Below are 57671 nucleotides of genomic sequence, written 5' to 3'. Positions count from 1 at the left end.
TAGATTGCACTGACTGATCGAATTCAGAACAGATTGTGGATGAATTGTATATTTAATCTATAAAAAGGGAATCTCTTTTGCTTAAAAATATTACATTTCTGTAATGTTTTACACAATATTAATTTCTTTTCTTATGAAAAAAAGTTCTAAAGAATTGTTAAAATGCTGATTTTATGTGAAATATGAAATAAATTGAAAAATATGCCGAATTTATGTCCATGTTTTTTACCAAAAATTTAAAAACACAGTAAAATTCGCCTTTATTTATACGCCCACCCGTTTGTCATCATGAACTCACTTATTTCTAAACTGTTATGGGCAATGCCTATTTGTATCGCGTCGTGCCCGGCATTTGCTGAAGAAGCAAATGTCTTGGTTGAAAATGGTACGATCTCTGGAAATGTGGGACTGGTATCCAAGTACATTTATCGAGGTGGAGTTGAAAATGATGATGTCGCTGTGCAAGGCGGTTTAAGTTATGCACATAAAAGTGGCATCACGGTGGGGTATTGGGGTTCTACACTGAGCTACAACCCTGCAGATGATACGCAAGATCATGGTTTTGAAAATAATTTTTATTTAGCTTATGCTCAAGAAATTGCGCAAAATTGGAGCTATAACTTAAAAACCACTGCATATGTTTATCATAAAGGCGGTACTGTTTATGCTGATCAAGCAGATCATCGTAAAACCACCTATACAGATCTATCCGCTGAGCTGAGTTATAAAAATTTAACCGCAGGTGCTTCAGTGATGTTAGCCGATGCATCCTCTGCCAATGCGGGTGATGTTTATCTAAGCATCGCGTATCGTCATGCTTTGGTTAAAGATTTTATTTTCAACACTTCTATTGGTGCATCTTTATATAACAGTCATCATGATGACAGTATTGTGCAGACAGAACAGGATTTTGCGTTAAGTGAAATGCGCTTGGGGCTCAGTAAAGTCATTGCCAATACAGGTGTTTCAGCTTCATTAGACTATGTAATTGGTGGTAAAGACCGTTTAGGTGAAGATTATAAGGATAATTTGGTATTTGGTTTGACTTATAGTTTTTAAGATTAACTTATAGTTTTTAAGATGAATATGAGTGAGTTATTTTACTTACCTATTTTATCGAAGTGTATGACCGAAGATAGGACATGCACTTTTTTTAGGCATTTTTTAAAATGTGTGCTTTTTTTGAGCAAAAATAATATGCACCATTAAAATCATCTTACATGAAAAGCTTAAAGCAATATTTATACGCTTTTTATGACAACAATAAAGCACGTTATAGAAAATTTACGCTTAGATTTTTCATACTACTTTGCATTAAAACCATGCTTAAAGTAGGTCAGTATGAATCAGTTCCATCAAGTGATGCTTGAAATAGCATATGTTCAACAACTGAAGAATAAAAAAAATTATCCACAATTTTTTACTTCTAATATATTGATTATAAATAGATTGCAACATATTTCTGAGTTTTATAAACAGCTTGAGTTTCATCTTGGCATGGCAATTGCTAATTGCTTAGGGAGTTCATCAAATTTTAGCATAACAAATAAACATCATATGATGGGGGAGCACTCAAGATGAAATTCTCAACTAAAGCACTAACATTGGCAGTTCTATCGTCTACAGCAACAATAGCAATGGCGGAGGATACGACGCTTTCACAATTAGGTTTAAGTTTTTCAGGCAGTGCTGCTTTAACGAGTGACTACCGTTTTCGTGGTGTTACTCAAGCTCAAAATGATCCAGCTGTGCAAGCCACTTTTGCATTGACACATTCTTCTGGTTTGTATGCGGGTGTATTTGGTTCAAATGTGAATTTTGGCGGTCCAGATCCACATTTAGAGCTTGACCCTTATATTGGTTATTCTACAGCACTTGAAGGTTTTGCGAGCAAGCCAGTTCTAGATGTCGGTCTTTGGTATTATAACTACCCAAGTGCAAGTGATTTAAATTGGTTAGAACTGTACGGTAAATTAACCTTTAAAAATGCATTTACGGAAGGTGATAGCATTCTTACCAATATTAACTATACCAATGATTATGCTGGCGCAGATGCGAGTAGCTGGAATGTGAATGCAGGCTATTCAGTACCATTTGGTTCTACAGGTTTTGGTGGTGTTGCGAATGTCGGTTATACCGTTGTTACAGATGACGATAAATATAACTTCAATGGCGATGATAATTATGTGGACTGGAAAGTAGGCGTAACTTATGTACCAAAATCAATTCCAAGTCTGACAGCAGAACTTGCTGCGATTGGTACAAATACGGATACAGACGGTTTAACTAATGTAGCAAAACGAGCTGTTGAAACAGGTGCAGTGTTTACTTTAACTAAAGCGTTCTAAGCGCAAATTAAAATCTATAAAGGTGACCATGAGTCACCTTTATTTTTTGCGATTTTGAACTCAAATTAGGCTTTCACTTCAAATGCTGGATGATATTTTACCGTTCCTTGTGGAATGCTTTGGTTAAATGTAAGGGCTTGAAAATATTCAGCAGGCACACCTTCAAGGATCAAACGGTCATGAGGCTGAAAGCCAAATTTGGAATAATAGGCAGGATCTCCAAGCACAACACATCCTGCGGCATTGAATTGTTGTAACTGCTGTAATGCGTGTTGGATTAAAGCTTTGCCAACACCTTGGTGTTGATATTCTGGTGCAACTGAAATTGGACCTAAACCATACCAATGTTGTGCACCAGAAGAAATCTCCACAGGTGAAATTGCCACATGTCCAATAATCTGTTGATCTAATTCAGCAACAATGGAAATGGTTAATTGATTTGCCTCTCTGAGTGCATTGACGATCAAGTGTTCAGTATGGTCGGTATGCGCTGCATTTAGAAAAGCCAGTTGAGTGAGATTGAAAATATTTTCAATGTCGTCTGCATGTTCGTTGCGTAAGGTTAAATTTAGCATGTTATTTATCTTCTATACGTCATAGCTTGGATTCTAAGATTGAGTTCCCCGATATGACAAGGCTTCGGTTAAATGGGCACTTTGGATTTGCTCACTTTGAGCTAAATCTGCAATGGTCCTTGAAACACGTAAAATTCGATGATATGCCCGCGCAGATAAATTCAAACGTTGTTGTGCCATTTCGAGCATTTGCTTGGATGTTTCATCTAAAATCACATATTTTTCTAAGTCTTTTGGCGATAAGTTATGATTTAAATAGCCTTGTCTTTGGATTTGAAAATCGCACGCATCAATCACCCGTTCCCGCACAGTTGCTGAATCTTCGACAGGCGTTTGATCCTGTAATTCTTGGGCTTTTAATGGTGGCACATCGATATGTAAATCAATGCGATCCAATAATGGACCTGAAATTCGATTTTGATACCGCTTAATTGCTTCGGCAGAACATTGGCAGCGACTGTCTTGGTTAAACGCATAACCACAAGGGCAGGGGTTCATTGCTGCAATCAATTGAAAGTTTGCAGGAAATGTAATTTGGCGTGATGCTCTAGAGATAACGATTTCTTTAGATTCAAGTGGTTGCCTTAAAACTTCGAGCACTTTTTTGTCAAACTCAGGCAATTCATCTAAAAATAGTACACCTAGGTGTGCCAGCGTAATCTCTCCGGGTTTTGGATTTGAACCGCCACCGACAAGAGCGATTGCAGACGCGGTATGGTGCGGGGCGCGAAATGGGCGCTGTCCAAAATGGTGTTTAGTCTTGGCAATTGAATAAATGCTGGCAACTTCAAGATTTTCTTGTGGATTTAAGGCTGGCAAAATACTCGGTAAGCGAGAAGCTAACAGGGTTTTACCTGTACCTGGTGGGCCTTTAAATAAAAGGGAATGTCCACCTGCTGCTGAAATTTCTAAAGCGCGTCGTGGGCGTAGTTGTCCTTTGACATCTGCCAAATCAAATTTATAGGCATTGTCTTGCTGTACTTTTTGCCGAACAGTTACATCAATTTTTTGTAGGTTTAAGAAATGCTCACAGACTTGTTTTAAGTGCTGTGCAGCAAACACCTGAAACTCAGGCAATTGCGCTGCTTCTGCGGCATTTTCCTGTGGCAACATCAATTGATGCTTGGCCATTTGACATGCCATTGCAATGGTTAAGGTTCCTGTGCTGGGCCTTAAGTGCCCATCCAGTGCCAACTCACCAATAAACTCAAAATGATCTGTGACATTTTCGGGAAGTTGCCCTGTGGCAATCAAGATACCAAGTGCAATGGGCAGATCTAAACGAGAGCCATCTTTGGGCAGATCCGCAGGTGCGAGATTGATGGTTAGGCGTTTGCTTGGGAATTGATAACCACTGTTAATGATGGCAGATCGAACGCGATCTTTACTTTCACGAACTGCAGCTTCAGCTAAGCCAACAATTGTTAAAGAAGGAAGCCCTGCACTAACATGGACCTCAACTTCAATTAAAGGTGCATGTAGCCCGAGCAAGCCTCGGGTATAAATTTTTGCTAAAGACATTGTTGTTTTCCACTTGTGCTTTATTTTTAATCATTATTATATTTTTTGCACCAATAATGTGCAAATTTAGTTTACTTTTTATCCTGAATCAGTATCTCAAGTGCTTTGACCTGTTCTTGTAAATCGGTCAATCGTAAATTGGCATTATTTAGTGCAGTCTTTTGGCGTTCAATTTCGTCTTTTGAAACGATATCCATTTTAGAAATGGCTTCATTCAGCAAGGCGCGTAAATTATGTTCTATGTCTTTTTTAGGCTGATCGACCTGTTCTAAAATTGCTTGTAATAATGTTTCAATCATGAGGAATCCAAATGAGTAATGTTCTTTGCCTAGTGTAACATCGCGTATTCATTTTATTTAAGTAATTTTTTATCCGATGCTTAAAGCATGATGTCTCTTATAATTTAGCAGTGAAATCTAAAAAAACACGCAATATTATGTGTTTTTTAAAGTTGCAACTTCACCTAAGTATATACAATAGGTTATAAAGGCAATGCATGTTGATTGAATTAATCACCCCAACCATTAATAAGATTGGCATGAAAATTGAACATAAAACCTTACTGGTGAAATAAGCCGAAGGAAAACAATATGAAGCTCGTAACTGCAATTGTAAAACCGTTTAAATTAGATGACGTGCGTGAAGCACTGTCTGATATAGGCGTTCAAGGGATTACCGTAACTGAAGTTAAAGGTTTTGGTCGTCAAAAGGGGCATACTGAACTTTATCGTGGCGCTGAGTATGTTGTTGATTTTCTGCCTAAAGTGAAAATCGAAATCGCAATCAGTGATGACATGGTAGATTCAGTGATTGAATCTATTACACGCGTTGCTAGCACTGGCAAAATTGGTGATGGAAAAATTTTCGTGACTAATTTAGAGCAAGTAATTCGTATTCGTACAGGTGAAACAGGTCCAGACGCTGTTTAATTTGGCACGAAGATTGCTGGTTATGTATATCAATACATAACTCACAAAATTAGGTTGGGGGATACGAATGAAAAAAATGCTATTAGCGCTCAGCCTGTCTGGCGCACTTCTTGGCGGATCAGTTGCGTGGGCAGAAGAAAACGTAGCTGAGCCTGCATCTACAGCTGTTGCAACGGCAAGTGATGTGACTGCAACAGTCGCCGATACATCGGCAACCGTTGCGCCTGAAACGGTGACTGCCGCAGCTGCTCCAGCAGAGGCAGAAAAACCAACTTTAAATACAGGTGATACAGCGTGGATTCTTGTATCTACAGCACTTGTATTACTGATGACAATTCCCGGTTTAGCATTATTCTACGGCGGTATGGTTCGTAAGAAAAATGTGCTTGCCACCATGGCGCAAAGCTTTACTGCCGCAGCAGTAGTCAGCATCGTATGGGTGGTCATTGGTTATTCACTTGCATTTGGTTCTGGTAACGCTTTTATTGGTGGTTTCGATAAAATCATGTTATCTGGAATTACAACAGATGCGCTGAGTGGCACAATTCCAGAAATTCTTTTCGTTATTTTCCAAATGACTTTTGCGATTATTACCGTTGCCATTATCAGTGGTTCTGTGGCTGATCGTATGAAATTCAGTGCTTGGATCACATTTATTACGATTTGGGTCATTATTGTTTATGCACCGATTGCACACTGGGTATGGGGTGGTGGCTGGTTAATGAATGATGGCGCGCTTGATTTTGCTGGTGGTACTGTTGTTCATATTAACTCGGGTGTTGCTGGTCTAGTTGCTGCGTATTTACTGGGTAAACGTATGGGCTTAGGCAAAGAATCTATGGCACCACATAACTTAACTTTAACTGTATTGGGTGCAAGCTTGGTATGGGTCGGTTGGTTTGGTTTCAATGGTGGTTCTGCTTTAGGTGCCAATGGTTCAGCAGCGTATGCTTTGGTCACAACTCAAATCGCAGCCGCAGCGGCAGCAATTGCTTGGTTAGTGGTTGAAAAAATTGTTCGTGGTAAAGGTTCAGTATTGGGTGCAGCATCTGGTGCAGTTGCTGGTCTGGTTGTGATTACGCCAGCAGCAGGTTTTGTGACGGTAAGTGGTGCGTTGATCATGGGCTTAATCGGTGGTGTGGTGTGCTTCTGGGGGATCTCTGGTCTTAAACGCATCCTTAAAGCAGATGACTCATTGGATGCATTTGGTTTACATGGTGTAGGCGGTATTGTTGGTGCGATTTTAACAGCTGTATTTGCCAGCTCATTCATTATGGGCGACAAAGCACCGACAGATGTTATGCATCAATTATGGGTACAAGTTGAAGGTGTGTTAGCAACAATCGCATACTCAGCAGTTGTGACCTTTATCCTACTTAAAATTATCGATGTGGTGATTGGGATCCGTGTTGAATCTGATGATGAGCGTATGGGGCTTGATTTAAGCCAACATGGCGAACGTATCGAATAATCAATCTAATTAGAATAATAACTATATATAGTATAAAACAGTCCGTAAGGGCTGTTTTTTTTCCATATCTTGCGAAAGGCTCAACAAAATCAGGTTTTTTTGCTACACTAGATGAAATCATGAATTTTGTTCAATAAAACCACTATGCATTGTCCATTTTGCAACGCTGCAGATAGTAAAGTAATCGACTCTCGTTTGGCCGCTGAAGGTAGCCAGATTCGTCGACGTCGTGAATGTATCAGTTGTGGCGAACGTTTTACGACATTTGAGAGTTATGAAGTGGTCATGCCACGCGTGACCAAGTCAGATGGTAAAAATGAACCGTTTGACGAAGCAAAATTACGACGTTCTTTAATGCACGCCTTACAAAAAAGACCCGTGACTCAAGAACAGATTGAAACCGTCATTAGTGATATTCAATTGCAAATTCGCCGCCTCGGTGAACGTGATGTACGTTCACGCACCATTGGTGAAATTGTCATGAAATCGTTGTTTGCATTGGATCATGTGGCTTATGTGCGTTTTGCGTCGGTGTATCAAGATTTCCAAGATATTGATGCGTTTCGTCATCAAATTGAACAAATGCAAGATCGTGGGCAAGACCACTAATTTTATTTTTGAACGTTATTGATTAGGAATTTTATGTCTGAGTTTGATTCAAATTCTAAACCCGAAGATTATGTAAACATAGATCAGGTTTGGATGCAGAAAGCAATTGAGCTCGCGAAGCTTGGACAATATTCCACACGACCAAACCCGAACGTCGGTTGTGTCATTGTAAAAGATGGGCAATGGGTGGGAGAGGGTTTTCATCCTAGAGCTGGTCAACCTCACGCCGAAGTTTTTGCCATGCGTCAAGCAGGCGAGTCTGCCAAGGGCGCAACCGCGTATGTCACTTTGGAACCTTGTGCGCATTATGGCCGTACACCACCTTGTGCTAAAGGCTTGGTTGAAGCGGGTGTCAGCAAAGTTGTTATTGCATGTGCTGATCCAAATCCTTTGGTGGCGGGAAAAGGCGTGGATATTTTACGCCAGGCAGGGATTGAGGTTGAAACAGGGGTTTGTGAGCAACAAGCGGCTCAACTCAATCAAGGCTTTTTAAAAGCAATGGCAACGGGTGTGCCTTATGTGCGGTTAAAGGTTGCGTCAAGTTTAGATGGCCGTACAGCAATGGCGTCTGGTGAGTCTAAATGGATCACTGGGGCTGAATCACGTCAAGATGTTCAGCATTGGCGGGCTATTTCAGGTGCAGTGATTACCGGGATCGATACCATTTTGGCAGATGACCCTCAATTAAATGTGCGTTCATTGGGTGATATTGATATTGCAACGATTGTCCAGCCTAAGCGGGTGATTTTAGACCGACAAGGGCGTTTGCCACTCAATGCTCAAATTCTTAGCGCGCCTGAAACAGTGATGGTCATGGGACCATTTCGTCAAGAACTTGCCAAGCTGGGCGTGGTACAATTAGAAGTACAATCTTTAAAAGATTTGCTTACGACTTTAAAAGATTTCCAAATTTACGATGTGTTGGTTGAAGCAGGTGCGACATTATCCACTGCATTTTTGCAGGAAAAGCTGGTGGATGAATTAATCAGTTATGTTGCGCCAACCTTTTTAGGACAATCAGCACGTGCCATGTTCAATGCCGAATTTGAAACGATGGCACAACAATTACGTTTTAAGTTACAAGATGTTCATCAGTTTGGTGATGACATTCGCTTAAGACTTATCCCTTCACAAGAGTCAGTATGAATCCAGAGTCAACATCATCGGTTTACCATAAACGTCGTCATGCTGCGCGTACAACAGATGAATATCTTTTTCATCAGTTGGTTCCCTATCTGGGAAACAAACGTCGTTTGTTGCATCTGATTCTTGAAGCGCTTGAAATCACAGGTACTTTGAATCCTAAGGGTAAACGCGCCCCGATTTTTGCCGATTTTTTTGCAGGCAGTGGGGTGGTTTCACGTTTAGCACGTCAAAATGGCTATCGGGTGATTGCCAATGATTGGGAACCGTATAGCCATGCATTAAATCATGCCATTTTGGCATGCACAGATGCACCTGCATTTAAAGAATTGGGTGGGTATCAAAAAGCCATCGATTATTTAAACCGCTTGCCTGAAGTGAAAGGATGGGTTACGCATAACCTTTGTCCGCGGAATGATGAAATTTATGACCCTGCACGAGACCGTTTGTTTTTTAAACGCCGTAATGGGATGCGTATAGATGCAATTCGCCAGCAAATTGCCACTTGGCAAGCACAGGGTGCAATTGACGATGTAGAAATGAGTGCCTTATTGGCACCTTTGCTCTATTCAGCAAGTTTTGTCAGTAATACCAGCGGTGTATTTAAAAGCTTCCATCATGGTTGGGGCGGTAAGACCCAAACTGCGTTGGAACGGATTGAGTCGTTATTGTGGCTTACACCGAGTCGCTTTAGTGAAGTCGGGCAAAATAAGCAGAAAACACCGATGGCAGAAGTGTGGTGTGTAGATGCACAGCACTTGGCAAATCAAATGAGTGGTTTTGAAGTCGATGTGGCTTATCTAGATCCACCGTATAACCAACATGCCTATAGTAGTAATTATCATGTACTCAACTCGCTAACACTGTGGGATCAAGTTGATTTACCGACACCGGATACCAAAGGTTTTAAAAGTGGGATTGACCGTGCATGGCGTAAAGAACGCCCAAGTCCTTATAATTCTTCTAAGCATGCACAAGAAGCTTATGAGAATTTGTTGGAAACGATTAATGCGCGTTATATTCTCACCAGTTACTCAACCGATGGAAATATTGAGGCCAAAGACTTATTGGCGGCCAATCTGAAACGTGGCAAAGTCACCTTATTGACTCAGGATGTGCCTCGTTATCGTGTCAGTAAACAGCGTCAGTCTGAACGCGCACGTGTGCTTGAGTTTATTGTAATCACCGATACCCATGCTAAGTCTGGACCACCATTGCGTCAGCTGTTGGGTCAACTCTATCATTTTGCAGAATTGGGTGGTGTGGATACCTCAGGTGTAAGTACGCAACTGGCCTTATGGTAAGAATGCACCTTTGCCTTTAAAATATGGGCAAATGCAAAATAAACACGATTGAACTTCATCAGTTCCTCTCACTGCAGCAGTAGGTAGAATTATGTTCACAGGTATCATTGAAAGTTTGGGTAAAGTCGAAAGTTTACAAAATGTAGGCGGTGATGTGCGCTTACGTATTCAGACAGACTTGGATATGTCTGATGTACATTTGGGCGACTCTATTGCAACCAATGGGATTTGTTTAACTGTGATCGACTGGGGTGAAAACTGGTACGCTGCTGATGTGTCCCGTGAAAGCTTAAATCGTTCGACTTTAGCAAGTTGGAAAGCGGGGCAGGCGGTCAATGTAGAAAAAGCAATGTTGCCAACAACACGCTTCGGTGGACATATCGTTAGTGGACATGTCGATGCTGTGGGTGAAATCACCGTAGTGTGTTCAGATGCTCGCTCACTGTATTTCGAAGTCACTGCACCTGTTGAAATTGCTAAATATTTGGCTGAAAAAGGTTCTGTGACTGTAGATGGAATTAGCCTCACCATCAATCATTTACGTGGAAATATCTTAAGTTTAAATTTAATTCCACATACTGCTGAACGGACCAATATTGGAACGTGGAAAGTGGGCTCTCAAGTGAATTTAGAAGTCGATGTATTGGCACGTTATATAGAAAGATTGTTACTTGGTGATAAAGCTGCTGAGCCAAAAGCAGAGTCTAAACTCAGTATGGAATTTCTGGCAGCCAATGGTTTTTTAAAATAAATAAAAACCAAAACCGATTAAAAAAAGCCTAATTTATTTAGGCCTTTTAATATATACATGATTAAATTAGGCTAATATATCGTGAATTCTTCTGTAAGAGAGTTGAGTATTGCTTGAATTTTTATTGCATTTAGAACAATTATTGCCCACTTTTTTAGAAAATTACGGGCTGTGGATTTATGCCATTTTGTTTCTAATTATTTTTGCAGAAACTGGCTCAGTCTTTATGTTTTTTCTCCCTGGCGATAGTTTATTGATCGCTGTCGGTGCTTTATGTTCTACCGCTGAATCTGTGCATTTGCACTATATGGGTGTGTTGCTGATTATTGCTTCAATTTTGGGGTATATGGTGAACTATTATACGGGACGTGCGCTGGGTTTTAAATTTTTCCACGCGCATTCACGTTGGTTTAAGCCTGAATATATTAAAAAGACTAACCATTATTTTGAAAAGCATGGCGGGAAAACCATTCTGGTTGCCCGTTTTGTGCCTTTTGTTCGTTCTTTTGCTCCTTTTGCAGCGGGTGCAGGGCATATGAAAATGCCTGTATTCATGTTGTATAACATTTTAGGCGGATGGATTTGGATTGCGCTGTTACTTGGTGCGGGTTATGGCGCGGGTAATTTATTATCTTTACTGCTCGATTCATTTTAATCAGATTCAAACCGTCGTAAACTGCCCCGATGAATAAGCCGAATGCTGATCCTCAACATTCGGCTTATTCATATTGAGAATAGAATAAAAACGCGAGTGGTTTTATTTAAGAAATCAGCTGTATTTATTAAAATAATCTGCTGCTATTTTTACGCACTGACACAAAAAAATATCCAGAAAGTGCAAACAGAAAAAGCTTTCAAATCGCCAAAGTGCTAACATTTTGCAAGTTTTAAAATCTTAATGCTGGTGAGCAAAAATGTTAATACAACGTGGTGGGTTAAAAGTTGTGGCTGGGCTTGGAATTTCAGGCGTTTCAGCCGTAAATTTTCTTCATGAAAATGGCTACCGTGTTGCAGTCACAGATTCTCGTGAAGTTCCACCAGGACATGAGCAAATTCCAGCAGCAGTTCAAACCAGCTTTGGTCAACTCGATCAAGATTTACTTTTACAAGCTGAAGAGATTGTCATTAGTCCGGGGTTAGATCCTCAGTTGCCAGCAATTCAAGCTGCGATTGCAAAAGGCATTCCCGTCATCAGTGAAATTCAAATTCTCCGCCGTGCTACAGATAAACCGATTGTGGCGATTACTGGCTCAAATGCAAAAAGTACCGTGACCACTTTGATTGGTTTAATGGCACAAGATGCAGGGGTTAAGGTTGCAGTAGGGGGTAACTTGGGGCGTCCTGCTTTGGATTTAACCCATGATGATCCAGATGTTTATATCCTTGAGCTTTCCAGCTTTCAATTGGAAGCAACCTCGAGTTTAAATGCCGAAGTAGCTGTGGTCTTGAACATGAGTGAAGACCACTTGGACCGTCATGGGGATATGGCAGGTTACCATGCGGCAAAACATCGTATTTTCCAAGGTGTGAAAAAAGTCGTATATAACCGTGACGATTCATTAACTCGCCCATTGGTACCAGATGTCACACCGATGCAAAGCTTTGGGCTCAATGCACCTGATTTAAAACAATACGGTATCCTAAGAGAAGATAACGGTACGATTTGGTTAGCGCGAGGTCGTGAACGTCTACTCAAAAGTTCAGAGATGTATATTCAAGGGACACATAATGTTGCCAATGCTTTGGCATGTTTAGCTTTGGGTGAAGCGATTGGTTTACCAATGGATAAAATGCTTGAAACCTTAAAAACCTTTAAAGGTTTAGAGCACCGTTGCGAATTCGTTAAAGAAGTGAATGGCGTTCGTTATTATAATGATTCTAAAGGTACCAATATCGGTGCAACTTTAGCGGCATTGGATGGCTTAGGTGCTGCAATTGAAGCCCAAGGTGGTCAGGTTGCTATTATTTTGGGTGGTCAGGGCAAAGGGCAGGACTTTACTGCACTACGTGAGTCTCTGCAAAAATATGCCAAAGTTGCGGTACTGATGGGTGAAGATCGCTCAATCATTGAAAATGCCATTGCAGGGACAACAACGCTGCTACATGCAGCATCTTTGCAACAAGCTGTAGAACTTTGTCAACAACATACGCATGCGCAAGATGTAGTGCTATTATCACCTGCATGTGCAAGCTTTGATATGTTTACAGGCTATCCTGAGCGTGGTCATCGCTTTGTTGAATATGTAAATGCTCTAAACTAAAAAGAATCATAAGGAAATAAAGTATGGCTGGGTTAGCTCAGACGACTATAAGTAAGATTCACCAAGTGTATGATCGCTGGATGCCAAAATTGCCGGCAGAGATTACACCGCGTAATGTACTGATATTTTGCGTCATTTCATTGTTGTGTATTGGTACGGTGATGGTGGCTTCGGCTTCAATGCCTTATGCCGAACGGATGCATGAAAACGAATTTCACTATGTGATTCGTCATGCAATTTCGATCGTGGTGGCTTTTGTTGCGGCGGCAATTACCTATCGAGTTTCACTCAACCTTTGGTTTAAAAATACCTTTCCATTGTGGTTGATCACCATTGCTTTATTACTCGCCGTCTTGGTGGTGGGTACAGAAGTCAATGGTTCAACACGCTGGATTCGTGTAGGTGGATTTACCTTGCAGGCAACCGAAGTCGCCAAGGTGATGATGGCCATATTTACCGCAGACTATGTGGTTCGTCGTGCTGAAGAGGTCCGTAATAATATTAAGGGCTTGGTACGTCTAGGTGTGGTGATGTTGCTGACGGTCGGACTAATTATTGCAGAGCCTGACTTAGGGGCAACAGTGGTGATTGCTGTTTCGATGCTGGGTGTGTTCTTCTTGGCTGGTGCACCCATGATCCAGTTCGGCTTTGCATTTGGTGCGATTCTGGTGGCATTTGTATCCTTAATCGTGTTTGAACCATATCGTTATGAACGCTTAATGTCATTCTCAAACCCTTGGGCTGATCCTTTGGGCTCTGGTTATCAATTGTCGAATGCCTTGATGGCCTTTGGTCGTGGTGAATGGTTTGGGGTAGGCTTAGGACATAGTATTCAAAAAATGTCTTATTTGCCTGAAGCACATACTGACTTTATGTTGGCAATTTTAGGTGAAGAATTCGGTTTCTTTGGTATTTCGACCGTTTTGCTGCTCTCATTTGTGATGTTGATTTGCTGTATTCGTATCGGTCAGCGTGCGCTCAATCATCAATATTTGCGCGCAGGTTACTTGGCTTACGGGATCAGTATTATTTTCTTATTACAGATCTTGGTGAATGCTGGTATGAATATGGGCATGTTGCCGACCAAAGGGCTAACGCTTCCATTTATTAGTTATGGTGGTTCATCTTTAATTATGTGTGCGGTGATGATCAGTTTAATTCTCAAAATTGATGCAACCACCAAGGATGCCAATCCAGCGCGAGAAGAGTCTAGTTTTTAATTTTTTATTGAACTTAAATAGACAAGCCATTTGATCACAAATGGCTTTTTTTATGGGTGATTTAGTTTGGATTTTGCGTATTGCAATATTTTAATGCCGATTGGGTGGTTTTAAATTTTACCCAATCCCAAGTTTGATAACCGGACTCACTCAGTCGTAATACATCTATCGCTGTTGGGGAATAATAAAACGAAGTTTCCAATACATCATTGGCATAAATCTTGATCTGATGTTTTCCAGAGGTATTTGCAAGTTTAAGTTTGATTGGGGTTTTGTGATCGACCTTGATGATTGCAGAGCGATCGACTTGAACTGAATAAGTTGGTAATGGTTTACCCCATTGTTCACGTGGTGCGCCACTCATTTCATCAACAACAGCAGTTTTAGAAATCGGGGAAATACATAAAATTGCCATTTGTGCATAGACCTGTGTAAGGCCTGTGATCATGAGAAAACTCAGCGTTATTAGATTTTTTAAAAGGTTCATCTCAATCCTGAATGATGTTGGTATTCTTATGTTGGTATTGTTGCTTAATCTGGGATTACTGATAAATGGATTGTAGCGTTGTCCCTTGAGGAATGCGAGAAATATCCCATTGAGCGACAGCTTGAGCCAACATGAGATCTGGCTGATCTAGGTCTACTGGAGCTTGTCCAAGTGCTATAATTGCTTGTAACAGCAATTCAGGTGCATGTTTGAGATCAAGCGCTTGCGCAAGGTTTTGTTTTGAGAGTTTCTGCCCCAAATGATTCATGGCGAGGGGTAAGTGCATATATTCAAGAGCGGGATAACCCAAAAGCTGTCCTAGCCAAATTTGACGTTCAGTATTATCCAATAAATCCGCACCACGCACGACATGGCTGATTTCTTGTAAATAATCATCGACAACGACTGCCAGTTGATAATTGATAATGCCATCACGACGCTTTAGTACAAAGTCACCCAAATCGCGTTGTAAGTTCGCGCAATGTTGTCCTTGTAAGCGGTCATTGAAACAAATGTTTTGATCAGAAACTTTTACACGAATGGCTTGGTCTTGAAAGTCGAGCTGTTTGTCTCGGCAGGTGCCAGCATAGATATGATTTGAGCCTAATATTTTACGGGTACATTCACAGGCATAAACGAAATGTTTTTGTTTGAGTTGTTCGATTACAGATTGATAAATGTCTAAGCGATGTTGTTGATAAATGATTTCAGCATCGGATTGGAAGCCAAAAGCATCTAGGCACTTTAAAATATGCTGTTCACTATCTGGGTAAATACGTGGAATATCCGTATCTTCGATGCGGACGATCCATTGCCCATGATGCGCTTTAGCGTCGCAATAACTCGCGACAGCGGTCACTAAGGAACCAAAATGTAATGGCCCTGTGGGGGACGGTGCAAACCGACCTTTGTAGGCAGTACTCTTCCTCCCTCCCTTTGGAAAAGAGAGGGTTGGGGAGGAATTTGACACAGTATTAACCGTTATTTTGCTTCTCTTTGATCTCTGCAAGGGTTTTACAGTCGATACATAAAGTTGCAGTTGGTCGTGCTTCTAAACGGCGTAAACCAATTTCGATACCGCAAGTTTCACAGAAACCATAGTCATCATTTTTAATCGCTTCAATAGATTGCTCTATTTTACGAATAAGTTTACGTTCACGGTCACGAGTACGTAATTCAATGGCAAACTCTTCTTCTTGCGTCGCACGGTCATTTACATCAGGTAAAGAAGAAGATTCATCTTGCATTGTATTTAGGGTGCGATCCACTTCCGACATCAATTCTGCTTTCCATGCCAGCAAAATTTTACGAAAATGTTCGAGTTGCCCCTCAGACATGTATTCTTCATTTTTCTTTGGCTGATAAGGCTCGATACCGAATAGACTTGCTGTAGTACCGTTTTCATTGGTCTTCGGCTTGGTTTTACGCACTCGCTTTACAGACTTGTCATCTGCAATTGCTGTTTGTTCTTCCAAGACTTGATTTTGGTTGTCATTCGCCATAAAGGGCATTCCTCATCATATACGTATTATCTATACGCAAAAAATATGGTGATATGCAAGTATTTTTATCACTACCAACAGAATGAATCTATCGGGGGCGTCATCATATAGATTTTTTTACCAAGATGAAAGTCACCTAACCCTGAATTCGACTTTCTGCATATCTCGTTGGACGAATAACTTAATAGAAAAAAACCAAAATGAAAAGCTAGTAACCTGAAATTTCTTCATTAATTGTAACTTTGAAGTGATCCAAGCGGTGTACAGCGGTCTCAAATTCACCATTGGCTTTTAAATGTAAGCAACGGTAACCAGGCGCAATTGGATCAAATGAAAACTCTTGGCTGAGGGGTTTAAATTGTACACACGTCGCAGGAGTAGAAATAAACTGTATTCCATTCCATACATTATAGGATTCTTGATGAACATGACCATGTAACACGGCTTTGATGTTATCAAAGGGTTCGAGTACGGCTTTTAATTCATCGGCATTTTTGAGCTTATGTTGATCGAGCCATTTGGAATGCATATCAAAAGGATTGTGATGACAGGCGATAAGGATAAATTTGTCACGCAATTGTTCCAATAGCCGTTTTAGATGGACCAATTGTTCCGTTTGAATGTTTCCATCAGTACGTCCACCCACAGCACTATTCAGCAAAATGATACGCCATTGATCTAACTCAATCACTGCTGGAATAGGTTCTGGCGAATGGAACGGGAACAAGTTGATATTGTCGTGATTTCCCGGAATTTGATAAAAATCGACACCAAAACGCTGCATATATTCTAAATAGCGCGCATAAGTTTCTGGAAATGCAGCTTGAGCCAAATCACCAGTATGTAAAATCAGATCGATATTTTTATAGCGTTGCTGAATATCATCCATGACGGCATGAAAGCTTTCTTCAGGATTAATCCCGACAAACTCTGCATCAGGTTTATCCATCAGGTGTGTATCTGTGATTTGGATAATCACTCTATCTTTATCTGTTTGCGGCAATATCTCTGATTGCATGCCTTTCCCCTAGACATCTTCAAATGCATGCAAGTGCTGTTGTAGCCATTGCAAAGCCATAATCACAGGTGCATTTTTTAAACGATTACTTTTTAATAATAGACTCAAATCTGAATAATCAATGATATGAAGTTGGATATTTTCACCTTCATCTGGCATACCAAACACACCACCTTCAGCAGGTAATGCGGCTTGCGCAACATAGAGATGAAAGATTTCATCACATGCCCCAGCAGATGGATAGAAGCTAAACAGGTGTTTGATTTGGTTTAATTCACATCCAGATTCTTCGATGCTTTCCCGTCGAATGCAACTTTCTGGAGATTCATCTCCATCAAGTACGCCTGCAATGATTTCGAGTTGCCAAGGTGAAATTTCATCATCAATTGCCCCCACACGAAACTGTTCAATCAATGCAAATTTTTGTTGTTGATCATTATAAATCAGTACACCAGCAGCTTCTTTACGGCGAATTAATTCACGTTGAATGGCTGAGGTATATTCAGTTTGATTAAATAATCGGTGTCGCAAGCTCACTTTTTCGACTTGAACAAAACCTTTAAAGGCATATTCACGAGATTGTATTTCTACATCATTATGGGTGTAGGTTGCTTGCTGAATGATGTTCATGTGCACAGTTAGGATGAAACATATTCACTTCATCCTAACTGAGAAATAGTGAAAGACAAAAGTTTTTTTTAATCTTTACACTTTATGGTACAACTTTTGCCCTTGTTCCTGATAAACGGATTTCATGGTTTTGAGACCATCTTCTATAAGCGTTTCGCTATTTACAGGGTGGGCTGCATTTTGTTGATTTTGTGCATAATCTCGCACGTTTTGGGTGATTTTCATCGAACAGAACTTAGGTCCGCACATTGAACAGAAGTGTGCTGACTTATGTGCTTCTTTAGGCATGGTTTCATCATGCATTGATCTTGCAGTATCAGGATCTAAGCTGAGATTGAATTGATCTTCCCAACGGAACTCAAAGCGTGCTTTAGATAAAGCATTGTCACGAACTTGTGCGCCCGGATGACCTTTGGCTAAATCCGCCGCATGGGCTGCGATTTTATAGGTGATAATCCCGTCTTTAACATCTTTCTTATTGGGCAGACCCAAATGCTCTTTAGGGGTCACATAACACAACATTGCAGTGCCGTACCAACCAATCATCGCTGCACCAATCGCAGAGGTAATATGGTCATAGCCCGGAGCAATATCGGTGGTGAGGGGCCCAAGAGTATAGAAAGGTGCTTCCTGACAAACTTCAAGTTGCAAGTCCATATTTTCTTTGACCATATGCATTGGAACATGGCCTGGTCCTTCGATCATGACCTGAACATCATGTTTCCATGCCCGATGGGTCAGTTCACCTAAAGTGCGTAATTCTGAAAATTGTGCTTCATCATTGGCATCCTGAATACAGCCCGGACGTAAACCATCGCCTAAGCTGAAAGACACATCATAGGCTTTCATGATTTCGCAGATTTCATCAAAATGCGTATAGAGGAAGTTTTCTTCATGATGCGCCAAACACCATTGCGCCATGATCGAACCACCGCGTGATACGATCCCCGTTAAACGATTGGCTGTCATCGGCACATAACGTAATAAGACCCCGGCATGGATGGTGAAATAATCAACACCTTGTTCAGCTTGTTCAATCAGAGTGTCTTTAAAGATTTCCCATGTCAGGTCTTCAGCAACACCATCGACTTTCTCAAGTGCTTGATAAATTGGTACCGTACCAATTGGAACTGGTGAGTTGCGGATAATCCATTCACGGGTTTCATGGATATTTTTACCCGTCGATAAGTCCATGATGGTGTCAGCACCCCAACGGGTTGCCCAGGTCATTTTCGACACTTCTTCATCAATCGATGAACCCAAAGCTGAGTTGCCAATATTGGCATTGATTTTTACCAAGAAATTACGCCCAATGATCATGGGTTCGCATTCAGGATGGTTAATATTGGCGGGAATAATGGCACGACCTTCAGCGACTTCTTTACGCACAAATTCAGGGGTAATCTCCATGAGGTTGTGTGCACCAAAATTTTGTCCTGCATGCTGGCGCATATCAACACCTTCATGCTGGCGCTGATTTTCACGAATCGCAATGTATTCCATTTCAGGCGTGATGATGCCTTGTTTGGCATAATGCATTTGTGTGACATTGTTGCCTGTTTTTGCACGACGTGGTTTTTGAATATGGGCAAAACGGATTTCAGCAGTACGAATATCTTTCAGACGTTCTTGGCCAAATTTAGAGGTTAAGCTGGCTAAATGCTCAGTATCGGCACGTTCTTCAATCCAAGTTTCACGGACATTGGGTAAGCCTTTATTCAAATCAATGTGTACGTTGGGATCGGTATAAACACCTGAAGTATCGTAGACCATAATCGGTGGGTTTTTTTCACCCCCAAGGCCTGTCGGTGTATCCGTGAGTTCAATTTCACGCATCGGTACTTGAATATCTGGGCGTGAACCTTGAATATAAACTTTTTTAGATGCGGGTAAAATTCGAGTCAGATCTTTGGCTTCTTGCTCGTGTTGAGCCAATTGATCAGCAGGGGATAGATTCGTTAATTGGTTCATTACAATGATCCTTATGAATGACATCAACGAATCAAGCACGACCAAAAACGGTGGCAAATTTAGTCTATTTTATCTGCTAAATTCATCATCAGAATAAAGCGCTATTGCGACAAAAATAGATAAACTATGGGCTGTCAGTTTTTAGATGCTTGATTCCTACGCAGGTCTTAACCTGATCAGGTTCAACGGTACTTTAGTTTAAGTTTTGGCAAGGAGATGCAAAACTGACTAAATCTCAGCGAGGAATTACTCGCGCTCCGTCAAGCGATGTTTAAATCTTAGCATGTTCTCATTAAAAATATGCTGGCATACAGATATCAATTTCAATTATTTTTTTGAGCCAGAATTTCCTCGACAGATTTTCTAATTTTTTGTTCAAATGCTTCACGTTGTGCCCGGATCTCTTGCTGCTCAGGTGAGTTATCTTCAGGATACTGTCTAGATGGTTTTGGCATTTGTTGCCAAAGCGTTTCACTTGTATTGATTAAATTCACAAATTTCTGTGCAATTTGGCTACTTGCAGTTTTACTTTTTGCAATTTTTTCAATCGCTTTGATTGCTTGTTCATCTGCAATTTTATCGTCATCGAACCAGAGCGTGCGGGTGTTGTCCTCGCCTTGAAAAAGTGCACTACGGTATTGTTCAATGTTCTCTACGACTTGAGGTTTAAAATGGTTGTTGGGGTAGTCTTTATTGAATTTTTCCCAATATAACAGTCGATTGGCCACTTCATCAAAACTAATTGCTAGCCCTGCATCCATAATATAGTTGGCACCTGTATACTCTTTACGGATCTGTTTAAAGTAAACCTGATCTGATTTTTCTAAATAGGGGGCAAAAATATCCAGATCATATTGTGGATGCTGTACAAAGGTGTATTCACCTTCACCGATATAAAATTTTACTAAATATAAGTCCTTTGCATGATCAACTAAATATTTCTCACGCGGTTTTAACTTTTTATACAGTTCTTGTTTTTGTTGAGCTGTCATAGACTGACCGTCTGCAAGTGTATCGGTCATATATTGAAAGACTTCAGGTGAGGCATCCGCGATGAGTTTTTGATAAATGTTTTCAATTTTTGCTTGCCATTGATAACGTGTTTTTAACGGTGCAGATGCGAGGCATTTTTTTAGTAATTGATTGAGGTCATTTAAATCTTCAACGATGACCGTTTTTTCTAATTTTTTGATGCTTGTATCTATCTCGTTACAGTCTTGTGGAAGTGCTGGTATTTCAGCTGTACTGGTCTGAGTCGCTTTAGAAGCTGCTTTAGTTGTCTCAATTGTTTGATTGTTCTCGTGCTTTTGGCAAGCGCTGAATAGGGTACACAGGCAGAGTGTTGTGAGTGATAGATGTTGTTTTAAAGCTTTCATAGTATGACTGTTGTTGTGTATTTTTGAATGTCACAAGGATAATAAAAATTGAGCTAAAATAACATCTAACTGTTAGAACAAATCGCATCACTAAAGCAATCTTTTTTAACATGCTTAAAGTCGATCGGGCTTAAATTTAGATATTGATTGAGCTGGGACAGCGCCAATAATTGAGGGATATTTTCCAGTTTAGTGCGTTCTTTTTCACTAATTTGAATTTTTTGCTGTCTTTGCTCTTTGCTCATCGCTAAAAAATGAACAAACTTCTTGGCCTGAGCTGAAAGCTCACCATCATTGGATTTTGCTAAGCGTTCAATCACCAACCAGCTGGCTGCATCAATATCAGTTTGATTTTCAAATGTAATCGAAATAGGCGCTTCTTCAGTGCCTAAAAACAATAGACTGCTATATGCATTTTTTAAGAACTGTGCATCATGTAAAAAAGGGCTAGTGGGATAAGTTTGTAGATATTCTTGCCAAAACTTAGCTCTTTTTGCAATTTCTTCAGCATCAATATCGGGTTTATGGTTTTTAAAAAGCGGTTGGGTATTTTGTTCTGCAAGATTTTCGATAAAAACTTGTTCAGGTGCAGTCAGATATGGGGCGAAAACTTTGGCTAAATATTGCGGGCTTCTCCGATAGACAATTTTATCATCTGTTTGTTCGCTCAGCTCAATATAAGCTTGGCCTTTGTGACGTAATAAATATTGGTCACGTAGATTAAGTTGTTCAAATTTACTCTGTTGAATAGTGGGGTATACAGCTTGATCTAAAGCATAGTTTTCAAATGCTTGCTGTTGTTCTGACGTGCGCTCAATCTGTAAAAATTGTTGATACATACGTTTCGACTGATGCATCAATTCCATTTGTTCCGCGGGTTTCATCAAAGGTAAACACATACGAATATCTTGATTGACTTGTTCTATCGCAAGCGTGGTTCTTTTTGCATTGATTGCCAGCATCTCATTTTTGAGATTTTGGCAAATTTGGGTTAAATCAGGAATTGGATTTTCTTTTTGCGGCGCTTCTTTGGATTCTTTGACAATGTCGGTTGTGGGTTTTTGACACGCGATAACCACCATGCAACTCAAGATAACGAGTATGCCTGAAATGAGAAAATGAAGGATATTGCGAGGAAATTTCATTCGACCAGCATTTAAAAGAAGCTCAGTTTTGTTCGATGCCATTGTCGCTGAATCGAGGCTAAATAAATGAAATATTTTGTAGTTTTGTGATAATGAAACGTTACTTTTTGCAAGAAACTGAGTCATGTGTCTGATTTAAGATCTGCAAAAATTAACCTGAGTACAGCATCGTGAATTTGCGATAAATGGATGCTCACAGCAAAGTTACATATGTAAATTCAGCAAATTGTAGTAGTATCTTTACTCTAAATTGCTTTGATCAGAAGTGAAATGAGCGATATTGAGAAATTAATTTGAAAGAAAAATACTTGTCATAAAACATTCATAATGAATATGCTTTAATATTAACCCATAAAAATAGTTTTTGTTGCGTGTGGAGCATCTGACCTTGAGCCCAAGTAATCCTGTATTAAACCATCATATATCTTCTCAATTTAATGAGGACTTACAGGATGTGAATACCAAATTTATGACCATGGGCGGTTTGGTAGAACAACAAGTCGCAAATGCAGTGCATGCGTTATTGGACACCAATGCCAATATGGCCATTGATGTTCAATTCCAAGACAATACAGTTAATCGTTATGAACGAGAAATTGATGAAGCACTGACTTTGATTTTGGCGCGTCGTCATCCAGCTGCAATTGACTTACGTATGGTGATTGCCATGAGTAAAGCCAATACCGATTTAGAGCGTATTGGTGATGAAGCTGCAAAAATTGCCCGTATTGCGCAGACTTTATGTGAAGAGGGCGAATCGCCGCGTGGCTATATGGAAACACGGCATATTGGCAATCAAGTGCGTGTCATGATTCATGATGCTTTAGATGCTTTTGCGCGTGTGGATGCAGAACAAGCATTAAAAGTTTTGTTGGCCGATGCCGATATTGACCGTGAATATCAATCCGCGACGCGTACACTGATGACCTATATGATCGAAGATCCACGTCATATTAGTCGTGTCATCAATGTGATGTGGGTATTGCGTTCACTCGAGCGAATTGGTGACCATGCCCGTAATATCTCAGAACAAGTGATTTATATGGCAAAAGGTTTTGATGCGCGACATACCAGTGTTGAAGAGATTGAACAAAAAGTTCAAGGTAAATAATTGAATTTATAAATAAAAAGACCTGAATGATTCAGGTCTTTTTATTTGGAAAACTTAAGATCACAAAAAGAAAATTACACTTGAGCAAGTGCTTGTTCTAAGTCTGCAATCAAGTCATCAATATGTTCAATCCCCACAGATAAACGCACCATATCAATACTCACGCCTGCTGCTTTTAACTCTGTTTCATTCAGTTGACGATGCGTGGTAGTTGCTGGATGACAGGCTAAACTTTTTGCATCGCCAATATTCACTAGGCGAGTAAACAGCTGTAATGCATCGATAAAACGGGTGCCACCTTCACGACCATCTTCAACACCAAAAGACAGAATTGCAGACGGTTTACCTTTGACGTACTTTTGTGCCAAAGCATGTTGTGGGTGATCTTTTAAACCAGCATAGTTGACCCATTTTACTTTTGGATGTGCCTGTAAATATTCAGCAACTTTTTGTGCATTTTCAGTATGGCGTTCCATACGCAAATTCAGTGTTTCTAGGCCTTGTAAAATTAAGAATACACTAAGCGGGCTGATTGCTGCGCCTGTATTTCTTAATGGAACAACACGTGCACGGGCGATATATGCCGCAGCACCCAAAGCTTCTACATAGTTCACCCCATGATAACTTGGATCGGGGGTATTTAAGACTTTGAAGCGCTCGGGATATTTGCCCCAAGGGAATTTGCCACTATCGACAATCGCACCACCAATCGAATTACCATGACCGCCAATATACTTGGTCAATGAATGCACCACGATATCTGCACCATGTTCAAAAGGTTTCAGTAGGGCAGGTGTTGCAACAGTATTATCCACAATCACGGGTACACCATATTCATGTGCGATTTTAGCAATGGCATCTAGGTCAATAATATTACCCAGCGGATTGCCAATCGACTCAACGAAAACCAATTTGGTTTTTTCATCAATTAAGCCGCGCAATGCTTCAGGATCTTGGTAATCAAAGAAACGCACTTCAATGCCTTGTTTTGGCAAAGTGTGGGCAAATAAATTATATGTTCCACCATAGAGTGTTGAAACCGATGCAATATTGTCACCCGCTTCTGCAATGGTCTGGATAGAATAGGTGATCGCAGACATACCCGAAGCCAATGCTAAAGCACCAATACCACCTTCAAGCGCACTCAGACGTTGCTCAAGCACAGCGGTCGTTGGGTTCATGATTCGTGTATAAATATTACCCTGAACTTTCAGGTCAAATAGATCCGCACCATGTTGGGTATTATCAAAAGCATAAGAGGTGGTCTGATAAATTGGAACGGCTACCGCTTTAGTGGTTGCTTCTGGTTCATAGCCTGCATGTATGGCAAGAGTTTCGTCTTTATATGTCATGTTCTTCCGTCAACTTTTTATTAAATTTCAATAGAGTGTAACAAATAAATATATGAAGTAAACAAGGGTTTATATATTTTAAAATCATAAAAACAGATAAAGCCAACAATGCAGCCCGAGATAAATTGAGTTTCGACGAGGAAAAATAGACCGAATATCGCTGAGTTTGTGAGCTGTCATTGTGGTGTCATTTGCTGAAATTAGCATAAGTAATTCCATAAATTCAGTTATTAAAAATACAATGAAAAAAGCAGCAATAAATAAACTGACCCGCCATAAAAGCACTTTAACTTTAGTCCTCTGTAGTTTACTGGGTTTGACCGCATGTTCTGATGATGATCAAGATTCAACAACACAGAAGACCTTAACCCAAAATATAACATTAGCGTTTGGTGATGAAGCCTGTGTAATGGGGGGAACACGTATTCAGAGCGGTTTAGATCGCAATGGAAATGGCAAACTTGAAACCAGTGAAATCACTAAAACAGAAAACAGTTGTAAGCCCAATTTGTTTGCGCAAGGTGTAGCATTACCGTTTAATGTATTGGGACGTTACTCTGCGAATGGTACGACCATTGATAGCTCGTTTGATATTCGTCAGGGTGGTTTTGGTTCTGATGTTGCTGCGCATCCAAGCAATAAAAAACAATTCTATGCATTGACCGATCGGGGGCCAAATGCAGACTTTACTGATAAATTATATGGTGCTGGTAAGGTTTTCGCCATTCCAGACTATGTGCCGAAAATTGGTTTATTTGAAGTCCAAGACAATGGCACTGTGAAATTAATTAAAACCATCAATTTAAAAGATCGCGATGGAAAAGACATCACTGGATTACCCAACACTTCTGCTTTAGGCGGCACAGGGGAAACACCGTATGATGTCAATGGGAAAGTGATTACTGTAGATCCAACCAAGCCTTACGATGTGGTGAATAATCCAATTCGATTGGATGATTATGGCTTGGATAGTGAAGGGCTCACTGCACTTAACGATGGTACGTTCTGGGTCAGCGATGAATATGGACCGCATATTGTGCATTATGATGCCAATGGTAAAGAAATAGGGCGTATCAATCCATTTAAGGCTGATAAACGCAACAATTGGACTTTGCCGAATGAGTTTAGCTATCGCCGTGCCAATCGAGGGATGGAGGGCTTAACCATTAGCCCAGACCAAAAAACTTTGGTTGGGATTATGCAATCGACCATGAGTTTACCGAATAAAAATGTCAATAAATCAACGTTGACGCGTATTGTGACGATTAATCTTGAAACAGGCAAAGTCGCACAATATTTATATCAGCAAGAGATAGCTGAAAATTCAAACTCTGCCATTATTGCCCTCAGTGCAACACAATTTCTGGTTTTAGAACGAGATGGATTGTTTTATAAAGATACGCCCAATGTGATGAAAAATGTCTATCGTATTGATTTAAGCAAAGCCACCAATTTAGAAGATATTCAAACACAAAATGATGTCAAACAAGATGAAAAGCTTGGTTTAACCATTGCGGGCAAGACCTTAGAAGAATACCAATTGGATAAAGGCTGGGACGGTTTAAAAGCATTTAATATTGTTCCAGCACCTAAAACATTGGTACTGGATATGGGGAAAGCGGTTAAATATCCACATGATAAAATGGAAGGTCTGTGGTTGATCAATAGTACGACACTTGGGATTTTAAATGATGACGATATGGGGCTTTGGAATAATGCCAAAGGCATGGAGCCAAAGTATCTGGATGCGGCACGTACACGTATTGATATCAATACCTTATACATCATGGATAAATTGAATTTAAAAGGTCAATAATTGCATAACAACAGCCGCCCAAGGGGCGGCTTTTTCTATCAGCATCATTTAAAAATAATAGGTTCCTCAATGAAAAAAATAGCCATTCTCACCGTTCTAACAAGTTTAATCACTACAACTGCTTGGGCTGTACCGCAAGTGACATCGCGTGAATATAAATTGTTGTTACAGCCAGACAAATTTAGCTATGCCAATGAGTCCGCTAACGTAAATAGCTATATGCAACAAGCCAAAACGGTTATTGCACAACAAATTAACCGTACAGTTTCAGGAACGATGTTCTTAGACAAGCAACGCCAAATACGTTTTTATGATTCACCCAGCAGTTGCCTACTCAATAATATGGGCTATAGCTTTCGAGAACGGATTGAAAACGGAGCATCTGAAGTAACGCTTAAATTTAGAAGCTATGATCATTATCTGTCTGATTTTGCCGATTTGAGTAGCTCAACTGCGGGAGCCAAAACCAAGCTTGAAGATGATATCACGGAAACAGCAACACAAGGATTTTTGGTGGGTTCTAGTAAATCCACCACAGTGGCAAATACACGGACAATCAATAAGTTTTTAGACATCCATACGCATTTTCCAAAATTTAAAGAAACTTTTGCTATCAGTGATAATCAGCTGTTGTCATCTGTAGGTGGACTCACTATTTATGAACGAAGTTATCGTGGGGTCAGCATTGATTTAGGCGAGTTTGATGCAGAGGTAGATATGAGTTTATGGTATACCCAAGCACCTTATGCAGGATTAAAACCAGCTGTAGTTGAAGTCTCATTTAAGTACCAAGACCCAAATGCAAATTACACCAATAAGGTTGTACAACGTGCTGCCATTAGTTTTTCTGCTTTGAAATCATTGTCAAACTACAATGCACCAAGTTCAACTCAAACCAAGACGCAATTTGTATATCAGTATCAGCCGAATTTTTGTTCGTGATCATGTGTGAGGTCGCGATTTGATTACGTGTATTGGTGTGGAAAAATGTTTTCTTGATGCTTTTAAAATATCTCAATCAATTGGACAAATCTGAACAAAAATAGATAAATTCAGCGTATAATTGACGGTATTTATTTATTCGCATTTTGCGAATTTCTATTCATTATAGAGGAGTCCTACGTGGCCCAATATATTTACACGATGAACCGTGTGTCGAAGATGGTTCCGCCTAAGCGCGAAATCCTAAAAGACATCTCTTTATCATTTTTCCCAGGTGCAAAAATTGGTGTACTTGGTTTAAACGGTGCAGGTAAATCTACCCTACTCCGTATTATGGCTGGCGTAGATAAAGATTTCTCAGGTGAAGCTCGTGCGCAACCAGGTATTAAAATCGGTTATCTAGAGCAAGAACCACCATTAGATCCAAATAAAGATGTACGTGGAAACGTTGAAGATGGTTTACGTGAACCATTAGATGCATTGGCACGTTTAGATGAAGTTTTTGCTGAATATGCAGCTGAAGATGCTGACTTTGATGCACTTGCAAAAGAGCAAGAGAAATTAGAAGCAATTATTCATGCTTGGGATGCACACAACCTTAGCAACCAAATGGATCAAGCTGCAGCAGCATTGAATCTTCCAGCATGGGATTCTGACGTAAGCTTACTTTCAGGTGGTGAACGTCGTCGTGTAGCATTGTGTCGTTTGTTATTGTCTAAACCAGACATGTTATTGCTTGACGAACCAACCAACCATTTGGATGCAGAATCTGTATCTTGGTTAGAACGTTTCTTAAAAGACTTTGCTGGTACAATCGTTGCGATTACCCATGACCGTTATTTCTTGGATAACGTTGCAGAGTGGATTCTTGAGCTTGACCGTGGACATGGTATTCCTTATCAAGGTAACTATTCTTCTTGGTTGGAACAAAAGAATGCACGTTTAGAGCAGGAAAATAAACAAGAAGAATCTTTTGCTAAAGCATTGAAAAAAGAATTGGAATGGGTTCGTTCAAATGCTAAAGGTCAGCAAAAGAAAAACAAAGCACGTATGGAGCGCTTTGAAGAGCTTAACTCACGTGAGTTCCAACAACGTAATGAAACCTCTGAAATCTATATTCCACCTGGTCCACGCCTAGGGAATAAGGTTGTAGAAGTTGAAGGCATCAGCAAATCGTTTGATGGCCGTCTACTTTATGAAAACTTATCGTTCACAGTGCCACCAACTGCGATTGTTGGTATCGTTGGTCCAAACGGTGCGGGTAAAACCACTTTATTCCGTATGATGACAGGCGAACAGCAACCAGATACTGGTACAGTTGTATTGGGTGAGTCTGTAAAAGTTGCTTATGTTGGTCAGATTCGTGACACTTTAGATAACAATAAAACAGTTTGGGAAGAAGTTTCTGGCGGTTTAGATATCTTAAGAATTGGCGAATACGAGATCGCATCTCGTGCCTATATCGGTCGCTTTAACTTTAAAGGTCAAGATCAGCAAAAACGTGTTGGTGAATTGTCAGGGGGTGAACGTAACCGTTTACAACTTGCGAAGATCCTTCAGATGGGCGCCAACGTAATCTTACTGGATGAGCCATCAAACGACTTGGATATTGAAACTTTACGTGCGCTAGAGGATGCAATTCTTGTATTCCCTGGTACTGTCATGGTGGTATCGCATGACCGTTGGTTCCTTGACCGTATTGCTACACATATCTTGTCATTTGAAAATGAACAGCCAGAATTCTACGAAGGCAACTATGCTGAATATGAAGCATATCGTTTAGCGCGTTTGGGTGATGCTGCTGTGCAAAAACGTACCAAATACAAAAAAATTGGTGGTTAATCACTAATTTGGTAGATCAAAAAACCAGCTTTCGAGCTGGTTTTTTTATTGTAAATAAAGCCGATAAAGTTGGTGTTGTGCTTCGAGATGACCTTGATTGGCGGCAAGCAACAACCATTTGTATGCATTCTTTTTATCTGGTGATAGGCCGAGTTGGCCTTGTAGGTAAATCATGCCCAATTTATATTGGGCCGTGCTATATCCTTTAAGTGCTGAATGTAAAAAATACCAAATCGCGTTGCGTTGATATTTTTGGATTTTTTCATTTAATCGCTGATCTAAATCAAGAGGGTCACGCTGGTTAAGCGCCAGATGTTCATAACTGGTTGCACGGTGGTAAGTATGCATTGATTCAGACATTTTAAATGCATGATAGGAACTGGAATAATGGTATTTATAGCGGATGATTTGCTTGAGTTTCCGTATTATTTTTATTAAATCCATAATGACTCGCACTTATTTTTATGAAATTTTCACTATAAGATTAAAGGAAATAACCAGAATAAGTAATCCCATTAACCATGATTTTTTTTCATATAAAAGTATTGCTAAAGTGGTTCGAGATAAATCATTTGATCTCTTTCATAAATCAAAAAGTGATTATGTTGAGTGAGTCATATGGGTATTAAACTGCTTATATTAGTCGAAAAATGAGCATTGTATACTTTTAAATATTGATGAAACATAGACGGTCTTTCTATCGTGAGGCGACATGGATGTCGCCATGTTGGGTGGGGGTATAGGACGTACCCCTCACCCAACGGAAGATTTTTGTCATCTTTTCATCTCTGAAAAGTGAGGATCGCCTACGCAAAGCAATTTAAACTTTAAATATAAAGCGGGGCATTGCAAACTTGATTTTCATAGAGTTAATTTCTATGCAATGGTAAAAGTTTTATGGTTGATAAAGCTTAACTATATTTAAAAATCATATGGATTGTTTATCAGTTTTATCTTGGTGTTTTAATTCTCGGTATTTTAATTTTTGCTATTTGAATCAGGCTAAATCAATTGCATATATAAAAGAATGCCAAAATAACATTCTTCTATATATGTGCGCTCACAATCAATTAGAGGCGCATTTCAATCCCTTGTTCAGCAAGGTATTGTTTTGCTTCAGGAATAGAGTATTGACCAAAATGGAATATAGAGGCTGCCAATACAGCATCGGCACCACCTTTTAAAATACCATCTGCTAAATGTTGTAAATTACCCACACCACCTGACGCAATGGTTGGAATGGTGACACGATCATTGATTTGACGCATTAAGCCAATGTCATAGCCCGCTTTAGTCCCATCTGCATCCATAGAGGTAACCAATAATTCACCTGCACCGAATTCTGCCATTTTGACCGCCCATTCAATCGCATCTATGCCTGTTGGTTTACGACCACCATGGGTGAAAATTTCCCATTTATTTTCACCGGTTCTTTTCGCATCGATTGCTACAACAATACATTGTGCACCAAAGCGCTGAGACGCTTCTTGAACGAACTCAGGATTAAATACCGCAGCAGAGTTGATGCTGACTTTATCTGCGCCTGCATTTAATAACAAACGAATATCTTCAACTTTACGAACACCGCCACCGACTGTAAGTGGAACAAACACACTTTCAGCCATACGTTCAACCGTACGGTAAGTGGTATCTCGGCCATTTGATGTTGCGGTAATGTCTAAAAAGGTGATTTCATCTGCACCTTGCTCATTATAACGACGGGCAACTTCTACAGGATCTCCTGCATCACGGATATCCAGAAACTGGACACCTTTCACCACACGACCATTATCTACGTCCAGGCAAGGAATAATACGTTTAGCGAGCATAATTTTTTCCAAAAATAACAGGCGATTATGAAAGTTCGTGACTTAGGTGCTACACCTCGATAGTCGAAGCGGTTATTCTATCAAACTTATGTAAGTTTTTTCGCAGGTTTTCTATGTCGGTTTATACCACTTTGAGTTTAAAAGAAGTTCAACACTTTGCAGCACCTTATGGATTAGAGGTGGTTGAACTTAAACCAATTCAAGGCGGTGTGCAAAATACCAACTATTTTATCATTTGTGCTGATGGAACACAGTTTGTATTAACATTATTTGAAAATATGGATGCACAAGCAGCAGGGGAGTTAATTCCTGTCTTAGAACACTTGGGGCAACAAGGTTTGGCAGTTCCTGTTCCGTTAAAACATAGCGGTCAGTCGATTCATAGCTTAAAAGATAAACCTGCACAAATTGCGCCACGGATGTCAGGTAAACATCCGATGCCTTCTACAATCGCTCAAGTTGAGCAAATTGCTGTAGCACAGGCCAAAATGCATGTGGCGTTACAAGACTTCCCATTACAGCGTCAAGTGGCGCGTGATCATGCCTATTGGTATAACGTTGCTCAACAAATTAAACCGACTTTGGATGTGGCGGATAGCGCTTTGCTGAATAACCTTTTAGGTTTATATGAAGCACTGACCATGATGTATCCAAATCGACCTAAAGGTTTTATTCATTCAGATTTGTTCCGTGACAATACTTTGTTTGAAGGCGATGAGTTAAAAGGCATTCTTGATTTTTATGAAATGAATCAAGATGAATTACTTTTTGATATTGCGATTACCTTAAATGACTTTTGTACAGAATATCCAAGTGTTCGCTTGAATGAAGCCAAAGCAACGGCTTTCTTAAATGCATATACCTCGATTCGTCCCCTGACTGAAGATGAAAGAGCTTGTTTAGAGTTATATTTGGCTATGGCCGCAGGTCGCTTTTGGATGATGCGTTTACAAATCGCTCAGATGAATGCCGCTGAAGCACGCACTGGTGACGATATTTTGCAGAAAAATCCGCAAGAAATGCGTAATATGTTGATTGAAAGATTAAAGTTCGTGACTGCTTAATAGCTTTTTGTGGGAAATAAAATGCGTGATCAAGGTCGTTTAGTTGAATGGTTCGATGATAAAGGCTATGGCTTTATTCAACCAAATGATGGTGTAAAAGATCGCGTATTTTTACACATCAAAGATTTTGCACAAAAAGGGCCACGCCCAATCGTGGGCTGTGCCCTTGAATATGTGGTGCAATTAGACGGCCAAGGGCGTTATAAAGCAAAACAAGTCACATATTTAAAAGCCACACAAATGGCGAAAGTCACAAGCCAGCAAGCGGCTAAAGCCAAGCAGTTACATGCAGCAAAGCAGGCTAAATTACAGCCGATGCAAATTTTGTGCGCTGTTTATATTATTGCTTTGGCAATTTTGACCATAAGCGGTTTGCTCAATGGCATGTTTATTCTTTTTGTCAGTATTATCAATGTGATGACCTATTGGTTTTATGCACAAGATAAAGAAGCTGCGCAGAGCAATCAGCGTCGTGTTCCTGAAAATACCCTGCATATTTTAGCTTTTTTAGGTGGTTGGCCTGCAGCTTGGTTAGCACAGCAACGCTTACGACATAAAACACAAAAACAACCCTTTAAAAAGATTTATTTGTGTACCATATTCTTTAATATTTTATTGATTTTATGGTTAATTTCGCCTTTGAATATGTTTAAGATTTAAACGGGCGTTAGCAAATTTAAAAGGGCTTACAATGAATAATTATGTTGATCCAAATAATAGTAAATCTCTGACTTTAATTTTATATATCCTTTATATTGTTGCAATTTTTTCTGCGGGAATTCTTGCAATCATTGCATTGATTATCAATTATGTAAAATTGAATTCGGTCCGTGGTACGATTTTCGAAAGTCATTTTAGATGGCAAATTCGCACTTTTTGGTGGTATTTAGTCTGGACGGTAATTGCATTTATTCCGTTTATTTTTCTATTTTTCACCATGGATAATGTCAATGCCTTTGCGGGTGTTGCCGTGGGTGCTACGATTTTTTGTGCTGCCACCTTATTTATTTCTTGGATATGGATTGTCTATCGCGCCATTCGAGGCATTATTGCGCTGAATGATGATCAAGCCTTACCGATATAACTGAATAAATCACCCTTGATGGATCTTGTTCCCGAGCAATACAGCTTGATCAAAGCGTAATTTTAGTGAAAACAGCGTTCTAATTAAGAACGCTGTTTTTCTATCTCAGTTGAATTTTCTTTAAGCTGTCGTGTGTATAAAAATTTGGGTCTCCATTCACTGATGATCACCCCCAATACCACAAGTAAACCACCAAAAAGAGCCAGCAAAGGTAAGCGTTCACCTGCAATTCTTCCAAATAAAGCTGCCCAAACTGGTTCGCCAGCATAAATCACGGCAGCTTGAGAAGGATCGACAGAGCGTTGTGCCCAATTCATCGTCAATTGTAATAAAGCACTGGTTAAGCCCAGTCCAACAGCAAGCATCACCAATTGCCACGAAAAGGCTGGAATATCCAGCTCACCCACAAAAGGCATACTGGCAAATGAAATCAATGAAGCAAAAGCAAGCTGAATCACCGTTACACGCTGAATATTGACCTTCCCTGCAAAATGCCCGATGAGAATAATCTCCATAGCAATTGCAAATGAGCCAACTAATGTAATGATTTGCCCCGTATTTAAATCAATGTGATGAAAACCATTTCCTGTCAAAAAAATTAAACCGATAAACGCCAGTAAAACACCGAGCCAAGTCATGATATGTGGTCTTTTGCGAAAAATCACCCAGATAAGAATCGGTACAAGGGGCACATATAATGCTGTTAAAAATGCAGACTCACTACTGCTGATGGTTTGCATACCGACAGTTTGCGAGCCATAACCTGTGGCAATCATGCCACCAATCAGCGCACCAGCGATGAGTTCTTTTAAATTGATACCTTTTAGATATTTATAAGACAGTAATCCAACAGCAATGGTCGCTGCAGCAAAACGACAACCGACAAAAAACATAGGGGAACTATAGTTTAGGGCATAGTGTACAATGACAAATGTACCACCCCAAATCATGGTCATCAGGATCAGTGCAATTTGAGGCGTTCTGGACTTTAAAAATAAAGCGAGGGGAGAGGAAGACATAAAATAAAGTAATGTAGAAGAGCAGGGCTATTTTACGCGAAAGCACAGTATTGTGCAGATGTTAAGCTGAGTAATCGGGTATTTAAATCACTCAATTGTCATGCAGTCGTGCTAGCATATTGAATTAAAATTTTGATAAAGAGAAATAAATCATGGTGATCGAACAGGCTTTATTTCATATTGTTGATGGTCAACAAATGGCTTTTGAAAAGAAATTTTATGAATTATCAGACACCTTCCGGAATGCCCAAGGTTGTGAAAAATTTAAATTAATCCGTGGTATAGAAGACAATCAAAAATACATACTACAAATTCACTGGATTGATCTTAAAACCCATACAGATGTTTTTATGAAAACAGATGAGTTTAAACAGTGGTTTACGGCAATGAAGCCCTTTTTAGCAAGTAAAATTGAAATGCAACATTTTGAAAATACATTGGTTTAAATCTGGATGTAGTGATTTAAATACCTTCTTTAACACATAAAAAAGAGAACAGCTCGGTTCTCTTTTTTAATCCAATCTATACTGGGAACTTAAAAGCCTTGTTCATCCAATAACAGCTGCGCTTCACGTAGGTTTAATGTGCCTTCGTAAATTGCACGTCCTGTGATCGCACCTAAAATACCCGGTTTACCTTTTAAATTACGCACATCATCCAGATTGGTTACACCGCCTGAGGCGATCACTGGAAGACCTGAGTATTGTGCGAGATTTACCGTCTGTTCAACATTGACACCCTGCATCATACCATCACGTGCGATATCGGTATAAACAATGCTAGACACACCGGCATCCGCAAAACGTTTTGCAAGATCAGTGGCTTTTACATCAGTGACATTTGCCCAGCCATCAGTTGCAACCATACCATTGATCGCATCAATACCGACAATAATGTGTCCCGCAAACTTCTTACAGGCTTCTTCAACAAATTCAGGATTTTGAACTGCTTTGGTGCCGATGATGACAAAAGAAACGCCCGCATCTAAATAATGTTCGATTGTTTCCAAAGAGCGAATACCACCGCCAATCTGGATTGGCAGTTCAGGCTGTGCTTTTGCAATTGCTTCAACGACAGGTTTATGAATTGGTGTTCCAGCAAAAGCCCCATTCAAATCAACCAAATGCAAACGACGAGCGCCTTCATTTACCCAATGCTGTGCTGTTGCAACAGGATCATCAGAAAATACGGTATCGTCTTCCATACGACCTTGTTTTAAACGAACACATTTACCATCTTTCAGGTCAATTGCCGGGATGATCAGCATGCTTTCGCTCCTTGCTTAATCTCAATGAAGAATTTATTGATCATCATCTTAGCAAAAACTTGATCAATTTCTAAGTGTCAGTTTAGGCTTTTATTGGCGCGAATGCTCAATTTAAGCTGAGTATGTGCAATCGTGTCAGGTATTAAGTCTAAATCCAGTAAGGCTTCGAAAATTAAAAGTGCAGCATAGGCATCGGCTGCTGCATATTCAATTTGTGGTGTTGTGAGAATTTTACGTGCCCAATTTGAGGTGCTAATAGATTTACTTTTAGGGAAATTGACTTGGAATAGTAATGCCATGGCATTTTTAATTCCTAAAGGATTATTGAAGCCAAACCTCGAAAAGCATTTTGAAAGTTCGATGACACTGTTGAGTTGCATGCCTTTTTTACGGAATAAATGTGCATCATTTTTTAAGCCAAAACCAACTTTAATCTGATCAGGATTTTCAAAAAAGGTCGCTAGAAAAGCCAAAATATCTGGGGAAACTTGAAATAAATAGGCTTTTTCAAATGTCGCCAATTGAATAAGATGTGGGCCAGTTTGAATTTCACCTTTATTAAAGGTAGGTTTGGACTCAGTATCGAAACCAAAAATGTGCGCCGTTTTTAATTCTGCTTCAATCGCTTGGCATTGTTGCAAGCTATTGACTACAACAATGTTACTCAAAGGCAAATTTTGAAAACGGGGAAAGCTCTGAATTTGTTCTTTACTAGGAAGTTGCTGAGTTTGAATATTCACAAATTTAAGCTCACAAATTTTAGTCGACCAGTTTAAGCATTAAAAATATTAACCATATTGTGTTATAACAAACTTTGAATAAAAGATGATAGTTTTGTGGGTCAAAAACACAGGAATAAATTGTATGGTTGAAAAAGATGATGATCTTTTTATAGAAGGCGCCAAGCGTTTAAAGCAATTAATTCAGGATAAAAATATAAAAGCCAGTGATATTGTTAACGTACTGGAAACTTCAAAAGGAACCATGACCAAATGGTTGCAAAACTCAACACCGTCGAGTGCGCAAAGCTTAATTGAATTGGCGCGTTTAGTTGGGATGACTGAACGCTGGAATATGGAATCTAAACAGCAAGATAAAGCAGATCTGGTGACCAAAGCATATGCTGAGTCTGAATTGGATTTAAGTCATGTCACCATGGAACAATTGATTAACGAAATTAAAGACCGTTACGCAGCTTTAAATTTAAAGGCAGATATCAAGATCAGTGTAGAGCCATTAGAAGGTGGTTTTGTCACCAAAGAGTAAAATAACCACCTTATAAAAATAGGGTGGTTATTTCGGCTGACTTATTCAGATTGATTGATTTGTTGTTGATATTGCTGAAATTGTTGCGCTTGGTCAAGGTAACTTTGATATGCTGGGATTGCTGTAACTGCAAGGATTAGAATACTAATCGGGAAGATCACAATATAAATCCAAGCCAATACTTTTTCCCAACCACGAGTAATTCGAGGTGCGCCATAGTTATTTGTCCCAGCATCTCCTTTTGCACAGCTTAAATAAACAAAAAAGAATAAATTCACCAAAGGTAAAAGCATAAGAAGAGATAACCAGCCACTTTGGTTTTTGTCATGTAAGCGACGGATTGTAAAAATAAAACTGAAGTAGATCACCGCGATATAAATAATAATCGCAACTGCGCCGAGTATAAAGATGAGCGTATTTGAAGGTGAGTTACTTAAAGCAGGGATGAATAATGCAGCGATAATACCCAGTACAAACATGGATAGACCCAACAGCATATTCCAGCCTAAATAGGATAATCGACCAAAACGGCCACTGGCACTTAAAGCTGAATCATAGGTTTGAAAATTAGAAGACATTGTTATGTTCCTAGAATGAATTAAGGTTTTTAAATCAATTTTTAAAATCAATTGTTGGATTTTTATTCAATTTGGTTGAATCATAATAAACAGACGATAAAAAATAAAGTCCAAATAAAATAAAAAAATCAAGCCAATTGCAATTGACTTGATTTTTAGAGATATAAATCGGGATGAAATTGACCTGAATGAATCAGATTTTCCATTCCACAAAGTTTTTCAGTAACTGTAAACCTGCTGTATGGCTCTTTTCAGGATGGAACTGTGTCGCAAATAAATTTTCTTTATGAATAGCCGTACAGAACTGCAAACCATAATCACATGTTGCAGCAACAAGAGACGGGTCTTTGGGTTCGACATAATAGCTATGTACAAAGTAAAAACGGCTATCTTGATCAATATCTTTCCACATTGGGTGATTTGGATCTGTCTGATGGACTTGGTTCCAGCCCATATGAGGGACTTTTAAGCCGTCCATATCTGGAAAATGTTTTACCACACCTTCAAAAATACCCAGCGCTTGAGTACCCGCATTTTCCTCTGATGATTCAAGCAAAGCTTGCATGCCGACACAAATGGCAAGTACCGGTTTATTAAACGCAGCATGGCGCACAACCTCATCAATACCTGCTTCATGCATCCCCTGCATACAATCACGCATTGCACCTACACCGGGAAATACGATTTTATCTGCCTGAGCAATTAATTTTGGATCATTTGTGACATCTACAGTTGCGCCAACATGTTCGAGTGCTTTGGCTGCTGAATGAAGATTTCCCATGCCATAGTCAAGAAGGGCAATACGGGTCATTACAAGGTTCCTTTCGTCGATGCAACAGTATTTTCTGCACGCGGATCAACTTCACACGCCATGCGAAGCGCACGTGCAAATGCTTTAAAAACACTTTCAATTTGGTGATGGCTATTTTTGCCTTTTAAATTGTCAATGTGCAAAGTCATTAAAGCGTGATTTACAAAGCCTTGGAAAAACTCGGAAAATAAATCTACATCAAAACTGCCGATACGGGCACGTGTAAATGGGATATCCATCCATAAACCTGGACGACCTGATAAATCAACCACGACACGGCTTAAAGCTTCATCAAGTGGTGCATAGAAATGGCCATAACGTTTTAAGCCTTTTTTATCACCGAGTGCTTGCGCAAATGCTTGGCCTAGTGTGATTCCACAGTCTTCTACAGTATGATGATCATCGATTTCTAAGTCGCCATCACAATGAATATCGATGTCAAATAAACCATGACGCTTGATTTGATCAACCATATGGTCTAAAAAGGGAACACCTGTATTGAGCGTGCCTTGACCAGTACCATCAAGATTCACACGAACTCGAATTTTAGTTTCGTTGGTGTTTCTTACCACTTCACTGATACGTTGCGCCATAGACACGTTCCTCAAAAAACGTCAAAAATTAAAAGTTTGATGTAAAGATATTTCGCTGTGACGAAAGTGACAGCATATTAGATTGCTCAGGAGGGTTAATCAATGCCTATTACCGTACATGCTAAAACTTCACTAGAAAATGAAGAAGTTCGCGATCAGCTTGAGCGATTATATGACACCAGTCCCGAGTTTGGGGATGGTCATGATGCCATAGAACAACTTGAGCAAAACTTGGCTCATTATACCTTACTTTATGTCGCAGAATTTAATACAAAGATTATTGGTGCGTTATGGTGTACTGGACAAGGTGAAAGTCGGACTTTGGAAAATATTGTGGTGCATCCTGCTAACCGCGGACGCGGCGTTGCAGAACGTTTGGTCGAAGAAGTTTGTCGTATCGAGGAAGAAAAGGGCATTAAAAACTTTGAGCCGGGCTGTGGAGCAATCCATCGTTGTTTAGCTCACTTAGGTAAAATCTAAGATCATCTTGGATCTTTGACCAATTTAAGCAACCTGATCAGGTTGCTTTTTTATTTGGCTATTTTTCAGAACTATAAGTTTGAGCTGATCTCAGCAGCATATTGCAGTCACGACCAGAACACTTTGGGAAAAATTAAATTGAGTTTGCAAAACTTAAAGCGAGGAAGAGTACCTTGGTTCAGCAAATTAAGCGTGCCAAAATTTGCCCTCTAAAGCTGAAAAACGCATAAAAAACAGCCTTATTTAGAATAAATAGGCGGTTTTTGTTGTAAAAATAAACTATTGAATGATTTTAGTGATTTCAATGCTTGACGACTAAACCATTAAATTGTTTAATACGCCCCATCGGCGTGATAGCTCAGTAGGTAGAGCAACGGATTGAAAATCCGTGTGTCCCCAGTTCGATCCTGGGTCTCGCCACCATATTTAAAAATCTTTGAGATTTCAATCCCTGATCCCATCAGGGATTTTTTTTGGGTAAAAAATATTCGGTTGAATAAAAAAGTCATGATTTTTATTGACTATTGAACTGAGATACGGCTTAATACACCGCATCGGCGTGATAGCTCAGTAGGTAGAGCAACGGATTGAAAATCCGTGTGTCCCCAGTTCGATCCTGGGTCTCGCCACCATATTTGAAAAACCTCAAACATTGTTTGGGGTTTTTTATTGCCTGCTTTTTATCATCAATTAAAAAATAGATGCTCATCATTAAAAACAGCATGCTATTGAGAATGCGTAAATTGAACTCATTGTCTTACAAAATATCTTGCTATGGACTATAAATATCGTAAGATAAACCTTTGGTAAGTGAAATAGATTGTTATAAGAACAATGAAAGATTTATTTTCATCAGGTAGCCAGCTTTATCAGCAAGCTCGACCGAGTTATCCGCAAGAAGTGGTTCAGGAAATTTTAAATCATGTTCCAGAGCGCGGTTTTGCTTGGGATTGTGGTGCGGGTTCAGGTCAATTTACTCAATTGCTTAGCCCTTATTTCGATCATGTTGTTGCAACAGATATGAGCGAAAAACAATTAAACCTTGCGCCTTATTTCGACAATGTCAGCTATCAAGTCCAATCTGCTGAACAGACTTCATTTACAGCACAGAGTTTTGATTTGATTTCAGTGGCTCAGGCCATTCATTGGTTTGATTTTGATGGCTTTTATAAAGAAGTTGAACGCACATTAAAACCACAAGGTATTCTTGCTGTGATCGGTTACGGCTTAATTCATGTCGAAAATGCAGCCATCAATACCATGATTCAAAGCTTATATGCTGAAAAACTAGATGGTTATTGGGATGCGGAGCGCCGTTATATCGATGAAGAATATAAAACCATTCCCTTTCCTTTTGATGAAATAAACGTTGCTGAGTTTAAGATGCAGTATCAGTGGTCCTCTGCACAACTGTTAAAGTATTTATCTACTTGGTCTGCAATTAAACACTATTGTGAAAGAAATCAGGATCATCCATTACTTGATCTAGCTGAAGCATTAACCAGAGAGCTTGCAGATCTAACCATCACATTCCCAGTTTTTTTAAGAGTGGGCAAAATTAAAAAATCAAAGAAAAAATGCTTTATGCACAAATAAAATAAGGATCGCATTTTATCTTTGATTACAACAGATATAGCTAACAATATACTTACTTATATATTATTTAAAAGTAAGATAAATCATGAAAGCTCCAATTAAAATATTATCCATTGCTGTATGGTTATCGGTATTCAGTTCTACCGCTTTTGCAACGACAGGCTATTTTATGCATGGCTATGGGGTAAAAGCCCAAGGCAATGCAGGGACTTCAATCGCTCAATTTCAAGATGCATTAACGATTGCCAATAACCCAGCAGGCTTAAGCTGGATTGGTGATCGTATTGATGTGGGTGCAACCGTGTTTTCACCTGATCGCTCAGCTGAGATTACAGCGAATCAAATGCCACAAGCTTATCCCAACGCCAATGGTCAATATGATGGCAATGGACGCAAATATTTTGTACTCCCAGAGCTTGCATTCAACCATCAAATCAATGACCAAGTTGCTTTAGGTTTAGCAATATATGGGAATGGTGGAATGAATACGGGATATAACAATAATCCATTTGCAGCATTTGGCAACAGTGGAACAGCAGGAGTGGATTTAACCCAAGTTTTCATTACTCCAGCAGTCGCTTGGAAATATTCAGAAAATCAATCTATCGGCATTGCAACCAATATTCTCTATCAACGTTTTGAAGCACGGGGAATTGCTGGGTTTAGTGGCTTTTCAGCTGATGGTTCAAATTTAAGCAATCGTGGTAAGGATTCTGCGACTGGCATTGGTGCACGTATTGGTTGGGCTGGAAAATTCTTTGATCAACGTTTAACCTTAGGCGCAAATTATTCTTCAAAAATTAATGCAGATCGCTTTGATCGATATCGTGGGTTGTTTGCTGAACGAGGTGACTTTGATGTTCCTGAAAGTTATGGTGTGGGTGTAGCTGTCAACATCACACCTCAATTAACAGTGGCTGCGGATATACAACGAATTAACTATTCGGATGTGAAATCGGTAGGAAATCCTTTTGATCTTGCACAATTACAACAAGGTCATGCTTTTGGTACACCACAAGGGCCAGGATTTGGCTGGAATGATATCAATATCTATAAACTGGGTGTGTCTTATCAAGCCCATCCAAAACTCACACTAAGAGCTGGTTATAGTCATAATGATCAACCGATTCCAGACAGTGAAGTGTTTTTAAATATTCTTGCTCCTGGGGTAATTCAAGACCACCTCAGCGTGGGTGCAACTTGGAATCTCGATCAACATCAAGAAATCAGTATTGCCTATACATATGCCTTGGAAGATGAAGTAAAAGGCAAAATTTCCCCTGCGTTTGGTGGGGGTGAAGCGAAACTCAAAATGAGTCAGGACATTTTAGGGTTGTCGTATGGCTATAAATTCTAAGTTTTTCTGTCAATCGCCATGAAAGCAGATGGATTCGACAGATTTTTAATCTGAAATAAGACGTTTACCCAAACACACGACTTCGATTTCTTCATAACCGAGTTGCTCATAAAAGCTTTGTACATCAATATTATCCTTACGGATTAACAGTTGCAGTTTGGGGCAACCTAATGCAACTAAACGCTTTTCAAGTTGTTGTATCAATGCAGTTGCAACACCATTACGTTGATCATGAGGATGGACAGCAAGATAATTGACCCAGCCCCGATGCCCATCATAGCCCCCCATAACCGTAGCGATCAATTGTTCATCTTTGACCGCCAATAGAAACAATCCGTCTTTTTGTGCGACTTTACGGAAGATATCAATTTCTGGGTTGTTCCAAGGACGGGTTAAATCGCAGACTTCCCACAGTGCGATGACTTCGTCTAAATCGGTTTCCTGAAACTGTCTGATAATAAACATAGAATTTTTATCTCTTGTTTTTTAAAACAATCTTTACAGCAGATTAATATAAAAAACCGCAGTTGATAAGTTTATTTTTTAGACAATGCGTAAATACTTTTTGCTGAGTTTGTTAACTTATAAAAACGTTATAGGCTGAGAATAGTGATTTTTTATTGATTGAAAGTGTGCATAATAATGGAGGCATAATTTAAAACAAAAAAGGAACTTCACGTGAATAAACAGGAATTTGATTATATTATTATCGGTGGTGGAAGCTCAGGCTGTGTGTTGGCTGGGCGTTTATCAGAAAACCCGCAAGTTTCTGTTTGTCTACTTGAAGCGGGAGGGGCTGGAGAGGGCTGGAAAGTAGAAGTTCCTTGTGCAGCAGTGATTAGCATTCCAACCAAGATCAATAACTGGGCCTTTGAAACTGTACCTCAAAAGGGCTTAAATGGTCGTAAAGGTTATCAGCCTCGTGGAAAATGCTTAGGTGGTTCGTCGGCAATTAATGCCATGGTGTATATCCGTGGACATCGACAAGATTATGATGATTGGGCAGCCTTAGGCAATACCGGTTGGTCATATGATGAGGTCTTGCCTTATTTTATTAAGTCTGAAAATAACCAAAGAATTAAAAATCAATATCACGGTAATGCTGGTCCACTTTCAGTTATTGATTTACGTAGTGATAATCCCTTACAGCAAAAATATATCGCAGCTGCCAAAGAGCAGGGTTATCGAATTCTGGATGACTTCAATGGAGAAGAGCAGGAAGGTTTAGGCGTTTATCAAGTGACCCATATCAATGGGGAGCGTTGTAGTTCCGCGCGGGCTTATTTATTTCCACATCGAGATCGTAAAAATTTAACGGTCGAAACCCATGCACAGACTCAGCGAATCTTGATTGAAAATGGCGTGGCTGTTGGGGTGGAATACAAGCAAGGCGGTCAGCTGAAACAAATCTTTGCACGTCGAGAAGTGTTATTGAGTGCGGGAGCGATGCAGTCGCCACAGATTCTGATGTTGTCAGGTGTTGGCGACCAACAAGAACTTGCGCAACATGGCATTGAGGTAAAACAACACTTGCCTGGTGTGGGTAAAAATTTTCACGATCATCCTGATTTTATTTTTGGTTATAAAGTCAGTGAAATTCAAGGCACCTTTGGCTTATCTATTCCAGGTTCAATTGATCTATTTAAACAAATTGGACGTTATCGTAAAGAACGCCGTGGTTTGTTGACCACGAATTTTGCTGAATGTGGCGGCTTTATTAAAAGTTCAAATGAGCAAAGTCTACCGAATTTACAATTACATTTTGTGATTGCACTGGTGGATAACCATGCACGAACGATGCACACAGGGCATGGTATTTCCTGTCATGTCTGCCTTTTAAATCCAGTCAGTCGTGGTTCGATTAAGATAAGTGGGCCAAGTATCGATGATCCTTTATTGATTGATCCGAATTTTTATGGTGAAGAATCTGATTTAGAAGAAATGGTTAAAGGCTTTAAACTCACTCAGAAATTAATGCAATCTGATGCTTTTAAAAGCATGATTAAAGAAGATTTATTTACAGCCGCGGTAAAAACAGATGAGGACATTCGCCAAGTTTTAAGAGATCGCTCAGATACCGTTTATCACCCTGTGGGAAGTTGTAAAATGGGGGTAGACGATATGGCTGTGGTTGATCCACGGTTACGGGTTTATGGTATTCAAAACCTGCGTGTGGTCGATGCGTCAATCATGCCAAAAGTGGTGAATGGCAATACCAATGCCCCCGCAATTATGATTGCTGAGAAAGCGGTTGAGATGATTAATCAGGACCAAGCTGGTGTGGCGTTTATTGAAAAGAAAGATAAAGTGCGTGTTGCAATCTGAGTCTTTAGATATTTAAAAAATCAGTGGGTGGGCGTTTAAACCCAAATAAGTCCATAAAAAAACGCCCTGAAGGGCGTTTTTACTTTTTACATCAGATTTAAAATCTTATGCAGATTTTTTAGCTTGATCTTCTAAAGAAGCAAGCATATGGCCTGTTTCTTCAAAGTTATAGTGCCAAGAAAGTGCTTCGCGAAGAATATGCGGTGTTTGACCACCTTTTTCACATGCACGATCAAAGTAATCATTCAATGCATCACGATACATTGGGTGAGCACAGTTGTTGATGACTGCACGAGCACGTTCACGAGGCGCTAAACCACGTAAGTCAGCAAGACCTTGTTCAGTCACAAGAATATCAACATCATGCTCAGCATGGTCGATATGTGAAGCAAATGGAACAACAGAAGAGATGTCGCCACCTTTTGCAATTGATTTGGTCACGAAGATTGCTAAATGTGCATTACGTGCGAAATCACCTGAACCACCAATACCATTCATCATCTTGGTACCGCACACATGGGTCGAGTTGACGTTGCCGTAAATATCGAACTCAAGTGCAGTATTGATCCCGATGATGCCTAAGCGGCGAACCAATTCAGGATGGTTTGAAATCTCTTGTGGACGTAGAACCAGTTTGTCTTTGTATTGTTCTAGGTTGTTAAATACTTTTTCGCCATATTTAGCAGAAAGGGTAATTGATGAACCTGAAGCAAACTTCATTTTACCCGCATCAATCAATTCGAAAGTACAGTCTTGCAGTACTTCTGAATACATCACCAAATCTTCAAAGTTAGAATCTTTAAGACCGGTTAATACCGCATTGGCAATCGAACCGATGCCCGCTTGTAAAGGACCAAGATTCGAAGGTAAACGACCTTCTTCAACTTCTTTTTCAAAGAATGCGATTAAGTGGTTGGCAATACCTTGAGTTTCATCATCTGGTAGTGTCACTGTTGATGGAGAGTCATGATATTCGTTGTTAATTACGATACCCACGATTTTTGCAGGATCAATATTGATTGCAGGTGTACCAATACGTTGATCAACATGCGTCAAAGGAATTGCTTGACGTGTTGGACGGTAAGTTGGGATATAAATATCGTGTAAGCCTTCAAAAGCAGGGCTTAAGTTGGTGTTGATTTCAACAATCACTTTTTCAGCAAAAATTGCAAAGCTTGCAGAGTTACCCACAGATGTTGTTGGAATGATGCCACCATCTTCAGTAATCGCAATCGCTTCAATCACCGCAACATCAGGTTTTTTCAACTGAAGGTTACGCATTTGCTCAACAGTTTCAGACAAATGCTGATCGATGAACATCACTTCACCGTTGTTGATAGCTTTACGTAAAGTGTTATCGACTTGGAATGGTAAACGACGCGCAAGTACACCAGCTTCAGTTAATTGTTTGTCTAGGTCATTACCTAAACTTGCACCTGTGATTAAAGTAATCTTCAACGGATTCACTTTGGCTTGTTTTACCAGCGCTAAAGGTACAGCTTTTGCTTCACCTGCACGAGTAAATCCACTCATCCCCACAGTCATCCCATCTTGGATAAAAGTTGCAGCTTGTTCTGCGCTCATGACTTTGTCATGGAGAGATGCTAAACGAATACGATCTAAAGACATGGTTTACGCTCAATTCTTGTTCAAAACTAGACGGATTGTACCGCCCTCAAACTGAATTGTGCATGCCTCTAATGCTAAGGTCTAATTTTTTCAATAAATGCAGGTATAAATTCTGGTGATGGTTTTTAAGTTATTATTTATTAATAAAATAATGATAGCTGTTTGTTAAATAAACAAAGTTAAGTGTTGGTTTATTGAGCAATCACTAAAAGTGATCACTCAAGCTTTGTTTGATTTTTTGAATCGGATTTGTAGGTGTCGGTTCTTCCTCAACTTTTATTGAAGTTGGTAGTGAAATGATGGCTTGTAGCCCGCCTTCAGGACGGTTGGAAATCAACAGTTCACCTTGATGAATATCCACAATTCGTTTGACAATGGCCAAACCTAAACCACTCCCTTGTACTGTACGTGCAGCATCACCACGTACAAAAGGTTGCATAAGCCCTTCAATTTGGTCTTCGGGAATTCCTTCACCATTGTCTGCTACACAGATTTTAATATGCTCATTTTCAACAAAAGCACTGAGTTCAATTGGTTCTGCCCCATAGCGTTTTGAGTTGTTGATGAGATTACCAATCAAGCGTTTTAACGACAGTGAGCGTGCAGTAATGATCGGTAATTCTTGCGGCGTAAACTGAATATCTAAGGGTTTAAACTGAATGATCAGTTCTTGTAGCAAAGCGTTGATATTGGTGTCTTGAAGCTCTTCATCTGAGCCATCACGCATATAGGAAATAAACTGGCTTAAAATGGCATCCATATCATCGACATCATAAATCAAACCTTCTTTTAAAAAGTCATCATCAGACATCATCTCTGCACTTAAACGGATCCGTGTCAGCGGTGTTCTTAAATCATGAGAAATACCCGCCAACATGATTTGGCGATCACGTTCAGTTTGTTCAAGTGTATACACCATTTGGTTAAAAGCTTGGTTCACCTCACGAATTTCTTGTGGTCCGTGATTGGTTTCCAAGTAGGGTGCCTTTCCTGTTTTACTGTAGTTATTTGCTGCATGTTGTAAGCGACGTAACGGGCGGTTGAGCTGTCTGACCAGTGTCAGGATGATCGCTGCGGCAATCAAAGGAATACCCAATAACCAGGCTAAAATCAGTTCGGGGCTATAGTTGGCATAGGTATTGAGAGGTTCACGGACCCAATTGCCATTCATTTCAGGGGTTTGAACCCAAATGCGTGGACTGGGTTTAAACTGGAAATAAACCGTTACATCTTTGATTTTTAATTCTTCTGCAAGCTGGTTCTCAATACGATTGGTAAAGAAATCCGCAATAATTTTGTCTTTTACATTTGGGTATTCTTTGGGATTTGTAACATATTCGACTCCAACCCGTTGCTTTAACCATTCGTCAATATCGAGTTGTATCTCGTCATGGTAAATCTGTAAGCGCGGATTATTAACCATTTCCAGCTCAACCGCCAAAAATCGTGCATGTTGTTGAATTTCAGGTAAATAAAGCGTTTTCCAGAAAAACCACAGAGACATAAATAGGCTAAAGAACACCACGAATACCACCAATACTGTGGTGCGCATTGCCGCTGAACGAGGCTTGACTTTATCGAGGAAGCGTTCCCAAGGTGTACGTTTGCGTTCTTTGTAGGTGACAAAGTCGGTAAATTCTTGTGGGTCTATGGGTTCTAATTTCACAGGAGCATTCCAATCTGTGCGATATTCTTAATCTATGGATTTCAGTTTAAAGGATGGCAGATTTATCGCAATATTAAAAATGTTAGGTTACTCGGTTTTAACTTATTTATTGTTATAAATACTCAGATTTAAAATATCTAAACTTAATGAAATAAGAGATGCATTACATTGAGATTACACCGTTTTTGTAGAATTGCCCAATATACTTATATTTAAAATACCAGTGAAATCATAAGTAAATAAGTGTAGCTCTAGGGCAAAGCCATCAAGACTATTATTTAGGATGAATAAATATGGATAAAAAAATACTGGACACATGCAAAACCAAGTATGTGACCAGTACTTTTGAAACTGATTCATGCTATCGAATCAAGATCTATTTATTCCGCACCATCTGGAACGAACACATAACCTACGCCCCAAACTGTTTGAATATAACGTGCGCGTGCAGGGTTTTCTTCAATCAAACGACGTAACCGAGAAACTTGAACATCGATTGAACGTTCCATTGCACCCCATTCACGACCACGTGCAAGATTCATCAACTTGTCACGTGTTAATGGTTCACGTGGATGCTGAACTAATGCCTTCAAGACCGCAAACTCACCTGTGGTTAATGTGACCACTTGCCCTTCACGCGTCAGGGTACGTGTTGATAAATCTAAAGACCAAGGGCCGAAAGACACAACTTCTACGTTTTGACTTGGTGCACCTGGAACTTCACGGACTTGACGACGTAATACGGCACGAATACGTGCTAATAACTCATTTGGATTAAATGGTTTAGGCAAATAATCATCCGCACCAGCTTCTAAGCCAGCAATACGGTCAGAGTCACTGCCTCGTGCGGTCAGCATGATGACAGGTGTATCTATATTTGATGAGCGTAAACGTCTACAAATGCTTAAACCATCTTCTACAGGAAGCATAAAGTCTAAAACGATGAGTGAAAATAACTCACGTTGTAATAGGCGATCCATCTGCGTTGCGTCGTGGGCCGTTTTTACCACAAAGCCTTTATCTTCAAGGAAACGCTGTAAAAGGGTACGTAAACGCACATCATCATCGACTACTAAAATGCGTTCGACGCGGTCAGTTTCGTTATGTACGATATCTGTATTTTCAGCAGGTACAACCAAACTCATGATGTACTCCCTTAATGTTGTAAATTATAAATATTCGTCAATCTCAGTATACTGCCTAAGCTCTTGTTAAGACTATGTATCAAATTGCTCAAAAATACAATTTTCAGGCTGTTTTGAAACCAAAAAACAACATCTATAACGATTTAAGATGATTCTATGTTTATAAATAAAAAGATATACCATATGCAAATGAAAGTTTTATGTATTTTGGCAATAAGTTTTGCTTTAAGTGCATGTATTAGCCGACTTTCCAGACCTGAAATCTCAGGACAAGTGATTGACCAATTTGACCAACCGATTGATCAGGTTCAAGTTGGTGAAACGCAAACAGATGTGCAGGGTAAATTTCGACTCAAGGAGCGACGCTATGCTGCATTTTTGCTGAAAGAAATCATGTATATGGAAGCACCACCAATATTTGTACAAGAGCGTCTAAGTAAACAGGGTTATCAGCCGTGTGATTTGCAATATTTCAATTCTCATGGCGGTGGACAGCGCAAAGGTGCACAGTGGAAAGTTGGAAAAATTATTTTACAAAGCAATTTAAATGTAGCAAAGCAGGATGAAATACCCGATTGCACTGTAAAAACTCAAGAAAAATGATCTTTTATCACTTTTTTCACTGCTAATTTGCAAAACAATTGTGGATTTTATGGTCTTGGTCTTTATAATCACTAACTTTTAGTCCTTATCCTTGTGGAATTAAACACGATGACTGACTTAGTTCAGCAGTTGGCAAGTGAACTTGCCGTACGTCCAAACCAAGTAGAAGCTGCCATTAAACTGATAGATGAAGGCTCTAGTGTTCCATTTATTGCACGTTACCGTAAAGAAGTAACGCAAGGCTTAGACGACATCCAATTACGCCAACTTGATACACGCCTTGTTTATCTACGTGATTTATTTGAACGCCGTGAAAAAGTAATCGAATCATTAAAAGAACAAAATAAGCTCTCTGATGACTTACTTGCTCGGGTAAATGGCGCTGAAACAAAAAATGCATTAGAAGAACTTTACGCACCGTACCGTCCAAAACGTACCAGTAAATCATTCAAAGCGAGAGAAGCAGGATTAGGGGAATTTGCTGAGAAAATTATCGCAGAGCAAATTGATCCGGCTGAAGCTTTGGCTGGTTTTAGCCATGAAGAATACCCAGATGTTGAAAGCCAATTAGATGCGATTCAACACATCATCATTGATGACTGGGCACAAAATATTTCATTAACCACAGAACTTAAATCAACATTTGCCAAAACAGCGGTGTTAAAAAGTTTGGTGGCATCTGATGAGAAAAAAGAAGTTGGTAAGAAATTCCGTGATTACTTTGATTTCTCTGAAAATTTAAATAAAGTTCCTTCGCATCGTTTATTGGCAATGCTACGCGGCCGCCAAGAAAATGTATTGGGTCTTAAAGTTGATGGTGATGATCATGCACCACTTGCACGTATTGAAACTGAATACGCGCTTGAAAGTGTTCAGCCACAAGCACGTCAAGATTTCTTAAAGCAAATTGCAAAACTGTTTTGGTTAGGTAAAATTCGCCCAACGATTGAGCATTCTTTGTTGACTGAAAAGCGCCTTGCAGCTGAATCAGAAGCAATGGACGTGTTTGCAGAAAACTTACGTCATTTATTGCTTTCTGCACCAGCAGGTTCGCGCACAACTTTAGGTGTTGACCCTGGTATTCGTACAGGGGTAAAACTGGCGGTTGTTTCAAATTCAGGTGATGTGCTTGCACATAGCACGATTTACCCATTTGCACCAAAAGAAGATAAAGCAGGCTCGATTGCTGAACTTGCACGTCTTTGCCGTGAATTTAATGTAGATTTAATCGCGATTGGCAATGGTACTGCGAGTCGTGAAACTGAAGCTGTTGTTGCTGAAATGATGGCTGAAAATGCGGATCTTACATTAACGCGGGTTTCAGTAAGTGAAGCGGGTGCATCTGTTTACTCAGCATCAGAATTGGCTTCTGCTGAACTGCCTGAGCTTGATGTTGCGATTCGTGGTGCTGTTTCAATTGCACGTCGTTTACAAGACCCATTGGCTGAACTGGTAAAAATTGACCCTAAATCTATTGGTGTAGGTCAATATCAGCATGATGTGAATCAAACCAATTTGGCAAAAACATTAGATGCTGTGGTTGAAGACTGTGTGAATGCGGTGGGTGTAGATGTAAATACAGCATCTCCAGCAATCTTGGGCTATATCGCAGGTTTAAATAAAGCCATTGCACAGCAAATTGTAGATTACCGTAAAGAAAATGGTCGTTTTGACAATCGTCAAGCATTGAAAAATGTACCACGTTTAGGCGAGCGCACATTTGAGCAAGCTGCTGGTTTCTTACGTATTCAAGATGGCTCAGAACCTTTAGATGCATCATCTGTTCACCCTGAATCGTATGGTTTGGTCAACAAAATTGTTGAAGCGAAAGCGACCACAGTGAAAGATATCATTGGTAATACTGAAATTATTCGTCAAGTGAAAGCAGAAGATTTTGCTGACGACAAATTTGGTCTACCGACGATTCAAGATGTGTTAAGCGAGTTGGAAAAACCAGGTCGTGACCCTCGTCCAGAATTCCGTACAGCAAAATTCCGTGAAGATATCACTGAAGTCAGTCAATTGACTGAAGGGATGCAGCTTGAGGGTGTGATTACCAATGTGACTAACTTCGGTGCATTCGTCGATGTTGGTGTGCATCAAGATGGTCTAATACATATTTCAGAACTTGCCAATGAATTTGTTTCTGATCCACATAAAGTGGTGAAACCAGGGCAAATCGTACAAGTACGTGTATTGACTGTAGATGCTGAGCGAAATCGTGTGAATTTATCGATGCGCCCAGAAGGTTCGGAAGCACCAGCTAAAGCACCACGTCAAAAGCGTGAGTTCAATAACAATGAACAACGTGGTGAGCGTAAGCCTCAGGGTAAACGTCCACAGCAAGGTCGCCCAAACCATGACAATAAAGACAAAGCACCACGTCATGACAAGAAACCACAAGCAGCTAAACCTCAAGAAAACAAAATTGGTGGTTTAGGTGCGTTGTTATTACAAGCAGGGATTAAAGGATCTAAATAAGCCTTAATTTCTCAAAAAAGAACCGCCGTAAGGCGGTTTTTTTATGGATTAGACAATTGCGGAAAGATCACAATCTTTTTTAAATGGACATGCTTCCCCGACCACAAGATTTTCAAGTAGATTTTGAATATTTTGTAATTGGAGAATTTTTTCACCAATGACACTGAGCTTGTCTTTTAAAATCATATGAAATTGTTCTGCTGGAATTTCATTGACGTTGACCAAGTCTAAAATCTGTTTAATTTCAGCCAAAGTAAAACCTAAATTTTTAGCGACTTGAATCAGTTGTAATTGCTGTAAGTCTTGTTTTGAATAATCCTTATAACCATTATTTCGTGTCAATGGGCGGATAAGATCAAGCTTTTCATAAAAACGAATGGTATCCCGACTGAGATTTAATTGCTCTGATAATTCACCGATTAACATCACTTGCTCCAAAATTTTATGTATTTGCAAGAAACACTTGACTGTGGAGTGTACTCCATCCTTTAGCTTAAGTGTGAGCATATAAAAGGTGTATACAGTGATGCAAAATAATCAAAGTGTAGGAAAAGTTGCCTTGGTGGTTGGGGCAACAGGATTTATTGGTAAATTTCTTGTAGCACGATTACTTCAAAGCAATGAACAAGTTTTTGCCTTGTGTCGTCGTCTCGATCAGCAAGAGCCGAGTTTGAGAACGTGGCTGGAAAAACAAGGAATAGGTCATCAAAAATTATTCTGTATACAAGGCGATGTTACCTTGCCTGATTTGGGTATTTCAGCTGAAGATTGGAAACGGCTTGCTGAGGTAAATTATTTATTTAATACCAGTGCATTATTTGCATGGAATCTTTCGATACAACATGCAAGGGAAGTCAATGTTAGAGGCTTAATCAATTTACTTGAATGCGTAAACGAGCATTGCCAATTGAAACGGGCAATTCATCTTTCTGGCTATATGTTGACACTCACTCAGCACTTACAAGATGCTGGAGTCTGTTTAGAAAATATCGAGAGTACGAATTGGAGGCGGGTGTACCAAAAACTGGGTGCTTATGAGGCTTCTAAAATTGAAGCTCATTTTGCTTGGGTAAAATGCGCTCAACAGTTGAAAATTGACTGGACAGTGATTCATCCTGCAACAGTGGTAGGGGATGAAAATTCTGGTGAAATTGCAGAAAACCAACCAATTGCTCACCTGATTACCCAGCTTAAACAGGGTAAAATGACCGCAATTCCTGCAACCCCTCAGCATTATTTACCTTTGGTTTCAGTGACCATGTTGGTCAATGCGATATTCAAAGCATCACAGGATCAACTCACAATTCACCAAGATATATTGATTGCCAATCCTACTCAGATTTCTTTGCAAGCTCTTATTGACAATGCGGCTCACAGATTAAATCTAAAAGCACCGCAATATTTTGTTTCGCTACACATCTTAAAATTGATTTTAAGATGGAAGTGGCTTGCTCAAAAGCTGGATCTATCTGCTGAGATGTTGAACTTCATCCGAACTGAGCAATTAAATATGGATCAGTTTTTAACATTAAATAAGAAATGGCAAATACTAGAAACCAATCTTAAACAGACCATTGCACTGACTGCAGAATGGGTGGATCGGAATCATCAGTTCTAGTAATAAATTGCCCATTTCAATAAATGGGCAGTTTATTATTAACGTGTTGTATAACCACCATTGGCAAAAATAGTTTGACCTGTAATCCACCAACCCTCTGTCACTAAAAAGCGTACCAAAGGTTCAATATCTTCAATCTTGGTTAGACCACCCAGTGCAGAGGCAGATTTATGATAGGCCACTGCTTCAGGCGCTTCTTGACCATAGAAAAATGGTGTATCCATTGGACCCGGTGCAACAGCAGTGACGGAAATACCACGATCGCCGTACTCTTTCGATGCTGCACGTGTATAGTGCTCCACAGGTGCTTTTAAGCCTTCATAGGTTGAATATAATCCTGTGTAGGCTGCTAAAAGACTGGTCACGATAGAACAAATTTTTCCACCATTGTTAAGATGTTTACCCGCAGATTGGATGAAGAAATAGGCAATTTTATTGTTAATGTCATTCATTGAATCAAACTCTTGTTCTGTTGTTTCAATCAATGGTTTTTTAAGTACTCGCCCTACGGTATTAATCGCGATATCGACACCACCGAAGATTTCTTTGGCTTTGATGAACAATGTTTCGATATTTTGAATATTAGAGAGGTCTGCTTGTATCAATGTTGCATTAACACCAAGTTGTTCAACGGCTTTGAGTGTTTCTTCTGCATCTTTTTGGGTTTCTAGGCTGTTGTAGTGAATAACAAGATTTGCACCTTGTTCTGCAAATTTACGTGCGATCAGACCACCTAGATTTTTAGCGCCACCCGTAATAATCACTGTTTTATCTTTTAAGCTATGCTGCATCATTTTTATTCTCCAATTTTGATAAATGATGCTGAAATTCTAAAAGCTATTTTTTGTTCTAAATAGTGATTAGAATCGAATAGATTGTTTGAAAAAGTTGAATAATAAATGGATAAAATTGACCGGCTAAAAATTTTTTGCTTAGTTGCGGAAAAGCATTCATTTGCCCAAGTCGCTAAAACGCTGGATTTACCACGTTCAACAATTACCTATGCAATACAAGGCTTAGAAAAAGAATATCAAGTATTGTTATTTAATCGAACCACACGAAAAGTTAACTTAACCAATGATGGGGTTCAGTTTCTTAAAGAAGTTCAACAATTGATTTTTCAGGCTGAAGGGCTAAATAAGTTTAAATTAAAAAACCGTCAATATAAGGGACAAGTTAAAATTGGCTTACCGTTAAGAATTTCAACGCAATATCTTCTTCCTTATCTGCATGAATTCTATGCAAAGTATCCGAATATTAAAGTCTCAATTTATAGCCACGATCATTATTCAGATTTAATTGAACAACGATTGGATTGTGTGCTTCGTGTTGGAAATGTGATGAATGAAAATCTAATTGTGAGGCCTATCACAGAGGTTGATTTATATACGGTGGCTGCTCCAGAATACTTAAATACATTGGAGAATGCTTTAGAAACAGAACCGTTAAATCAGCATATTATGATCGGTTATCAAATGAAAAATATGGATTCAGATTTTGGAAGTCTGGTTTTTAAAGATACCCAGATCAAACTTCCTTATCAACTTTCAGTTGAGGATACCGAAAGTTATTTACATGCGGGCTTGCAGGGGTTGGGGATTATCCAGATTCCAGCTTTTGATGCAATCCCGTTTATCGAGACCAAAAGATTAACCCGAATATTTGAGCAAGAAGCGTGCTTAAAAATACCCATCAATTTTCTTTTTTTAGAAAGAAAGTATCGACCAGTATATTTTCAATTCTTTATTGATTGGTTAGAGAATTTATTGAAACAGAAGCTTGCGAATCATACTGAGCTGTTGTCGTTTAAATCGTGAAAATTGTTGCTGAGTAAATAGCTTCGGTACTCAAGGTGGACTTAATAGATTGGTCAGGTAGTTTTGTTTAAGTGTTAATTGTTCAATGACCACTTGTTCTGAGTCATGATTATTTTTGAGTAATTCAATATCCGCAATCGTTTGAGACAACAAGGCTTGAAAATCATCTGCTTGTAATAAATGTTGGGAGAGGGTAATTGCATCTGTCTTAAAATCATAATTTAGACTAATTTTTTGCAGGAGGTTTAATGCAAAAGGCGGACAAAGTAGCGCATCGATGAAAAGATAGCTGAATTTTAAGTTGGACAAGTATAGTTGTTTTCGTCGAACAAAAATCCAAGTGATATTGATCAGGTTAAGCGCATAAATGCTCAGGATTAAAATTGCTAAATATAGATAACTGCTTTTATAAATCAACGCAATAGGTAATAAAACCAGTGTTAACACTGTATTTAAATAAATCATCAACTGCAACGGCTTTAAGATTTTTTGCAGATTTCGAATAGCCTTGATCTCGTCGCCAATAACTTGTTGGTGGTCTTGATGATGGGTCAGTTGCCAGCGAACTTTAAAGCATAAATAATGTGGGCAAAATGGCTGAGGAATAATCAGAAATTTTTTTAAGACACTGACGTGATTGACCAGCATCTGTGACTTAAACTTTGTGGTAAAACCGTTGAGAAGATAAAACTCATTATAGAAACAAAGTTTAGCCGAATCATAGAGATAAAATCCGACTAAACCCAAAATAATAAGATATTCAAATGCGATCATTATTCTTTATTTCTTTTAAAAATCTTCCCGATAAAACCAATGCAAGCAGCAACCCCAACAAGGATAAACTTCCAAGTCGCTGCAAAGAAAGCAGCAATGACCGCCCAAAAACCTTTTTTAGTCGCAACGGCGGCAGCACCACCTACCACTAAAGCAGCAAGACCATATTCTGCGACTTTGTCGCCTGCTTGGAATTCGGTGTAACGTTCACCTGAATTATATTGGAAGCCTTTGATAGAGTTTTTAAATGCTTGAATATTTCTATCTAGATTTTCAGGATCAGATACCAAGGTTGCACTCATCACACCCGTACGCCCCAGCAGACGTACGGTATAGTTTATGGTTTCCATATTATCTTCACCACGGACTTTTAATGCCCATTCAAGATGTTTAGATGCAGGATCATATTTTGGAGGGACAGCCCAACTGTCTGTGTAAAGTTTATCAAGCCCTAAACGCACTCGTTCAGCATTGGCTGCTTCATCATAAGATTTTAATTCTTTTAACAATGCATCAGCATCAATTTTCTCATCATCTTTGACGTAACCTGACGGTTCAAAGTCAAATGTCGCCCACCATGAATCATCCTTTGCGACGAGTACATTAGTGCTGCCCGAAGTGAGATTACCTGTAAGCTCTAAAAATTTATCTGAATTTGAAATATCAAGAAAACCATCACCTTTAATTGTGTTTAGCGTGGCGACATCAGCAAGATTTTCCTTTTTGGGTCCAATTTGCCAATTCAGTTTGGAATACGGGCTTTCTTGCTGCGTTTGTGTACTTTGATCAGATGCCGTGCTTTGTTCTGTGGAGGTTGTTTCTGCATAACTATAAACAGGTATGAGTGTGCTCGTGCTTAAACTTAGACAAAGTAAAACGGCATGGGTAACAGGTTGAAGCTTTAAGTTAAATTGTTTTTTTAACATAGTGGTCTCATTTTCTAATTGGTTATGTTTCTGATTATTTGAATAGCTTCGTGTTGTTAAATTTAAAATCAATGATTTTTTCTTTAATATTGAATGCGTGAAGTTATTCTTAGTGCTTAGTTTTTCTAATATTATTTTATTTGTTCAAGATTTTCAATGTTTGTATTTGAACGGATAGTCTACTCAGTAAAATATCCGTTCAGTGGCTTAAATTACCAATGTTCACCAGGGAACAAACGAGCATATGCTCTTTGTACCAGATTTAATTTTTGTTGCTCACCTACAGATGCAGTCGAACTTGGGAACAAATTAAAGCCAATCGACATTAATTTATTATTGATTCCAGGTGCAATCGAATACGTAATAGAGGCTAAACGGCCTAAGTTTGTCGCAACTTTCTTCGGACGTTTCACAATCGC

At 39.5% G+C, this 57671-nt stretch carries 57 protein-coding genes, 2 tRNA genes and 1 riboswitch (1 of these 60 cut by a window edge); of the genes, 30 read left to right on the top strand and 29 right to left on the bottom strand.

What is annotated here, in order from left to right:
* Nucleotides 1-288 precede the first annotated feature (288 nt).
* Together ASC84_RS19070 and ASC84_RS19060 are read left to right on the top strand one after the other, a co-directional pair.
* Nucleotides 289-1059, top strand: coding sequence for a TorF family putative porin (locus ASC84_RS19070; protein WP_056517600.1), 771 nt, complete (start codon nt 289-291; stop codon nt 1057-1059).
* A 518-nt stretch (nt 1060-1577) separates the two neighbouring features.
* Complete coding sequence (locus ASC84_RS19060; protein WP_056517593.1) at nt 1578-2348, top strand: TorF family putative porin; 771 nt, start codon at nt 1578-1580, stop codon at nt 2346-2348.
* 65 nt (nt 2349-2413) lie between these two features.
* Here ASC84_RS19060 and ASC84_RS19055 read toward each other — a convergent pair whose 3' ends face one another.
* From ASC84_RS19055 to ASC84_RS19045, 3 genes are all read right to left on the bottom strand, one after another.
* A complete protein-coding gene (locus ASC84_RS19055) occupies nt 2414-2923 on the bottom strand; it encodes a GNAT family N-acetyltransferase (RefSeq protein WP_056517590.1) in 510 nt (169 codons plus the stop codon).
* Nucleotides 2924-2956: 33 nt separating this feature from the next.
* Nucleotides 2957-4444: a YifB family Mg chelatase-like AAA ATPase gene (locus ASC84_RS19050; protein ID WP_056517586.1), complete on the bottom strand. Its 1488-nt coding sequence runs from the start codon at nt 4442-4444 to the stop codon at nt 2957-2959.
* A 71-nt stretch (nt 4445-4515) separates the two neighbouring features.
* Nucleotides 4516-4743 (bottom strand): accessory factor UbiK family protein, encoded by a 228-nt coding sequence (locus tag ASC84_RS19045; protein WP_056517583.1) that lies wholly within the window; start codon nt 4741-4743, stop codon nt 4516-4518.
* Nucleotides 4744-5034: 291 nt separating this feature from the next.
* Here ASC84_RS19045 and glnK point away from each other — a divergent pair, with 291 nt between their 5' ends.
* The 9 genes from glnK (at nt 5035) to ftsW (ending at nt 14132) form a co-directional block, all read left to right on the top strand.
* Nucleotides 5035-5373, top strand: coding sequence for a P-II family nitrogen regulator (gene glnK / locus ASC84_RS19040; RefSeq protein WP_004725283.1), 339 nt, complete (start codon nt 5035-5037; stop codon nt 5371-5373).
* Nucleotides 5374-5440: 67 nt separating this feature from the next.
* A complete protein-coding gene (locus tag ASC84_RS19035; RefSeq protein WP_056517581.1) occupies nt 5441-6844 on the top strand; it encodes an ammonium transporter in 1404 nt (467 codons plus the stop codon).
* Between the two features lie 144 nt (nt 6845-6988).
* Nucleotides 6989-7453: a transcriptional regulator NrdR gene (gene nrdR / locus ASC84_RS19030; protein WP_004725286.1), complete on the top strand. Its 465-nt coding sequence runs from the start codon at nt 6989-6991 to the stop codon at nt 7451-7453.
* A 33-nt stretch (nt 7454-7486) separates the two neighbouring features.
* Nucleotides 7487-8599, top strand: coding sequence for a bifunctional diaminohydroxyphosphoribosylaminopyrimidine deaminase/5-amino-6-(5-phosphoribosylamino)uracil reductase RibD (gene ribD, locus ASC84_RS19025; RefSeq protein ID WP_004725287.1), 1113 nt, complete (start codon nt 7487-7489; stop codon nt 8597-8599).
* The gene (locus tag ASC84_RS19020) at nt 8596-9900 is read left to right on the top strand and encodes a DNA adenine methylase (protein WP_004725289.1); all 1305 of its coding nucleotides are present in this window, start codon (nt 8596-8598) and stop codon (nt 9898-9900) included. The genes ribD and ASC84_RS19020 overlap by 4 nt, the downstream gene beginning before the upstream one ends.
* Before the next feature lie 91 nt (nt 9901-9991).
* On the top strand, nt 9992-10651 hold the full coding sequence (locus ASC84_RS19015) for a riboflavin synthase (RefSeq protein WP_056517578.1): 660 nt from the start codon (nt 9992-9994) through the stop codon (nt 10649-10651).
* 109 nt (nt 10652-10760) lie between these two features.
* Nucleotides 10761-11306, top strand: coding sequence for a VTT domain-containing protein (locus tag ASC84_RS19010; RefSeq protein WP_004725292.1), 546 nt, complete (start codon nt 10761-10763; stop codon nt 11304-11306).
* A 259-nt stretch (nt 11307-11565) separates the two neighbouring features.
* The gene (gene murD / locus ASC84_RS19005; RefSeq protein ID WP_034612643.1) at nt 11566-12912 is read left to right on the top strand and encodes a UDP-N-acetylmuramoyl-L-alanine--D-glutamate ligase; all 1347 of its coding nucleotides are present in this window, start codon (nt 11566-11568) and stop codon (nt 12910-12912) included.
* Nucleotides 12913-12935: 23 nt separating this feature from the next.
* Complete coding sequence (gene ftsW, locus ASC84_RS19000; protein ID WP_004725295.1) at nt 12936-14132, top strand: putative lipid II flippase FtsW; 1197 nt, start codon at nt 12936-12938, stop codon at nt 14130-14132.
* A gap of 61 nt (nt 14133-14193) precedes the next feature.
* On the opposite strand, the gene ASC84_RS18995 is transcribed toward ftsW, so the two are convergent.
* From ASC84_RS18995 to ASC84_RS18960, 8 genes are all read right to left on the bottom strand, one after another.
* Entirely contained in the window at nt 14194-14580 is a 387-nt protein-coding gene (locus tag ASC84_RS18995; protein ID WP_227515177.1) for a hypothetical protein, read from the bottom strand.
* Nucleotides 14581-14674: 94 nt separating this feature from the next.
* Complete coding sequence (gluQRS, locus tag ASC84_RS18990; RefSeq protein ID WP_056517573.1) at nt 14675-15589, bottom strand: tRNA glutamyl-Q(34) synthetase GluQRS; 915 nt, start codon at nt 15587-15589, stop codon at nt 14675-14677.
* A 4-nt stretch (nt 15590-15593) separates the two neighbouring features.
* Nucleotides 15594-16121, bottom strand: a complete 528-nt coding sequence (dksA, locus tag ASC84_RS18985; protein WP_004725300.1) for an RNA polymerase-binding protein DksA — start codon at nt 16119-16121, stop codon at nt 15594-15596.
* A 208-nt stretch (nt 16122-16329) separates the two neighbouring features.
* Nucleotides 16330-17139 (bottom strand): 3',5'-cyclic-AMP phosphodiesterase, encoded by an 810-nt coding sequence (gene cpdA, locus ASC84_RS18980; protein ID WP_056517571.1) that lies wholly within the window; start codon nt 17137-17139, stop codon nt 16330-16332.
* A 9-nt stretch (nt 17140-17148) separates the two neighbouring features.
* The gene (locus ASC84_RS18975; protein ID WP_004816566.1) at nt 17149-17769 is read right to left on the bottom strand and encodes an NUDIX domain-containing protein; all 621 of its coding nucleotides are present in this window, start codon (nt 17767-17769) and stop codon (nt 17149-17151) included.
* Between the two features lie 75 nt (nt 17770-17844).
* Nucleotides 17845-19740 carry a phosphomethylpyrimidine synthase ThiC gene (gene thiC, locus ASC84_RS18970; protein ID WP_034612636.1) on the bottom strand — a complete coding sequence of 632 codons (1896 nt, stop codon included), beginning with the start codon at nt 19738-19740 and terminating at the stop codon, nt 17845-17847.
* A 136-nt stretch (nt 19741-19876) separates the two neighbouring features.
* A riboswitch (TPP riboswitch) is annotated at nt 19877-20010 on the bottom strand.
* A 53-nt stretch (nt 20011-20063) separates the two neighbouring features.
* Nucleotides 20064-21116: a hypothetical protein gene (locus ASC84_RS18965; RefSeq protein WP_056517568.1), complete on the bottom strand. Its 1053-nt coding sequence runs from the start codon at nt 21114-21116 to the stop codon at nt 20064-20066.
* Nucleotides 21117-21181: 65 nt separating this feature from the next.
* Complete coding sequence (locus ASC84_RS18960) at nt 21182-22387, bottom strand: hypothetical protein (RefSeq protein ID WP_056517565.1); 1206 nt, start codon at nt 22385-22387, stop codon at nt 21182-21184.
* A 262-nt stretch (nt 22388-22649) separates the two neighbouring features.
* Between ASC84_RS18960 and phoU the strand changes: the two genes are divergently transcribed.
* Nucleotides 22650-23372, top strand: coding sequence for a phosphate signaling complex protein PhoU (phoU, locus tag ASC84_RS18955; RefSeq protein ID WP_004725313.1), 723 nt, complete (start codon nt 22650-22652; stop codon nt 23370-23372).
* Nucleotides 23373-23446: 74 nt separating this feature from the next.
* On the opposite strand, the gene ASC84_RS18950 is transcribed toward phoU, so the two are convergent.
* Nucleotides 23447-24724 carry an O-acetylhomoserine aminocarboxypropyltransferase/cysteine synthase family protein gene (locus tag ASC84_RS18950; RefSeq protein WP_004725315.1) on the bottom strand — a complete coding sequence of 426 codons (1278 nt, stop codon included), beginning with the start codon at nt 24722-24724 and terminating at the stop codon, nt 23447-23449.
* A gap of 241 nt (nt 24725-24965) precedes the next feature.
* Here ASC84_RS18950 and ASC84_RS18945 point away from each other — a divergent pair, with 241 nt between their 5' ends.
* From ASC84_RS18945 to ettA, 3 genes are all read left to right on the top strand, one after another.
* The gene (locus ASC84_RS18945) at nt 24966-26540 is read left to right on the top strand and encodes an esterase-like activity of phytase family protein (protein ID WP_056517564.1); all 1575 of its coding nucleotides are present in this window, start codon (nt 24966-24968) and stop codon (nt 26538-26540) included.
* Between the two features lie 69 nt (nt 26541-26609).
* Nucleotides 26610-27482 (top strand): hypothetical protein, encoded by an 873-nt coding sequence (locus ASC84_RS18940; RefSeq protein ID WP_056517558.1) that lies wholly within the window; start codon nt 26610-26612, stop codon nt 27480-27482.
* Nucleotides 27483-27662: 180 nt separating this feature from the next.
* On the top strand, nt 27663-29324 hold the full coding sequence (gene ettA, locus ASC84_RS18935; protein ID WP_004816581.1) for an energy-dependent translational throttle protein EttA: 1662 nt from the start codon (nt 27663-27665) through the stop codon (nt 29322-29324).
* Nucleotides 29325-29369: 45 nt separating this feature from the next.
* Here ettA and ASC84_RS18930 read toward each other — a convergent pair whose 3' ends face one another.
* Nucleotides 29370-29684, bottom strand: a complete 315-nt coding sequence (locus ASC84_RS18930) for a tetratricopeptide repeat protein (protein ID WP_224964392.1) — start codon at nt 29682-29684, stop codon at nt 29370-29372.
* A gap of 710 nt (nt 29685-30394) precedes the next feature.
* Entirely contained in the window at nt 30395-31156 is a 762-nt protein-coding gene (hisF, locus tag ASC84_RS18925) for an imidazole glycerol phosphate synthase subunit HisF (protein ID WP_303576666.1), read from the bottom strand.
* A gap of 110 nt (nt 31157-31266) precedes the next feature.
* Between hisF and ASC84_RS18920 the strand changes: the two genes are divergently transcribed.
* From ASC84_RS18920 to ASC84_RS18910, 3 genes are read left to right on the top strand one after another with little or no spacing between them, the layout of a single operon-like run.
* On the top strand, nt 31267-32217 hold the full coding sequence (locus ASC84_RS18920) for a homoserine kinase (protein ID WP_004725326.1): 951 nt from the start codon (nt 31267-31269) through the stop codon (nt 32215-32217).
* Between the two features lie 21 nt (nt 32218-32238).
* Nucleotides 32239-32877, top strand: coding sequence for a DUF1294 domain-containing protein (locus tag ASC84_RS18915; protein ID WP_004816587.1), 639 nt, complete (start codon nt 32239-32241; stop codon nt 32875-32877).
* Between the two features lie 31 nt (nt 32878-32908).
* Nucleotides 32909-33301 (top strand): hypothetical protein, encoded by a 393-nt coding sequence (locus ASC84_RS18910; RefSeq protein ID WP_004725331.1) that lies wholly within the window; start codon nt 32909-32911, stop codon nt 33299-33301.
* Between the two features lie 83 nt (nt 33302-33384).
* On the opposite strand, the gene ASC84_RS18905 is transcribed toward ASC84_RS18910, so the two are convergent.
* Entirely contained in the window at nt 33385-34320 is a 936-nt protein-coding gene (locus ASC84_RS18905) for a DMT family transporter (RefSeq protein WP_004725334.1), read from the bottom strand.
* 152 nt (nt 34321-34472) lie between these two features.
* Here ASC84_RS18905 and ASC84_RS18900 point away from each other — a divergent pair, with 152 nt between their 5' ends.
* The gene (locus tag ASC84_RS18900) at nt 34473-34766 is read left to right on the top strand and encodes an antibiotic biosynthesis monooxygenase (protein ID WP_004725336.1); all 294 of its coding nucleotides are present in this window, start codon (nt 34473-34475) and stop codon (nt 34764-34766) included.
* A gap of 89 nt (nt 34767-34855) precedes the next feature.
* Here ASC84_RS18900 and hisA read toward each other — a convergent pair whose 3' ends face one another.
* Nucleotides 34856-35587, bottom strand: a complete 732-nt coding sequence (hisA, locus tag ASC84_RS18895; protein ID WP_004725338.1) for a 1-(5-phosphoribosyl)-5-[(5-phosphoribosylamino)methylideneamino]imidazole-4-carboxamide isomerase — start codon at nt 35585-35587, stop codon at nt 34856-34858.
* A 77-nt stretch (nt 35588-35664) separates the two neighbouring features.
* On the bottom strand, nt 35665-36327 hold the full coding sequence (locus ASC84_RS18890) for a 3'-5' exonuclease (protein WP_056517553.1): 663 nt from the start codon (nt 36325-36327) through the stop codon (nt 35665-35667).
* A gap of 124 nt (nt 36328-36451) precedes the next feature.
* On the opposite strand from ASC84_RS18890, the gene ASC84_RS18885 reads away from it, so the two are divergent.
* The gene (locus ASC84_RS18885) at nt 36452-36853 is read left to right on the top strand and encodes a transcriptional regulator (RefSeq protein WP_004725342.1); all 402 of its coding nucleotides are present in this window, start codon (nt 36452-36454) and stop codon (nt 36851-36853) included.
* A gap of 41 nt (nt 36854-36894) precedes the next feature.
* Here ASC84_RS18885 and ASC84_RS18880 read toward each other — a convergent pair whose 3' ends face one another.
* From ASC84_RS18880 to hisB, 3 genes are all read right to left on the bottom strand, one after another.
* Entirely contained in the window at nt 36895-37431 is a 537-nt protein-coding gene (locus ASC84_RS18880) for a DUF805 domain-containing protein (RefSeq protein WP_056517551.1), read from the bottom strand.
* Nucleotides 37432-37624: 193 nt separating this feature from the next.
* The gene (gene hisH, locus ASC84_RS18875; protein ID WP_056517548.1) at nt 37625-38242 is read right to left on the bottom strand and encodes an imidazole glycerol phosphate synthase subunit HisH; all 618 of its coding nucleotides are present in this window, start codon (nt 38240-38242) and stop codon (nt 37625-37627) included.
* Nucleotides 38242-38835 carry an imidazoleglycerol-phosphate dehydratase HisB gene (gene hisB, locus ASC84_RS18870; RefSeq protein WP_004725347.1) on the bottom strand — a complete coding sequence of 198 codons (594 nt, stop codon included), beginning with the start codon at nt 38833-38835 and terminating at the stop codon, nt 38242-38244. Before hisB ends, hisH begins: the two co-directional genes overlap by 1 nt.
* Before the next feature lie 102 nt (nt 38836-38937).
* Between hisB and ASC84_RS18865 the strand changes: the two genes are divergently transcribed.
* The 5 genes from ASC84_RS18865 to ASC84_RS18845 all read left to right on the top strand — a co-directional run bounded on the left by ASC84_RS18865 (nt 38938) and on the right by ASC84_RS18845 (nt 42268).
* Nucleotides 38938-39315 (top strand): GNAT family N-acetyltransferase, encoded by a 378-nt coding sequence (locus ASC84_RS18865; protein ID WP_004816597.1) that lies wholly within the window; start codon nt 38938-38940, stop codon nt 39313-39315.
* Nucleotides 39316-39662: 347 nt separating this feature from the next.
* A tRNA-Phe gene (locus tag ASC84_RS18860) sits at nt 39663-39738 on the top strand.
* A 133-nt stretch (nt 39739-39871) separates the two neighbouring features.
* Nucleotides 39872-39947: transfer RNA gene (locus tag ASC84_RS18855), tRNA-Phe, on the top strand.
* A 202-nt stretch (nt 39948-40149) separates the two neighbouring features.
* Nucleotides 40150-40911: a class I SAM-dependent methyltransferase gene (locus ASC84_RS18850; protein WP_056517546.1), complete on the top strand. Its 762-nt coding sequence runs from the start codon at nt 40150-40152 to the stop codon at nt 40909-40911.
* 85 nt (nt 40912-40996) lie between these two features.
* Nucleotides 40997-42268, top strand: a complete 1272-nt coding sequence (locus tag ASC84_RS18845) for an OmpP1/FadL family transporter (protein WP_056517543.1) — start codon at nt 40997-40999, stop codon at nt 42266-42268.
* A gap of 45 nt (nt 42269-42313) precedes the next feature.
* On the opposite strand, the gene ASC84_RS18840 is transcribed toward ASC84_RS18845, so the two are convergent.
* Nucleotides 42314-42733 carry a GNAT family acetyltransferase gene (locus ASC84_RS18840; RefSeq protein WP_004725355.1) on the bottom strand — a complete coding sequence of 140 codons (420 nt, stop codon included), beginning with the start codon at nt 42731-42733 and terminating at the stop codon, nt 42314-42316.
* A gap of 213 nt (nt 42734-42946) precedes the next feature.
* Here ASC84_RS18840 and ASC84_RS18835 point away from each other — a divergent pair, with 213 nt between their 5' ends.
* Complete coding sequence (locus ASC84_RS18835) at nt 42947-44593, top strand: GMC family oxidoreductase (protein ID WP_056517540.1); 1647 nt, start codon at nt 42947-42949, stop codon at nt 44591-44593.
* 105 nt (nt 44594-44698) lie between these two features.
* On the opposite strand, the gene ASC84_RS18830 is transcribed toward ASC84_RS18835, so the two are convergent.
* From ASC84_RS18830 to ompR, 3 genes are all read right to left on the bottom strand, one after another.
* Nucleotides 44699-46222 (bottom strand): acetyl-CoA hydrolase/transferase family protein, encoded by a 1524-nt coding sequence (locus ASC84_RS18830; protein ID WP_004816606.1) that lies wholly within the window; start codon nt 46220-46222, stop codon nt 44699-44701.
* A gap of 205 nt (nt 46223-46427) precedes the next feature.
* Complete coding sequence (locus ASC84_RS18825) at nt 46428-47888, bottom strand: ATP-binding protein (protein WP_056517537.1); 1461 nt, start codon at nt 47886-47888, stop codon at nt 46428-46430.
* 380 nt (nt 47889-48268) lie between these two features.
* Nucleotides 48269-49033, bottom strand: a complete 765-nt coding sequence (gene ompR, locus ASC84_RS18820) for a two-component system response regulator OmpR (RefSeq protein ID WP_004725363.1) — start codon at nt 49031-49033, stop codon at nt 48269-48271.
* Between the two features lie 183 nt (nt 49034-49216).
* Between ompR and ASC84_RS18815 the strand changes: the two genes are divergently transcribed.
* On the top strand, nt 49217-49636 hold the full coding sequence (locus ASC84_RS18815; protein ID WP_081409399.1) for a hypothetical protein: 420 nt from the start codon (nt 49217-49219) through the stop codon (nt 49634-49636).
* Between the two features lie 108 nt (nt 49637-49744).
* Nucleotides 49745-52117, top strand: coding sequence for a Tex family protein (locus ASC84_RS18810; protein WP_056517530.1), 2373 nt, complete (start codon nt 49745-49747; stop codon nt 52115-52117).
* 48 nt (nt 52118-52165) lie between these two features.
* Here ASC84_RS18810 and ASC84_RS18805 read toward each other — a convergent pair whose 3' ends face one another.
* Nucleotides 52166-52543, bottom strand: coding sequence for a MerR family transcriptional regulator (locus tag ASC84_RS18805; protein WP_004725368.1), 378 nt, complete (start codon nt 52541-52543; stop codon nt 52166-52168).
* 100 nt (nt 52544-52643) lie between these two features.
* Between ASC84_RS18805 and ASC84_RS18800 the strand changes: the two genes are divergently transcribed.
* Nucleotides 52644-53735 carry an SDR family oxidoreductase gene (locus tag ASC84_RS18800; protein ID WP_056517527.1) on the top strand — a complete coding sequence of 364 codons (1092 nt, stop codon included), beginning with the start codon at nt 52644-52646 and terminating at the stop codon, nt 53733-53735.
* Nucleotides 53736-53773: 38 nt separating this feature from the next.
* On the opposite strand, the gene ASC84_RS18795 is transcribed toward ASC84_RS18800, so the two are convergent.
* The gene (locus ASC84_RS18795) at nt 53774-54529 is read right to left on the bottom strand and encodes an SDR family oxidoreductase (RefSeq protein WP_004725372.1); all 756 of its coding nucleotides are present in this window, start codon (nt 54527-54529) and stop codon (nt 53774-53776) included.
* A gap of 105 nt (nt 54530-54634) precedes the next feature.
* Between ASC84_RS18795 and ASC84_RS18790 the strand changes: the two genes are divergently transcribed.
* Complete coding sequence (locus ASC84_RS18790) at nt 54635-55552, top strand: LysR family transcriptional regulator (protein WP_056517526.1); 918 nt, start codon at nt 54635-54637, stop codon at nt 55550-55552.
* 30 nt (nt 55553-55582) lie between these two features.
* Here ASC84_RS18790 and ASC84_RS18785 read toward each other — a convergent pair whose 3' ends face one another.
* The 3 genes from ASC84_RS18785 to ASC84_RS18775 form a co-directional block, all read right to left on the bottom strand.
* Complete coding sequence (locus ASC84_RS18785) at nt 55583-56326, bottom strand: hypothetical protein (protein ID WP_056517524.1); 744 nt, start codon at nt 56324-56326, stop codon at nt 55583-55585.
* Entirely contained in the window at nt 56326-57252 is a 927-nt protein-coding gene (locus ASC84_RS18780; RefSeq protein ID WP_056517644.1) for a DUF2167 domain-containing protein, read from the bottom strand. The genes ASC84_RS18785 and ASC84_RS18780 overlap by 1 nt, the downstream gene beginning before the upstream one ends.
* A 212-nt stretch (nt 57253-57464) precedes the next feature.
* Nucleotides 57465-57671 carry the end of an SDR family NAD(P)-dependent oxidoreductase gene (locus tag ASC84_RS18775; protein ID WP_034616823.1) on the bottom strand. 681 nt of this gene lie beyond the right edge of the window, so the window shows 207 of its 888 coding nt (coding positions 682-888); the start codon falls outside the window, past its right edge; its stop codon occupies nt 57465-57467.

It is taken from the genome of Acinetobacter sp. Root1280 (assembly GCF_001425285.1).
Classification (GTDB): Bacteria; Pseudomonadota; Gammaproteobacteria; order Pseudomonadales; family Moraxellaceae; genus Acinetobacter; species Acinetobacter guillouiae.
The sequence above is the reverse complement of the archived record's forward strand: the minus strand, read 5'-3'. Positions and strand labels throughout refer to the sequence as shown.

Excerpts from the sequence above, each read along its gene's own strand:
- hisA (WP_004725338.1), bottom strand. The coding sequence starts at position 35,587 with ATGCTGATCATCCCGGCAATTGACCTGAAAGATGGTAAATGTGTTCGT.
- ASC84_RS18880 (WP_056517551.1), bottom strand. The coding sequence starts at position 37,431 with ATGTCTTCTAATTTTCAAACCTATGATTCAGCTTTAAGTGCCAGTGGC.
- ASC84_RS18845 (WP_056517543.1), top strand. The coding sequence starts at position 40,997 with ATGAAAGCTCCAATTAAAATATTATCCATTGCTGTATGGTTATCGGTA.
- ASC84_RS18905 (WP_004725334.1), bottom strand. The coding sequence starts at position 34,320 with ATGTCTTCCTCTCCCCTCGCTTTATTTTTAAAGTCCAGAACGCCTCAA.
- ASC84_RS18920 (WP_004725326.1), top strand. The coding sequence starts at position 31,267 with ATGTCGGTTTATACCACTTTGAGTTTAAAAGAAGTTCAACACTTTGCA.
- ASC84_RS18950 (WP_004725315.1), bottom strand. The coding sequence starts at position 24,724 with ATGACATATAAAGACGAAACTCTTGCCATACATGCAGGCTATGAACCA.
- hisB (WP_004725347.1), bottom strand. The coding sequence starts at position 38,835 with ATGGCGCAACGTATCAGTGAAGTGGTAAGAAACACCAACGAAACTAAA.
- ASC84_RS18805 (WP_004725368.1), bottom strand. The coding sequence starts at position 52,543 with ATGTTAATCGGTGAATTATCAGAGCAATTAAATCTCAGTCGGGATACC.
- ASC84_RS18910 (WP_004725331.1), top strand. The coding sequence starts at position 32,909 with ATGAATAATTATGTTGATCCAAATAATAGTAAATCTCTGACTTTAATT.
- hisH (WP_056517548.1), bottom strand. The coding sequence starts at position 38,242 with ATGACCCGTATTGCCCTTCTTGACTATGGCATGGGAAATCTTCATTCA.
- ASC84_RS19035 (WP_056517581.1), top strand. The coding sequence starts at position 5,441 with ATGAAAAAAATGCTATTAGCGCTCAGCCTGTCTGGCGCACTTCTTGGC.
- ASC84_RS18900 (WP_004725336.1), top strand. The coding sequence starts at position 34,473 with ATGGTGATCGAACAGGCTTTATTTCATATTGTTGATGGTCAACAAATG.
- ASC84_RS19020 (WP_004725289.1), top strand. The coding sequence starts at position 8,596 with ATGAATCCAGAGTCAACATCATCGGTTTACCATAAACGTCGTCATGCT.
- ASC84_RS18785 (WP_056517524.1), bottom strand. The coding sequence starts at position 56,326 with ATGATCGCATTTGAATATCTTATTATTTTGGGTTTAGTCGGATTTTAT.
- ASC84_RS18940 (WP_056517558.1), top strand. The coding sequence starts at position 26,610 with ATGAAAAAAATAGCCATTCTCACCGTTCTAACAAGTTTAATCACTACA.
- ftsW (WP_004725295.1), top strand. The coding sequence starts at position 12,936 with ATGGCTGGGTTAGCTCAGACGACTATAAGTAAGATTCACCAAGTGTAT.
- dksA (WP_004725300.1), bottom strand. The coding sequence starts at position 16,121 with ATGGCGAATGACAACCAAAATCAAGTCTTGGAAGAACAAACAGCAATT.
- cpdA (WP_056517571.1), bottom strand. The coding sequence starts at position 17,139 with ATGCAATCAGAGATATTGCCGCAAACAGATAAAGATAGAGTGATTATC.
- murD (WP_034612643.1), top strand. The coding sequence starts at position 11,566 with ATGTTAATACAACGTGGTGGGTTAAAAGTTGTGGCTGGGCTTGGAATT.
- ASC84_RS19015 (WP_056517578.1), top strand. The coding sequence starts at position 9,992 with ATGTTCACAGGTATCATTGAAAGTTTGGGTAAAGTCGAAAGTTTACAA.
- ASC84_RS18790 (WP_056517526.1), top strand. The coding sequence starts at position 54,635 with ATGGATAAAATTGACCGGCTAAAAATTTTTTGCTTAGTTGCGGAAAAG.
- ASC84_RS18915 (WP_004816587.1), top strand. The coding sequence starts at position 32,239 with ATGCGTGATCAAGGTCGTTTAGTTGAATGGTTCGATGATAAAGGCTAT.
- ASC84_RS18960 (WP_056517565.1), bottom strand. The coding sequence starts at position 22,387 with ATGACTCAGTTTCTTGCAAAAAGTAACGTTTCATTATCACAAAACTAC.
- glnK (WP_004725283.1), top strand. The coding sequence starts at position 5,035 with ATGAAGCTCGTAACTGCAATTGTAAAACCGTTTAAATTAGATGACGTG.
- ASC84_RS18850 (WP_056517546.1), top strand. The coding sequence starts at position 40,150 with ATGAAAGATTTATTTTCATCAGGTAGCCAGCTTTATCAGCAAGCTCGA.
- ompR (WP_004725363.1), bottom strand. The coding sequence starts at position 49,033 with ATGAGTTTGGTTGTACCTGCTGAAAATACAGATATCGTACATAACGAA.
- ASC84_RS18965 (WP_056517568.1), bottom strand. The coding sequence starts at position 21,116 with ATGAAAGCTTTAAAACAACATCTATCACTCACAACACTCTGCCTGTGT.
- ASC84_RS18780 (WP_056517644.1), bottom strand. The coding sequence starts at position 57,252 with ATGTTAAAAAAACAATTTAACTTAAAGCTTCAACCTGTTACCCATGCC.
- ASC84_RS19050 (WP_056517586.1), bottom strand. The coding sequence starts at position 4,444 with ATGTCTTTAGCAAAAATTTATACCCGAGGCTTGCTCGGGCTACATGCA.
- ASC84_RS19055 (WP_056517590.1), bottom strand. The coding sequence starts at position 2,923 with ATGCTAAATTTAACCTTACGCAACGAACATGCAGACGACATTGAAAAT.
- ASC84_RS18830 (WP_004816606.1), bottom strand. The coding sequence starts at position 46,222 with ATGTCTTTAGATCGTATTCGTTTAGCATCTCTCCATGACAAAGTCATG.
- ASC84_RS18930 (WP_224964392.1), bottom strand. The coding sequence starts at position 29,684 with ATGTCTGAATCAATGCATACTTACCACCGTGCAACCAGTTATGAACAT.
- ribD (WP_004725287.1), top strand. The coding sequence starts at position 7,487 with ATGTCTGAGTTTGATTCAAATTCTAAACCCGAAGATTATGTAAACATA.
- ASC84_RS18815 (WP_081409399.1), top strand. The coding sequence starts at position 49,217 with ATGCAAATGAAAGTTTTATGTATTTTGGCAATAAGTTTTGCTTTAAGT.
- ASC84_RS18840 (WP_004725355.1), bottom strand. The coding sequence starts at position 42,733 with ATGTTTATTATCAGACAGTTTCAGGAAACCGATTTAGACGAAGTCATC.
- ASC84_RS19060 (WP_056517593.1), top strand. The coding sequence starts at position 1,578 with ATGAAATTCTCAACTAAAGCACTAACATTGGCAGTTCTATCGTCTACA.
- ASC84_RS19045 (WP_056517583.1), bottom strand. The coding sequence starts at position 4,743 with ATGATTGAAACATTATTACAAGCAATTTTAGAACAGGTCGATCAGCCT.
- ASC84_RS18800 (WP_056517527.1), top strand. The coding sequence starts at position 52,644 with ATGCAAAATAATCAAAGTGTAGGAAAAGTTGCCTTGGTGGTTGGGGCA.
- thiC (WP_034612636.1), bottom strand. The coding sequence starts at position 19,740 with ATGAACCAATTAACGAATCTATCCCCTGCTGATCAATTGGCTCAACAC.
- ASC84_RS18795 (WP_004725372.1), bottom strand. The coding sequence starts at position 54,529 with ATGATGCAGCATAGCTTAAAAGATAAAACAGTGATTATTACGGGTGGC.
- ASC84_RS18975 (WP_004816566.1), bottom strand. The coding sequence starts at position 17,769 with ATGAACATCATTCAGCAAGCAACCTACACCCATAATGATGTAGAAATA.
- ASC84_RS18945 (WP_056517564.1), top strand. The coding sequence starts at position 24,966 with ATGAAAAAAGCAGCAATAAATAAACTGACCCGCCATAAAAGCACTTTA.
- ASC84_RS18995 (WP_227515177.1), bottom strand. The coding sequence starts at position 14,580 with ATGATCACAGGCCTTACACAGGTCTATGCACAAATGGCAATTTTATGT.
- ASC84_RS18885 (WP_004725342.1), top strand. The coding sequence starts at position 36,452 with ATGGTTGAAAAAGATGATGATCTTTTTATAGAAGGCGCCAAGCGTTTA.
- ASC84_RS18810 (WP_056517530.1), top strand. The coding sequence starts at position 49,745 with ATGACTGACTTAGTTCAGCAGTTGGCAAGTGAACTTGCCGTACGTCCA.
- nrdR (WP_004725286.1), top strand. The coding sequence starts at position 6,989 with ATGCATTGTCCATTTTGCAACGCTGCAGATAGTAAAGTAATCGACTCT.
- ASC84_RS18865 (WP_004816597.1), top strand. The coding sequence starts at position 38,938 with ATGCCTATTACCGTACATGCTAAAACTTCACTAGAAAATGAAGAAGTT.
- ASC84_RS19070 (WP_056517600.1), top strand. The coding sequence starts at position 289 with ATGAACTCACTTATTTCTAAACTGTTATGGGCAATGCCTATTTGTATC.